The 56,695-nt window shown below is 71.5% G+C and carries 51 protein-coding genes and 1 tRNA gene (2 of these 52 only partly in view); 19 read left to right on the forward strand and 33 right to left on the reverse strand.

The features are described from left to right. On the forward strand, positions 1-917 hold the 3' portion of the coding sequence (locus tag ACX80K_RS03810) for a LysR family transcriptional regulator (RefSeq protein ID WP_459270520.1). It extends 37 nt beyond the left edge of the window; only the last 917 of its 954 coding nucleotides appear in the window; the start codon falls outside the window, past its left edge; its stop codon occupies positions 915-917. Positions 918-1,012: 95 nt separating this feature from the next. Then, on the forward strand, positions 1,013-2,044 hold the full coding sequence (locus ACX80K_RS03815; protein WP_459270521.1) for an SDR family oxidoreductase: 1,032 nt from the start codon (positions 1,013-1,015) through the stop codon (positions 2,042-2,044). A gap of 112 nt (positions 2,045-2,156) precedes the next feature. On the opposite strand, the gene metE is transcribed toward ACX80K_RS03815, so the two are convergent. From metE to ACX80K_RS03830, 3 genes are all read right to left on the reverse strand, one after another. Beyond that, positions 2,157-4,481 (reverse strand): 5-methyltetrahydropteroyltriglutamate--homocysteine S-methyltransferase, encoded by a 2,325-nt coding sequence (gene metE / locus ACX80K_RS03820; protein WP_459270522.1) that lies wholly within the window; start codon positions 4,479-4,481, stop codon positions 2,157-2,159. Between the two features lie 58 nt (positions 4,482-4,539). Continuing rightward, the gene (locus ACX80K_RS03825; RefSeq protein WP_459270523.1) at positions 4,540-5,436 is read right to left on the reverse strand and encodes a methylenetetrahydrofolate reductase; all 897 of its coding nucleotides are present in this window, start codon (positions 5,434-5,436) and stop codon (positions 4,540-4,542) included. A gap of 225 nt (positions 5,437-5,661) precedes the next feature. Continuing rightward, the gene (locus ACX80K_RS03830; protein WP_459270524.1) at positions 5,662-6,783 is read right to left on the reverse strand and encodes an App1 family protein; all 1,122 of its coding nucleotides are present in this window, start codon (positions 6,781-6,783) and stop codon (positions 5,662-5,664) included. Positions 6,784-7,011: 228 nt separating this feature from the next. On the opposite strand from ACX80K_RS03830, the gene ACX80K_RS03835 reads away from it, so the two are divergent. The 6 genes from ACX80K_RS03835 (at position 7,012) to fmdA (ending at position 11,575) form a co-directional block, all read left to right on the forward strand. Further along, the gene (locus ACX80K_RS03835) at positions 7,012-7,365 is read left to right on the forward strand and encodes a hypothetical protein (protein ID WP_459270525.1); all 354 of its coding nucleotides are present in this window, start codon (positions 7,012-7,014) and stop codon (positions 7,363-7,365) included. A 152-nt stretch (positions 7,366-7,517) separates the two neighbouring features. Continuing rightward, positions 7,518-7,901 (forward strand): hypothetical protein, encoded by a 384-nt coding sequence (locus ACX80K_RS03840; protein ID WP_459270526.1) that lies wholly within the window; start codon positions 7,518-7,520, stop codon positions 7,899-7,901. Between the two features lie 68 nt (positions 7,902-7,969). Next, the gene (locus ACX80K_RS03845; protein ID WP_459270527.1) at positions 7,970-8,611 is read left to right on the forward strand and encodes an HD domain-containing protein; all 642 of its coding nucleotides are present in this window, start codon (positions 7,970-7,972) and stop codon (positions 8,609-8,611) included. Between the two features lie 58 nt (positions 8,612-8,669). Then, positions 8,670-9,533, forward strand: a complete 864-nt coding sequence (locus ACX80K_RS03850) for a hypothetical protein (RefSeq protein ID WP_459270528.1) — start codon at positions 8,670-8,672, stop codon at positions 9,531-9,533. A gap of 461 nt (positions 9,534-9,994) precedes the next feature. Continuing rightward, entirely contained in the window at positions 9,995-10,285 is a 291-nt protein-coding gene (locus ACX80K_RS03855; protein ID WP_459270529.1) for an FmdB family zinc ribbon protein, read from the forward strand. 33 nt (positions 10,286-10,318) lie between these two features. Beyond that, positions 10,319-11,575: a formamidase gene (fmdA, locus tag ACX80K_RS03860; protein WP_459270530.1), complete on the forward strand. Its 1,257-nt coding sequence runs from the start codon at positions 10,319-10,321 to the stop codon at positions 11,573-11,575. An 84-nt stretch (positions 11,576-11,659) separates the two neighbouring features. Here fmdA and ACX80K_RS03865 read toward each other — a convergent pair whose 3' ends face one another. Further along, a complete protein-coding gene (locus tag ACX80K_RS03865) occupies positions 11,660-12,064 on the reverse strand; it encodes a VOC family protein (protein ID WP_459270531.1) in 405 nt (134 codons plus the stop codon). A 505-nt stretch (positions 12,065-12,569) separates the two neighbouring features. Between ACX80K_RS03865 and ACX80K_RS03870 the strand changes: the two genes are divergently transcribed. The 3 genes from ACX80K_RS03870 (at position 12,570) to ACX80K_RS03880 (ending at position 15,231) form a co-directional block, all read left to right on the forward strand. Beyond that, complete coding sequence (locus ACX80K_RS03870) at positions 12,570-13,199, forward strand: hypothetical protein (protein ID WP_459270532.1); 630 nt, start codon at positions 12,570-12,572, stop codon at positions 13,197-13,199. A 20-nt stretch (positions 13,200-13,219) separates the two neighbouring features. Further along, positions 13,220-14,635: a pyridoxal phosphate-dependent decarboxylase family protein gene (locus ACX80K_RS03875; RefSeq protein ID WP_459270533.1), complete on the forward strand. Its 1,416-nt coding sequence runs from the start codon at positions 13,220-13,222 to the stop codon at positions 14,633-14,635. Between the two features lie 194 nt (positions 14,636-14,829). Further along, positions 14,830-15,231 (forward strand): hypothetical protein, encoded by a 402-nt coding sequence (locus ACX80K_RS03880; RefSeq protein ID WP_459270534.1) that lies wholly within the window; start codon positions 14,830-14,832, stop codon positions 15,229-15,231. A gap of 55 nt (positions 15,232-15,286) precedes the next feature. Here ACX80K_RS03880 and ACX80K_RS03885 read toward each other — a convergent pair whose 3' ends face one another. Continuing rightward, positions 15,287-15,649 carry a cupin domain-containing protein gene (locus tag ACX80K_RS03885; RefSeq protein WP_459270535.1) on the reverse strand — a complete coding sequence of 121 codons (363 nt, stop codon included), beginning with the start codon at positions 15,647-15,649 and terminating at the stop codon, positions 15,287-15,289. A gap of 958 nt (positions 15,650-16,607) precedes the next feature. Between ACX80K_RS03885 and ACX80K_RS03890 the strand changes: the two genes are divergently transcribed. Both ACX80K_RS03890 and ACX80K_RS03895 read left to right on the forward strand, forming a co-directional pair. Continuing rightward, on the forward strand, positions 16,608-16,745 hold the full coding sequence (locus ACX80K_RS03890) for a hypothetical protein (RefSeq protein WP_459270536.1): 138 nt from the start codon (positions 16,608-16,610) through the stop codon (positions 16,743-16,745). Positions 16,746-16,807: 62 nt separating this feature from the next. Further along, positions 16,808-17,005: a hypothetical protein gene (locus tag ACX80K_RS03895; RefSeq protein WP_459270537.1), complete on the forward strand. Its 198-nt coding sequence runs from the start codon at positions 16,808-16,810 to the stop codon at positions 17,003-17,005. A gap of 75 nt (positions 17,006-17,080) precedes the next feature. Here ACX80K_RS03895 and ACX80K_RS03900 read toward each other — a convergent pair whose 3' ends face one another. Further along, a complete protein-coding gene (locus ACX80K_RS03900) occupies positions 17,081-17,260 on the reverse strand; it encodes a hypothetical protein (RefSeq protein ID WP_459270538.1) in 180 nt (59 codons plus the stop codon). Positions 17,261-17,398: 138 nt separating this feature from the next. On the opposite strand from ACX80K_RS03900, the gene ACX80K_RS03905 reads away from it, so the two are divergent. Continuing rightward, on the forward strand, positions 17,399-18,112 hold the full coding sequence (locus ACX80K_RS03905; RefSeq protein ID WP_459270539.1) for a peptidyl-tRNA hydrolase: 714 nt from the start codon (positions 17,399-17,401) through the stop codon (positions 18,110-18,112). 410 nt (positions 18,113-18,522) lie between these two features. Here ACX80K_RS03905 and ACX80K_RS03910 read toward each other — a convergent pair. From ACX80K_RS03910 to ACX80K_RS03980, 15 genes are all read right to left on the reverse strand, one after another. After that, positions 18,523-18,598, reverse strand: a tRNA-Ala gene (locus ACX80K_RS03910). A 96-nt stretch (positions 18,599-18,694) separates the two neighbouring features. Then, positions 18,695-19,375: a histidine phosphatase family protein gene (locus ACX80K_RS03915; RefSeq protein WP_459270540.1), complete on the reverse strand. Its 681-nt coding sequence runs from the start codon at positions 19,373-19,375 to the stop codon at positions 18,695-18,697. Beyond that, on the reverse strand, positions 19,372-19,779 hold the full coding sequence (rsfS, locus tag ACX80K_RS03920) for a ribosome silencing factor (RefSeq protein WP_104049834.1): 408 nt from the start codon (positions 19,777-19,779) through the stop codon (positions 19,372-19,374). The genes ACX80K_RS03915 and rsfS overlap by 4 nt, the downstream gene beginning before the upstream one ends. 27 nt (positions 19,780-19,806) lie before the next feature. Continuing rightward, on the reverse strand, positions 19,807-20,745 hold the full coding sequence (locus ACX80K_RS03925; protein WP_459270541.1) for a hypothetical protein: 939 nt from the start codon (positions 20,743-20,745) through the stop codon (positions 19,807-19,809). A 7-nt stretch (positions 20,746-20,752) separates the two neighbouring features. Continuing rightward, entirely contained in the window at positions 20,753-21,415 is a 663-nt protein-coding gene (gene nadD, locus ACX80K_RS03930; RefSeq protein WP_459270683.1) for a nicotinate-nucleotide adenylyltransferase, read from the reverse strand. Positions 21,416-21,504: 89 nt separating this feature from the next. Beyond that, a complete protein-coding gene (locus tag ACX80K_RS03935) occupies positions 21,505-21,741 on the reverse strand; it encodes a hypothetical protein (protein WP_104179463.1) in 237 nt (78 codons plus the stop codon). 104 nt (positions 21,742-21,845) lie between these two features. Beyond that, positions 21,846-23,159 carry a glutamate-5-semialdehyde dehydrogenase gene (locus ACX80K_RS03940; protein ID WP_459270542.1) on the reverse strand — a complete coding sequence of 438 codons (1,314 nt, stop codon included), beginning with the start codon at positions 23,157-23,159 and terminating at the stop codon, positions 21,846-21,848. A 47-nt stretch (positions 23,160-23,206) separates the two neighbouring features. Beyond that, on the reverse strand, positions 23,207-24,364 hold the full coding sequence (gene proB, locus ACX80K_RS03945) for a glutamate 5-kinase (RefSeq protein WP_459270543.1): 1,158 nt from the start codon (positions 24,362-24,364) through the stop codon (positions 23,207-23,209). A gap of 3 nt (positions 24,365-24,367) precedes the next feature. Further along, positions 24,368-25,951 (reverse strand): GTPase ObgE, encoded by a 1,584-nt coding sequence (gene obgE, locus ACX80K_RS03950; protein WP_459270544.1) that lies wholly within the window; start codon positions 25,949-25,951, stop codon positions 24,368-24,370. 117 nt (positions 25,952-26,068) lie between these two features. Continuing rightward, entirely contained in the window at positions 26,069-26,329 is a 261-nt protein-coding gene (gene rpmA, locus ACX80K_RS03955; RefSeq protein WP_028280075.1) for a 50S ribosomal protein L27, read from the reverse strand. A 56-nt stretch (positions 26,330-26,385) separates the two neighbouring features. After that, positions 26,386-26,694 (reverse strand): 50S ribosomal protein L21, encoded by a 309-nt coding sequence (gene rplU / locus ACX80K_RS03960; protein WP_459270684.1) that lies wholly within the window; start codon positions 26,692-26,694, stop codon positions 26,386-26,388. Between the two features lie 342 nt (positions 26,695-27,036). Beyond that, entirely contained in the window at positions 27,037-30,438 is a 3,402-nt protein-coding gene (locus ACX80K_RS03965) for an Rne/Rng family ribonuclease (protein WP_459270545.1), read from the reverse strand. A gap of 497 nt (positions 30,439-30,935) precedes the next feature. After that, on the reverse strand, positions 30,936-32,909 hold the full coding sequence (gene dxs / locus ACX80K_RS03970; protein WP_459270546.1) for a 1-deoxy-D-xylulose-5-phosphate synthase: 1,974 nt from the start codon (positions 32,907-32,909) through the stop codon (positions 30,936-30,938). A 114-nt stretch (positions 32,910-33,023) separates the two neighbouring features. Further along, on the reverse strand, positions 33,024-34,370 hold the full coding sequence (locus ACX80K_RS03975) for a class I SAM-dependent RNA methyltransferase (RefSeq protein WP_459270547.1): 1,347 nt from the start codon (positions 34,368-34,370) through the stop codon (positions 33,024-33,026). Between the two features lie 9 nt (positions 34,371-34,379). After that, positions 34,380-36,356, reverse strand: a complete 1,977-nt coding sequence (locus tag ACX80K_RS03980) for an APC family permease (protein WP_459270548.1) — start codon at positions 36,354-36,356, stop codon at positions 34,380-34,382. 102 nt (positions 36,357-36,458) lie between these two features. On the opposite strand from ACX80K_RS03980, the gene ACX80K_RS03985 reads away from it, so the two are divergent. Further along, positions 36,459-37,133, forward strand: coding sequence for a potassium channel family protein (locus ACX80K_RS03985; RefSeq protein ID WP_459270549.1), 675 nt, complete (start codon positions 36,459-36,461; stop codon positions 37,131-37,133). Further along, entirely contained in the window at positions 37,130-37,816 is a 687-nt protein-coding gene (locus ACX80K_RS03990; RefSeq protein WP_459270550.1) for a potassium channel family protein, read from the forward strand. Before ACX80K_RS03985 ends, ACX80K_RS03990 begins: the two co-directional genes overlap by 4 nt. Before the next feature lie 25 nt (positions 37,817-37,841). On the opposite strand, the gene ACX80K_RS03995 is transcribed toward ACX80K_RS03990, so the two are convergent. The 4 genes from ACX80K_RS03995 to dut form a co-directional block, all read right to left on the reverse strand. Beyond that, on the reverse strand, positions 37,842-38,621 hold the full coding sequence (locus tag ACX80K_RS03995) for a DUF3159 domain-containing protein (RefSeq protein WP_459270551.1): 780 nt from the start codon (positions 38,619-38,621) through the stop codon (positions 37,842-37,844). Between the two features lie 10 nt (positions 38,622-38,631). Next, positions 38,632-39,042, reverse strand: coding sequence for a hypothetical protein (locus ACX80K_RS04000; RefSeq protein WP_459270552.1), 411 nt, complete (start codon positions 39,040-39,042; stop codon positions 38,632-38,634). Positions 39,043-39,047: 5 nt separating this feature from the next. Beyond that, the gene (locus ACX80K_RS04005) at positions 39,048-39,731 is read right to left on the reverse strand and encodes a DUF3710 domain-containing protein (protein ID WP_459270685.1); all 684 of its coding nucleotides are present in this window, start codon (positions 39,729-39,731) and stop codon (positions 39,048-39,050) included. A 289-nt stretch (positions 39,732-40,020) separates the two neighbouring features. Then, positions 40,021-40,530, reverse strand: a complete 510-nt coding sequence (gene dut, locus ACX80K_RS04010; protein WP_459270553.1) for a dUTP diphosphatase — start codon at positions 40,528-40,530, stop codon at positions 40,021-40,023. A gap of 104 nt (positions 40,531-40,634) precedes the next feature. On the opposite strand from dut, the gene ACX80K_RS04015 reads away from it, so the two are divergent. Further along, on the forward strand, positions 40,635-41,111 hold the full coding sequence (locus ACX80K_RS04015) for a DUF3093 domain-containing protein (protein WP_459270554.1): 477 nt from the start codon (positions 40,635-40,637) through the stop codon (positions 41,109-41,111). A 10-nt stretch (positions 41,112-41,121) separates the two neighbouring features. Here ACX80K_RS04015 and ACX80K_RS04020 read toward each other — a convergent pair whose 3' ends face one another. Beyond that, positions 41,122-41,436, reverse strand: coding sequence for a DUF4193 family protein (locus ACX80K_RS04020; protein ID WP_459270555.1), 315 nt, complete (start codon positions 41,434-41,436; stop codon positions 41,122-41,124). Positions 41,437-41,627: 191 nt separating this feature from the next. Between ACX80K_RS04020 and sepH the strand changes: the two genes are divergently transcribed. Continuing rightward, a complete protein-coding gene (gene sepH / locus ACX80K_RS04025) occupies positions 41,628-42,917 on the forward strand; it encodes a septation protein SepH (RefSeq protein ID WP_459270556.1) in 1,290 nt (429 codons plus the stop codon). A gap of 231 nt (positions 42,918-43,148) precedes the next feature. Here the strand turns inward: sepH and ACX80K_RS04030 are convergent, their stop codons facing one another. Genes ACX80K_RS04030 through ACX80K_RS04045 form a run of 4 tightly spaced genes read right to left on the reverse strand, consistent with a single transcriptional unit; the run spans position 43,149 to position 48,637 of the window. Then, positions 43,149-43,913, reverse strand: coding sequence for a thymidine kinase (locus ACX80K_RS04030; protein ID WP_459270557.1), 765 nt, complete (start codon positions 43,911-43,913; stop codon positions 43,149-43,151). After that, on the reverse strand, positions 43,906-45,105 hold the full coding sequence (locus ACX80K_RS04035; protein WP_459270558.1) for an alkaline phosphatase family protein: 1,200 nt from the start codon (positions 45,103-45,105) through the stop codon (positions 43,906-43,908). Before ACX80K_RS04035 ends, ACX80K_RS04030 begins: the two co-directional genes overlap by 8 nt. Before the next feature lie 2 nt (positions 45,106-45,107). Next, entirely contained in the window at positions 45,108-45,785 is a 678-nt protein-coding gene (locus tag ACX80K_RS04040; RefSeq protein WP_459270559.1) for a DUF5998 family protein, read from the reverse strand. Positions 45,786-45,832: 47 nt separating this feature from the next. After that, positions 45,833-48,637, reverse strand: coding sequence for a bifunctional acetate--CoA ligase family protein/GNAT family N-acetyltransferase (locus ACX80K_RS04045; RefSeq protein ID WP_459270560.1), 2,805 nt, complete (start codon positions 48,635-48,637; stop codon positions 45,833-45,835). Between the two features lie 108 nt (positions 48,638-48,745). Here ACX80K_RS04045 and ACX80K_RS04050 point away from each other — a divergent pair, with 108 nt between their 5' ends. Further along, positions 48,746-51,343: a DNA gyrase/topoisomerase IV subunit A gene (locus ACX80K_RS04050; RefSeq protein WP_459270561.1), complete on the forward strand. Its 2,598-nt coding sequence runs from the start codon at positions 48,746-48,748 to the stop codon at positions 51,341-51,343. A 164-nt stretch (positions 51,344-51,507) separates the two neighbouring features. On the opposite strand, the gene ACX80K_RS04055 is transcribed toward ACX80K_RS04050, so the two are convergent. From ACX80K_RS04055 to cydB, 3 genes are all read right to left on the reverse strand, one after another. Beyond that, positions 51,508-52,560, reverse strand: coding sequence for a GNAT family N-acetyltransferase (locus tag ACX80K_RS04055; protein WP_459270562.1), 1,053 nt, complete (start codon positions 52,558-52,560; stop codon positions 51,508-51,510). 147 nt (positions 52,561-52,707) lie between these two features. Then, positions 52,708-56,328, reverse strand: coding sequence for a thiol reductant ABC exporter subunit CydC (gene cydC, locus ACX80K_RS04060; protein WP_459270563.1), 3,621 nt, complete (start codon positions 56,326-56,328; stop codon positions 52,708-52,710). After that, a protein-coding gene (gene cydB, locus ACX80K_RS04065) for a cytochrome d ubiquinol oxidase subunit II (protein ID WP_459270564.1) crosses the window boundary here: on the reverse strand, positions 56,325-56,695 show its 3' end. 652 nt of this gene lie beyond the right edge of the window; 371 of the gene's 1,023 nt are visible here — the last part of the coding sequence; its start codon lies beyond the right edge, outside the window — the gene reads right to left on this strand; the stop codon is at positions 56,325-56,327. Before cydB ends, cydC begins: the two co-directional genes overlap by 4 nt.

A 56,695-nucleotide genomic window follows, 5' to 3' on the forward strand; every position in this document is an offset into this window, starting at 1 on the left:
TCCTCCGCCACGGTTCCTTCAGCGGGGCTGCCACGAGCCTCGGCTACACGGCGTCGGCCGTGTCCCAGCAGATGTCCGCGCTCGAGCGCGACACGGGCGCGGTCCTCTTCCTGCGCTCCGCCCGGAGCGCCCTCCCCACGGACGCAGCGCTCGCCATGGCGCGACATGCCGCGAAGGTCCTCACGGACATCGACGCCCTGCTCGCCTCGACCGTGCGCGCCGGGTCCGGACCCGCGCACGAACTCCGGCTCGGGATCTTCCCGAGCCTTGCGACGTTCGCCCTGCCGCGGCTGCTCCGGATGCCCGAGTGGCAACGGCTCGGGGTGTCGCTGCGCCTGTTTGTCGGGGAACCCTCCCACGCCATCCAGGGGCTGCGTACGGGAGGCGACCTGGACCTCGCGCTCGTCTACCAGGTGGGCCAGGCCGGCCTCGCCTGGCCGTCGACGCTCAGCCGCCAGTGGATCGGCGACGACGACTTCCGGGTCATCCTGCCCGCGAGCTGGGGTATCCGCAGCGGCTCACGCGTCACCGCGGACCAGCTCGCCGACATGCCGTGGATCATGCACCACCCGGGAACCGCCGACGCCACGGTGATCGAGCGGCTCTTCGCGAGCTGCAACCTCCATCCGAGGATCGCCGCGTACTGCGACGACTTCAACGCGAGTCTCGAACTCACCGCCGCAGGCCTCGGCGCGGCGCTCGTGCCCGAGCTCGCCATGGTCAACCGGCCCGACGGCGTCGTGGCGCTCGACGTCCCGGAGATCCGGCTCGCCCGCAGCATCTTCGCCCTGCGCACGGGCGACGCCGACGACGCGCGGGTGCGGCTCTTCATGGACCAGCTCGCCGACATCCTCCGGAGCCAGAGCATCGGGCCGAAGCATACGGCTCCGGGATACGCACCCTCCTCCGACCGCTGACCGGCCGATTGCACGCGTCGTGGCCTGTCCGTAGCTTCGGGACAGGGCGGGCTCCCGTCCGCCGGCCATCCGGACCCTGTCGAGGAGGAAACCCCATGCGGATCAAGAACAGCGTGGTCGTCATCACCGGTGCTGCGAGCGGCGTCGGGCGCGAGACGGCCCTGCACTTCGCCCGTCGCCGGACGCAGCTGGTCCTGGCGAGCCGGCGCGAGGAGGCGCTCGAATCGCTCGTCGCGGAATGCGCGGCCCTCGGCTCCCCGGCCATCGCCGTCCCCACCGACGTGTCGGAGTACGACGCCGTCCAGGAGCTCGCGAGCAGGGCCGTCGAGGAGTTCGGACGCATCGACGTGTGGGTCAACAACGCCTCCGTGGCGTTCTTCTCCCCGTTCCTCGACGTCCCCCTCCGCGACTTCGAGAGCGTCATCGACGTCAACATCATGGGCTACGTGTACGGGGCCCGCGCCGCGCTCGAACGCATGCAGGACCAGGGCTCCGGGGTCATCGTCAACGTGGCCTCGATCGTGGGCGTCATCCCCCAGCCGTACACCTCCGCCTACTCCATGTCGAAGGCCGCCGTGCGGGCGCTCGGCGTGAGCCTGCGGTCGGAGCTGATGCTGGCGGGGAAGAAGCACATCCACGTGTGCACCGTCCTCCCGCCCACCATCGACACCCCGTTCTTCCACCACGCCGCGAACTACACGGGCCACCGCATCATGGCCATGCCCCCGGTGTACAGCGCGGACCGCGTGGCGAGCGCGATCCTCGACGTCGTCGGGACCCCGGTCCGGGAGGTCGCCGTCGGGCGCATCGCACGCTCCATGGTCCGGCAGCATCGGCTCATGCCCGGCCGGCTCGAGAAGGTCATGGCGGTGCAGGTGCAGCACGGCCATCTGTCGAAGGAGCCCGCGCAGGACTCGACGGGAAACCTGTACGGCCCCTCACTGGACCCCTCCGACGCGGCGGTCACCGGCGGCTGGAGCGGACGGCGCCGCACCGCGCAGCGGATGGTCCTCGGCACCGCGCTGGCAGGCGCCGGTGCCGTCGTCTTCGGTGGCAGGCTCAGGGCGGCCGGGCCGGCCGTCGTCGCGGCCGCTTCCGCTGCCGCGCGGTCCCTGCGGAGTCCATGATCCGCGTGCCCCTGCGGAGTCCGTGACCCGCGTGCCCCTGCCGAGTCCTGATCCGCGTGCCCCTGCCGAGTCCTGATCCGCCCGTCCGGCGTCGGGTGGTACCGGACGGTCCCTAACCGCGGATCACCGCCGCCGCCGCCCGCACGGACCGGGCCGCGTCCACCAGGTTCCGCAGCGACTGCTCCACCTCCCGGTACCCGCGCGTCTTGAGCCCGCAGTCCGGGTTCACCCAGAGCTGCGCGGCCGGGACGTGCCGGACGGCGCGCTCCAGCAGCAGGCGGATCTCCTCGGCGTCGGGCACGCGCGGCGAGTGGATGTCGTACACGCCGGGACCCACGCCCCGCCCGAAGCCGTGGTGCTCGAGGTCGTGCACGACCTCCATGCGGGACCGTGCGGCCTCGATGGACGTGACATCGGCGTCCAGGCCGTCGATCGCCGCGATCACGGCGCCGAACTCGGAATAGCACAGGTGGGTGTGGATCTGGGTCGCGGGAGCCACGGAGGACGTCGCCAGCCTGAAGGCCCGCACCGCCCAGTCGAGATAGGCGGGCTGGTCGGCATGGCGCAGGGGCAGGAGCTCCCGCAGCGCCGGCTCGTCCACCTGGATGATGCGCGTCCCGGACCGCTCGAGGTCCTCCACCTCGTCGCGCAGGGCGAGCGCCAGCTGGAAGGCCGTGTCGGCCGGCGGCTGGTCGTTCCGCACGAAGGACCAGGCGAGGATCGTGACCGGGCCCGTGAGCATCCCCTTGACGGGCCTGTCGGTGAGCGACTGGGCGAAGGACGTCCAGGGCACCGTGATGGGTGCCGGCCGGGCGACGTCCCCCCACAGGATCGACGGGCGGGTGCACCTCGAACCGTAGGACTGCACCCATCCGTGCTGCGTGACGTCGAAACCGTCGAGGTGCTCGGCGAAGTACTGCACCATGTCGTTGCGTTCGGGCTCCCCGTGTACCAGGACGTCGAACCCGAGCTCCTCCTGCAGGCCGACGGCGTGCCGGATCTCATCCTGCAGCACGGCCTCGTAGTCGCCTGCCGGGAGTGCGCCTGCCGCCGCCCGCGCTCGGGCGGACCGGACGCCGGGGGTCTGGGGGAAGGAGCCGATCGTGGTCGTCGGCAGGAGCGGCAGGTCCAGTGAGGCCTGCTGGGTGGCCCGCCGCTCCGCGTACGGGTGCCGCTCGAAGTCCGCCGGAGTGAGCGCGGCGGCGCGCTCACGGACGGCAGGGACGTCGACCCCGCGGGCGCCGCCGCGCTCCGCCAGGACCCGTGTCGCCGCGTCGATCTCACGGTCCACGGCCCCGGGATGCGCCGCATGCCGAGCGAGGACCGTGACCTCCCGGACCTTCTGGTCCGCGAAGGACAGCCAGGAGCGGAGCCGTGCGTCGAGCGCCTGCTCGGCTCCCGTGTCGTGCGGTACGTGCTGGAGCGAGGTCGACGTCGCCACCGACAGGGCGACGCCGTCCGTCCTCAGGGCGTCGATCGCCGCCGCCGCCGCCCGGAGGTCGGCCTTCCACACGTTGCGCCCGTCGACGACCCCCGCGACGAGCGTCCTGCCCCGCAGCAGTGCGAGATCCGCTGCGGCCGGCGGAGCACCCCGGACGAGATCGAGGTGCACGGCGTCGACGGCGGTCGCGGCGAGCGCCGTCAGCCGCGTCCCGGGCGATCCGTACGGCGTGGTCACGAAGACCGCCGGGCGTTCCGACGTCTCCGTGAGCAGGCTGTAGGCGCGCCGCACCGCACCCTCGATGCGGTCCTCGGAGTGGGTGGAGTCGGCGACTAGGGCGGGCTCGTCGAACTGGACCCAGCGGACGCCCCGACCCGCGAGGCGGCGGAGGAGTTCCGCGTACAGGGGCAGCACGTCGTCGAGGCGCTCGAGCGGGTGGAAGGAAGCGCGGGAGCCCTCGGCCGCCTTGCTCAGGAGGAGGAACGTCACGGGTCCGATCAGCGTGGGACGCACACGGTAGCCGGCCTCGGCGCCCTCGTCCGCGTCGCGCAGCAGCGTGCCCGCGGACAGCACGAACGGTGCCTGCTCCCCGATCTCGGGGACGAGGTAGTGGTAGTTGGTGTCGAACCACTTGGTCAGCTCGAGGGGAGGCCGCTCCTCGTCCCCCCGCGCCAGGGTGAAGTACGCGTCGAGGCCGAGGGCGCCGTCGTCGTCCGGGAGGTCCGCGAAACGGTCGGGTACCGCGCCGAGGACGACGGCGGTGTCGAGCACCTGGTCGTAGAGGGAGAAGGACGCGGGGATGGCGCTGCCGTGCGGGTCGAGTCCGAGATCCGTCAGCCGGGCGTAGCCGGCCTCCCGGATCCTGCGCGCCTCACGTTCGAGGGTCGGCGCGTCGGCCTGGCCGGCCCAGTACGCCTCGAGCGCCTTCTTCAGTTCGCGGCGCGGCCCGATGCGCGGGTAGCCGATGATCGTGCTGCGCGGGAAGGGGACGGACACGGGATCTCCTGACGGCTGTCGTGGATGGGAGGCGGCGTCCCTGGTGGCGCTGCCGGTGCTACAGGGAGGCGGCGAGGCCGGCCTGCGGCGGCCGCTCGAGGTCGAGGGCGTCGAGGACGTCCAGCGCGGCAGCATGCTCGTTGAAGGTGTAGAGGTGGATGCCCGGAGCGCCGTCGTCGAGCGCCGCCCGCGCGAGGTCCACGGTGGCCGCGACACCGACGCGACGGCGCTCCTCGTCGCTGCGTGCGCCGTCGAGCCTGTCCCACAGGCTCTGGTCGACGTCGACACCGGCGAGGCCGCTCAGCTTCTTGAGCCGCCGCGTGCTCGTGAGCGGCATGACCCCGGGGATGATCGGCAGGGTGACGCCGGCGCGGCGTGCCCGGCGGAGGAGGCTCGCGTAGTCGGAGGACCGGAAGAACACCTGCGTGATCGCGAAGTCCGCGCCTGCGGCTTCCTTCGCGAGGAGCACCTCGATGTCCTGCTCGACGGTCGGCGAGTCCGGGTGGCGCGTGGCGTATGCCGCGACGCCTACGGAGACCCGGCCGGCCGCGAGCTGAGCGGTGTGCTGCGCCTCGACCTCACGGATCAGCCGGACGAGGCCGTCGGCGTGCTCGACATCGCCCTCCTGCACCCCGCCGTCCGGCGCATCGCCGCGGAGCGCGAGGATGCCGCGGACTCCCCCGCCGATGAGCCGGTCGATGATCGCCGCCAGGTCCGAGCGGCTGCTGCCGACACAGGTCAGGTGGGCGAGCGGCTTCAGCGTGGTCTCGGTCAGGAGCCGCCGCAGCAGGTCGATCGCGGTCTCCCTGTTGCTCCCGGCCGCGCCGTAGGTGACGGACACGAAGTCGGGACGCGTGTCCTCGAGCCGGCGGACGGTCGTCCACAGGGACTCCTCCGCCGCGGCGTTCCGCGGTGGATACAGTTCGTAGGACAGTGCCGGGTAGGACGGTGACATCGGGTCCTTCTCGTACGTGCCGTCCATCGCCCCGGGGGCGGCGCTGTGGCGGGAGGTCGGGACTGCCGCGGAGGGCCACGGCTCTGCGTACGACGGTCAGGCCCGCCCGGGGGTACCCACGCCCCCCGTCGACGACCCGCTGCAGCTAGGACCACACGCTACGACAGTCCCGGGACGGTCATCAAGTACCGGCGGAAGAATGACGCGGGGTATCCACCCCGGGACTCAGGTCCCTTCGGTCTCCTCGGGCACCTGGGCCTCCTCCGGGACATCGGCCGTACGCGCGTCCTCCTGGATGATGCCGAGCTTCACGAGCTGCGCGGACATCCCCGCACCGTCGGGGGCGTAGATCCAGGGGATGCCGGGCATCGGCCGCACCCCGGTCTTGGAGCGCCCGCCGGCGAGGACCGCCTCACCCGTGGAGAGCTGACGGATCGCGATGGCGCGGACGTTCTGCGGGTGGCGCTGCGCGAACTCCGAGTAGATCGCCTCGTCGTGCTGGCCGTCGTCGCCCACCAGCAGCCACTTCATGGTGGGGAACTCCTCGGCGAGGCGCTCGAGCGACGTCCGCTTGTGGTCCTGGCCGCTGCGGAACCAGCGGTCCCGCGTAGGCCCCCAGTCCGTGAGCAGCTTCGGGCCCGCCGGGTACAGGTTACGGGAGAGGAAACGGGACAGGGTCGGCGCGACGTTCCACGCTCCGGTCGAGAGGTACAGGACGGGCGCGGAGGGAAGCGTCCGCACGATGCGCTCGTAGAGCACCGCCATGCCGGGCGTCGGGGTCCGGGCATGCTCGTCCAGCACGAACGTGTTCCAGGCCGCCAGGAACGGTCGTGGCAGGGCCGTCACCATGACGGTGTCGTCGATGTCGGAGACGACGCCGAACTCCGTACCGTCCGCGACGATCCGCACCGGCGCCTCGACGGTCTTCGACTCCCCGGACTGCACCGAGATGGTGTGCCAGCCGGAGGCGAGGGTCACGGGGATGCGGGCATCCACCACGCCCCCGCGGTCCGCCTCGACGTCGTGGACGGTGTCCCCGATGGTCACGTGGACGACGGCGTGCGCCACGGGCGCGCTCGTGAAGTTGCGCCACCCCCGCATGCCCTCCTGCAGGGGCTTGAGCGGACCGGCCTCCGAACCGCGTCCCGTGTCCCGCGGATCACTGAGGACGACGCGCGCGAGCACCCGCACCCACGACGTCGTGCCGTACCCCGTATAGGGGATGACGGTCTCGACCCTGCCGCGCCGGATCGCCAGGCGCGTCTGGAACCGCAGCCAGGCATCGTCGAGGCGCATCGCCACGTGACGCTCCCCTCCGGTCGCGGAGATGGTGCTGCTCGGGGACATGGACGGGGTGTGCGGCTTCGCAGAACGGGGACACATGCGTTCCAGTCTGGCACGGGAGTCCCCGCCGGACGAGGTATCGCGGGTCGCGCCGCGCACGGGGAGACCCACACGCGTGGACAGGTAACGGGCGGCTAACAACTTGCGTCACGGGATCACGGTGTCTTGTAGCGGGGAACCGACGGCTGCGACTCTGGAGCCTCCAGTCGGCGAACGATCATCGGGGGACCCATGGCATACGAGGAAGAACTGATCGGCGTCCGTTTCAAGGAGGACGCGATCCTGCGCGAGTGGGACAGGGCCGCCTTGGACGATCCGGGCACCGCCGCTGCCGACCTCGCGCACGCAGTGCTCTTCGGCGGCGCGCAGTCCGCCCTCGAAGCGGTCGCGGCCGGAGGCATGGGCCTCACCGTCGACCACGCGCGGGCCCTGCACTTCGCCAACGAGATGGCCGCCCTGCGGCACTACGCACCCCTGATCGCCGTCGTGGACGGTCTCCCCGCGCTCGCTCCGGGCGTCCGCACGCTCATCGACAGCCTGCCGGGCCGCGGCCTGTGGGACGGCCAGCCGGCCTGGGCGCTCTGACGCTTCCGTAGCCGACCCATCCGGTCAGGCGGGAGCTTCGAATATCGCTCGGCCGCTGCCTCCTGCGCGGCCTGCCGCCGGTGGCGGCCCGATCGATGTCCCGACCGTACTACGACGTGCCGTGGGGAAGGCATGGAAGGCGCTGGACGGGGATGGATACGAACGTGGTGCACGACCGTCGCGCGCAGGCACCCGCCGAGGACGCCGCCAGATTCTCGGTCACGGTCCTGCCGTTCGTGCTCCGACTCCGGTGGAGTCCGCGCCTCGTGATCGACCGGGCGGATATCAGCCGGGTCGGCTCCGCGATGGTCGCCTCCGGAGGATCGGCCCTCCCCCTGCTGGTGGAGGTGTCCGCTCTCGAGGAGGTCACCTGGGATGCGCGGTCGGCGATCCTCGCCTACACGCATCCGGCGAGGATCGCGATCGTGGGCTCGGACCCCGTGGACCTCGTGCTGACGGCGTTCGCCGTCAGATCGTCCTCGGAGACCCGGTTCTTCACCGACCGCGACGAGGCCGTGCTGTGGTTGCTGCAGTAGCCACACCGTGTGGCCGACGCCGGAGCACCTCCCGCTGAGCGCCGCGCCGCATCTGCGATGATGTCGCCATGCAGCTGCACGACTTCACCGCACCCCGTACGCAGGCGGCACGGGCCGCCTTCGAGCTGGCAGCCGCCCACCACTCGCCCGCGGTACTGAACCACGTGGTCCGGTCCTGGCTGTGGGCCGAGGCGTTCGCGCTCGTGGAGGACCGGCAGGGTGTCGACCATGAACTGCTGTACACCTCCGCCGTGCTGCACGACATCGGGCTGGTGCCCGCCTTCGACAACGTCGCCCTCCCGTACGAGGAAGCCGGCGGGCACGTCGCGGTCGCCCTCACCGCGGGCGCCGGCTGGGCCCCCGACCGACGCCGTCGCGCACTCGAGGTGATCGTGCGGCACAACTGGCCGTCGGTGGATCCCGCGATGGACGTGGAGGGGTACCTCCTGGAGACCGCGACGGGCCTGGACATCAGTGGCTCACGACCCGATGCCCTTCCGGGGGACTTCGTCCGTGAGGTCCTGGCCGCGTACCCCCGCCTCACGCTCGGGCAGGAGTTCACGGCGAGCGTGACGGAGCAGGGCCTGCGCAAGCCGACGACGGCAGCGCAGCGGCTCGTGCAGGGTGGCGTCGCGGGGAAACTGGCATGCCACCCGCTCGAAGGTGCGCCGACAGCCACCTGGGCGGGCGGCCTCCCGGACGAGCGGTGAGGGCGGCAGAAGGATAAGCTGTCCGTCGTGGGCGCTGGGTCCACAGACTGGGGGAATCATGAGCAAGCCCTTGAAGCGGACGCTGTGCTTCGCCGTCCTCGTCACGCTGGGCGGCCTGACGATCGGTGTGCCGGCGGCGTCCGCGGCCGAGGTGTGCACGACGCTCCCCAGCGGCGCCGTCGACTGCGTGCCGGAGGGCTCGGGGGCCGTGGTGAGGACGCCCCTCCCGCTCGCGCCCGACCCCACGCCATCGATCCCCGTCATCCCGGAGCCGACACCTGGACCTCCGACGGACCCCCCTGTGACTCCGACGCCAGACCCCACCCCGGATCCCGTTCCCACGGTGCCCACTCCCGAGCCCCCACCCCCCGCGCCGACGCCGGCGCCGACACCCGAACCTCCCGCACCCGTCCCGGAAACCCCTCCGACGCCGGAGGCTCCCCTTCCCGTGCCGCTCCCGGTCCTGCCGGTCCTGCCGGTCCTGCCGGTGGAGCAGTTCCCGCAGGTCGGGCCGTCCATCCTCCCACCGGAGGCGCCGGTGATCGTGCCCGACATCGTCGACGAAGCGCCGACGGAGGAGGCCACGGAGGTGGTCCCGCCGAGGAAGGCGACCCCGAAGGCGACCCCGAGCGCCGAGCCGTCCCCGTCGGCGATGCCCCGCGCGTCCGCGTCGTCCTCCGCGACACCCGACCCTGCGGCTGGTGCGATCGACCGGGCCGATTCCCGGCAGGGACCGAACATCCCTCTGCTGGCTCTCCTGTCGGTCGTCATCCTCGGATGCCTGACAGGGCTCGTGAAAGTAGCGGGTTTCCCCCGGCGTGACGCATCGGAGGGATCCCTCGACCACCTGGGGATCATGGAAGGGCGGGTCTCGGGACATCGTGCCGATACGCTCCAACGGGGCCGGCGCGAACGCCACTGACCCCCGGCAACGGCCCCGACCCGCCGGCCCTGCACCTGCAGGGTGTCCACCGATATCCGCCTTCCTGCCGCACCTGGTCGGGACGGGGATTTCCACGGGGAATGATCCGGCCGGCGTAAGTGCTGCAGGCCTGCTGGAGCTCTCCCGGCCATGGCCTCGTCGTCCCACGGAGCGTTGACAGCGAATATCGGCCGGACTAATGTCGCCGTCACCACTGAATTACTCTGCTGCCGTCCGCTATTCCTGCACCGGTTTTCCCGATAGCGGTCCGCTTCATGACGATTGTCTCCATGACAGCGTCGTCGACGGGCGGTGACGAACCACCCGTCCCACGGTCCCACTCTTCGTCTCGCGAGGGAACGCCATGACCGGTGTTGGTCCGCCCTTCATCAGCGTGAACCGACGAGCGCGGTCCGATCGTGCCCGCATGAGTAGGGACCCGGGGAAGGACGGTCCGCTGCATGCCGATCTATGAGTACCGCTGCCCCCGGTGTGCCGTCTACGAGGTCATCCGCCCGCTCGGGGCCGCCCCCGACGTGGAGGCCTGTCCGACCTGTGGACAACCGGCCCGGCGGCGCATCAGCGCCCCCCACCTGTCGAGGACGAACACCCCTTCGTCCAGGCTGATCGATGCGGCCGCGCGCAGCGCGACCGAACCCGACGTGATCACGGGAGGAATTCCTCCCTCGGGCGCCCGCAGCACACCCGCCTTTTCGGTGAATCCGCTGTCCAGGAAATTGCCGCGGCCCTGATCCTGGTACGCGGCGTCCATCAAAGGAGACGAAATGCCCGACGTCATCTTTCCGCTCGACTCGACGAAGAAGTTCGAGGACCAGGAGAAGATCGGACACAACCGGTGGCACCCGGAGATCCCCCCGGTCGCCACGGTGAAACCCGGCGATTCCTTCAGGGTCCACTGCCGTGAATGGTTCGACGGTGCGATCGTCAATGACGACTCCGCCGACGACATCCTCGATGCACCCCTGCTCACCGTCCACAAACTCTCTGGCCCCTTCGCCGTCGAAGGGGCCAGACCGGGAGACCTCCTCGTCGTCGACATCCTCGATGTCGGTCCGATCCCGCAGGAGGATTCAGGCCCCCTGGCAGGGCAGGGATGGGGCTACACCGGCATCTTCTCGCGCAACAACGGCGGAGGCTTCCTCACCGACCAGTTCCCCGACGCCTACAAAGCCGTCTGGGACTTCAGCGGTCAGGTGGCGACATCCCGCCACGTGCCGGAGGTGTCCTATGTGGGGCTCATCCACCCGGGCCTGATGGGCACGGCCCCCTCCGCCGGGTTACTGGCGAAGTGGAACCGGCGTGAGGGAGACCTCATCGCCACGGATCCGCACCGGGTACCGCCACTGGCCCTGCCACCGGAGGCAGGGCATGCCGTTCTCGGAAGCCTCCCGGCGGCGGACTTCGACCGTGTGGCCGCGGAGGCGGCGCGGACGGCACCGCCCCGGGAGAACGGCGGCAACCAGGACATCAAGAACCTCTCGAAGGGCTCCCGGATCTTCTACCCGGTGTTCGTGGACGGCGCCAACCTGTCCCTCGGTGATCTTCATTTCTCCCAGGGCGACGGCGAGATCACGTTCTGCGGCGCCATCGAGATGGGCGGCTTCATCGACCTCCGGGTCGACGTCATCAGGGGAGGGATGGAGACCTACGGGGTGAGCGAGAACGCCATCTTCATGCCCGGCATCGTGGACCCCCGGTACAGCGAGTGGATCGCCTTCTCCGGCACGTCGGTGACCCTCGACGGCGAGCAGCGCTATCTCGACTCGCACCTGTCCTACCAGCGCGCGTGTCTGCATGCCATCGACTATCTGACCAAGTTCGGCTACAGCCCGGAGCAGGCCTACCTGCTGCTGGGCTCGGCGCCGATCGAAGGCAGGCTCTCGGGCGTGGTGGACATACCGAACTCCTGCTCGACGGTCTACATCCCCACGGCGATCTTCGACTTCGACGTCCGTCCCTCGGCGGCCGGCCCGCACAGGATCGACCCCGGCATGGGTGCCCCGAGATCGAGCAACACCTAGTCCCACTCCCGACCACCGGATCCGGGTGAAGGCGCCGACCGGCCGTCGCGGGCCAGGGCCGCCATGACGGGTGCCCGGCCTGCCTCAGGGTCTGCGGTCGGTGATCTGCTGGATGATCCAGCGGTTGCCGTCGGGATCGGCGAAGGAGCAGAAACCGACATTGTTCAGGTCGTCGTCGGGCAACCGGGGCCTGAGCCCGTCCGGCGCGTACACCTCGATCTCGGACACCGGCACCCCGCGTGCGGTGAGCTCACGATGGGCCGTATCGAGGTCGGCGACCACCAGTTGCAGGCCCTCGAGGGATCCGGGTCTCATGCCGGTGCGATCCTGTCCGATCTGGATGGAGCAGCCCGATCCGGGCGGCGTGAGCTGGACGAGCGTGCCGTCGAGGTCGAAGTCGACGATGAAGCCGACCTGGTCGGCATAGAAGGTTCTGGCGCGCTGTACATCGCTGACAGGCACCGAGACGACTTCGAGGGTGTACCTCATGGCGTGGCTCCGATCCGTCCGTCCGTCCGTCCGTCCCGGAACCGGGCTCGGATTCCTGCGTCCTGCTCGTGGATCTCCACAGCGGGGTCCTCGCCTCGACCCGCGGCGGAGGCCGACGGGGCTTCCCCTGGGCATCGGCTCCGGCCGGTTGCCTGCCTCCCCGAGGACGACCCGTAGGTCTCCGGCGGTCGATCGATGCCGAGGTCTTCGCTGTACCAGCCCGCACGGGATCCGGGATCCCGTGCGCGGAAGACCAGGCCACCGATGCCCTCCACCCTTTCCCTGCGCCGACCCTACTCCGACCTGACGTCGATGCGCCGCGTTCGCCGGCCTCGTGGACGTCTCAAGACCGTTGACGGCACCCGCGAGCGGGAATAGCATGCCGGTGTCGGCGTCCCCTGACGCCCTCGAGGAACCATCACCGGTCTCGTCGCCTAGCAGGCAATGAATCTCATTCATCAGGCAGGACACCGGACGCGTGATCCTGCGATGCCAAGGAGTCACCGTGAAAGACCTCAGAAAATTCCGCTGTCTTCCCCTGCTGCTCGCCCTCACCTTCGCCGCCGGGGTCGCACCCGCCGGAGCCGATACCGCCGAGGAACCACTCTCGCCGCCGCCGGAGGACACGGGCGGTGAGTACGTGCCCGTTCCGGCAGACTATTACGACGAGGTGAGGATCGATGCTTGCGGCGAGACCATCACGCTGGACTCCGGAGACGTCCGGGAGGTCGAATGGAAGGTGAACGTGAAGCGGGACGGCAGCACCGTCATCCGGTACCGCGGGGACGCCACGGTCGACCTCTACCGCGAGTCCGGCGAGATTTTCGTCGATGAGCTCGACATCTCGGGTCGAGGTTCGGAGCGCATCTCGGCGGACCAGAGGAACGTCTCCGTCTCGCTCGGGGCGTCATCCATCATCTGGCCGTTGAGCTCCGTCGAAGCCGGCGCGCTGGCCGACGCGGGGTTGCCGGAATTCTTCTACTTCGAGGAGGGCCGCCTGACGATCGACGTCGAATTCTCGGAGGATTCCGAGGTCCTGGAGCCCGTCTCCGTCGAAGTCGTCAAGAACACCACCCAGTACGTGACGGACGTCTGCGACCTGCTCGATCACTCGGAGGAGGAGCACGCGTCGTGACGCGGGCCTGACGAGCAGCCATGTCAGCATCCGAGGAGAGCTACAGCGACGCCCTGACCGCGGCATTCCGTTACGCACGCCAGTGGCTGGAAAGCCAGGAAGAGCGGCGTGTCGGCCCGAGGCTGACCGCGGCCGAGCTCGCCCCGGCTTTCGGTGGTCCCCTTCCGCGGGGCGGGACGCCGGCGGCGGAGGTCGTGACGTTTCTGGCAGAACAGGCCGAACCCGGTCTCATGGCGATGCCGTCCGGGCGGTTCTTCGGCTGGGTCATCGGCGGCACGTTGCCTGCTGCCCTGGCGGCGGACTGGCTGGTCAGCGCCTGGGACCAGAACACCGGGCTCCGGTTCGCCACTCCTGCGACGGCGGCCATCGAGGAGGCCGCCGGCCGGTGGCTACTCGAACTCCTGGGCCTTCCAGCCGAGGCAGGGGTCGGCTTCACCACGGGTGCCACCATGGCCAACTTCACGGGGCTGGCGGCGGCTCGGTGGCGTCTGATGGCCGACGCCGGCTGGGATCTCGACGCGGAGGGCCTCGCCGGAGGACCCCGGATCCGCTGCTTCGTGGGTGAGGAGCGGCACGACACGATCGACCTGGGCCTTCGATACCTGGGGCTGGGCCGGCCGACGGTGGTGCCTGTCGACCGGCAGGGCCGTATCGACCCCGGTGGACTGGACCTCGCCCTGACGGATGCCCGGCGGGAAGAGCCCGGCGCAGCGGGCCGTTCCCCGTTGCTGGTCTGCCTGCAGGCCGGGAACCTGCACTCCGGCGCCTTCGATCCGTTCCGGGAGGCGATCGCCGTCGCCAAGGCGCACGGCGCCTGGGTCCATGTGGACGGCGCGTTCGGGCTGTGGGCCGCCGCCGTGCCGGAGCTTGCAGCCCTGACCTCGGGGATGGACGGCGCCGATTCCTGGGGCACCGACGCGCACAAGACGTTGAACGTGCCGTACGACTGCGGGATCGTGGTGGTCCGCGACGCCGTGGCCCTGCGTGCTGCCATGGGTGTGCACACCAGTTACCTGATCCAGGAGGCGGACGGCCCGGCCGACCCCTTCGAGACCGTTCCCGAGTTGTCCCGGCGCGCCCGCGGGGTACCGGTGTGGGCGGCACTCAAGTCACTGGGTCGGGACGGCGTCGCCGATCAGGTCCGGGGGCTCGTGTTGCAGGCCCGACGCCTCGCGGAACAGCTGGCCGAACTGGACGGCGTCGAGGTGCTCAACGACGTCTCCTACACCCAGGTCTCGCTGACCTTCGGCGACGACGCGACGACGCGTGCGGTGACCGCCCGCATCATCGCCGACGGCCGCGTCTGGATGTCCGGCTCACGCTGGCAGGACCGCGACATCCTGCGGATCTCGGTGAGCAACTGGAGTACCGACGACGCCGACACGTCCGTCGCTGTCGACGCGGTACGCGATGCGCTGGCGGCCGTCCGGGGCTGACCGACCGGACGGACCGGCAGCAGGCCCCTCCGATCCCGGTGCCGGGCATTCGTCGGGCATTCGTCGGGCATGGTCGACCTCGGAACCTGCCGGCCACCGGCGCGGCAGCGTGCAACACCCTCGCCTGCGGCGTCGCTCCGCCGGGCCGCGGACCTCGGGCGGCTAGGCTGACGGGAGCCGATGGAAGGGGCAGGATGCCGCACGGACGCACGGACGAGGACTGGTCGCGCATGATGGAGGCCGCTCGGAACATCATGGTCCACACCGCCCGCCGGCAGGAGCTGATCGCCTACTCGGACCTGAACCGGGACCTCAGTGCGGACGCAGGCACGCAACCCTTCGACTCCCCGCGGGATGCCGACCGGAACGCGCTGGGTACGCTGCTTGCCGACGTCGTGAAGGACGACCTCCTGCACAGCCGCTTCATGCTGTCGTCCGTGGTGGAGGTCTCGCACGGTGACGGACCCGGCGAGGGCTTCTACGCCCTCGCCGAGTATCTCGACCATCTCGAACCAGGTGCATCCGCGGTGCGGAAGCATGAGTTCTGGATCGAGCAGGTGAAGCTGACCCACGATCACTACAGGCGGCGCATCTAGAGGCGCCGGCTCATGCGGTCGGTGACCCGCGGGTCTGTCGTGCCCGGTCCCGGGTTCAGGGTTTCGCGTAGTCGGCGAATCCCTGCCAGTCGATGAAGACGCAGGGTGCGTCCCCCACTACCCAGGCGTCGTGCCCCGGGGCCATCGTGGCGAAGTCACCGGGCCCGTACTCCATCTCCTCGCCGTCGTTCATGACGACCTTCATCCGACCCGACACGAAGTACCCCACATGGGCGGCCTGGCAGCTGTCGGTCTTGGCGATCGGCTTGACGTGCTCCGACCACCGCCAGCCGGGCTGGAACGTGGCGCGGCCCACCGCACCCTGTTCCGGATTGACGAGTTGAAGGTGGCCCGTGCCGCCTTCGAAGGGACGCGTCTCCTCGGGCGCATCGAGACTCTTCCGCATCAGACCTGACATCGTGACCTCCTGTGATGGGTACTGCTTCCTGCGGGTCGGACTCCGGTGACTGTTCTTGGGTGACCTTCACCCGGACCGTTCACCGTGGCGACGGAGCTGAGCGGGGCGGGCAGGGGTGTTTGCGCCTCTCACGTGCATCCCTGCGGCACCGCTTGACTGGTCCTGCCTGCCTCGTGGGACAAGGATGAACCTGTCGTGGAGAGGGGTCAAGAGCCCGAAGGGTGGCGTCCAGCAGTCCATCGACTCGACGCCGGAGCGGTCTCCGGTGCTGCGCGAAGATGACCACCCCAGCGTCCGACGGCGCCCGTGCGCGGAGTGCCTCAGGACGCCGGCGTCGCCGGATTCGGATCCGTACTCCAGCCACGCCGAACTCTTCGCGCCTGCCTGGGTGACGTCGAGGGGGCCCGCAGGAGTCAGCGACTCGGATCGGGAACGCTCTGATCTCCTCCGAGGAGGCCACCGCTGCTGATGAGGTGGTCCGCGACCTTCAAGAGCTTGGTGTTCGTCCGCTGGCCGGCCAGGGAGAGTGCGATGAAGGCTTGCGGCATGCCACGGGCCCTCGAGCAAGGCGCATCGGGTCGAGCTCTCGGGCTGGCGGGCATCGAAGGGGTGATAGAGCGACGGGACCGCCCTCGCAGCACGACAGAAAGCCGCCGGACCAGGGTTATCACCCTGGAGTCCGGCGGTTCGTCGTGGAGCTGAGGGATTCGACCCCCTGCATGCCCTGCAGGTGGTGTCGGGGCTTACCGTACGTCCCAGAACTCCCGATCGGCGTGAATCCGGGAGTTGGGAGTCTCCGTGGGTATTGCCTCACCGGGCTCCTCTGGTTCGGCGCGGAGGTACTTCGAGATCGAGGTGTCGGAGACCTTCGGGCTGGACGTACATCGTCGAGAACCGTTGGATTCTCGACTTCTCATACAGGCCCACATCCGAAGGTGTCAACGACCACCGCGAGTTCGTGGAGAGCTACCTGGCCCGGTATCGTCGAACGCTGGTCTTCGAAGAGATCGAGCGAGCCGTCATCGAACGACTCATCAGCGGCTTCTGCGGCGCCGACCTCTTCCGGACGATCATCGACGTCGTCGAGCCCGCCTGAAGACCGGCGGCAACGACTTACCTTCACAGGCAACCAGCCCTAGCGATGAGAGAACTCCCACCATGATCACCCGCCCCGGCGAGTACCACGACGCCAACTCGACGGTCCCCATTCAGCGGCCCCAGCGAACCCTTGATCTCATCGCGCAGGGCCGGCTGATGCCTCCTCTACCCATCCAGGTCGCACTGCGTCAAGGTGCCCTGGCACGCATCCTCGACATGCCCCTCAGTCAACCAGCAACCGACGCCGAGGCGGCCTGACACCGACGAGTGATCTGCTCGTCCGACCCGTGGTGAGCGGCCCTGGTGGCACCACACACATGAGCTCCCTGATGATCACTGCACCCATGGCGTCCTGCGACCGCCCCACCCCGCCGAGCTCTCGGAGCAGGGGTCCACGCTGAAGCAGCCCTGCGTCCACCGCCCGTTCCGCAACGAGAAGCCCCTTTCCTGCGCCCGGAACGCGCCCAGGACATCGCCGATGTCCTCGAAGACGGCGGGTCGTTCCCGTGCCATGGACCGTGGAATTCGACGATGACGGGGAAGGCGCGACCACCGAGAAGTCCAAGTACTGTGCCGGAGCGCTGATCGTGCTCGACCATGCTGGAAGTGCGGCACACTTGGTGCTTCCATCCGCCTCATTGAGAGTCCGCCATGACTGACACCTCCGTCGCCTCTGCCTCCGGCACGCCGGACACCGATTCCTTCGTGCAGCCCATCGTGCTGCTCGTCGACAAGAACGACCCTGCTCCTGAAGCCGACGGCATCTGCGCGGCCGCGATCTCCAGCGTGAGCGCCTACGCATCCGACCTCTTCACCGCGTGCGGTGATACCACCAGCTGGGACGCCTGGCTCGATGGCCGGTTCACGAAGTCGGTGCGCCGCGCCGACGTGAAGACGTACTTGAAGGTCGTCGCCGAGCTCCACGGCGAGGCCACCGAAGCGGTCGTCGGCCGGGCCCGTGCACTGGCCTTCCGTCCGGCACCCTACGAGCAGTACCCGAAGGTCCTCTCCCGCCTGCAGGTCGGCGGCACCCAACTACCTCAGGTGCCCGGGACCCGCCGGGCTTCCGATGGCACGGCGCCGACACCGGTCATCGTGCTCGACGCGGCGCTGAGGATGACCACGGGCAAGGCCGCCGCGCAGGCGTCGCATGCGCTGTTCGCCTGGTTCCTCACCCTCGACGAGGACACCCAGCGCGCCTGGGCTACCCGGCGGACCGGGACCGTCGTGTTCTTCGATATGGAGGACTTCGGGGACTTCATGGCCAAGGCCGTCCCGGGTTCGGTCATCGTCGACGCCGGCCTCACCGAGATCGCCCCGTCGAGCACGACGGCGTACGTCATGGTGCCCACGAGACCCCTGTGAACCGGCGGCGGTGCCGGGCAACGGGTACTGCCGCACACGGCCCGGCACAGGTGACGGCGAACTGGCTGCCGTTCGAATTCCCGCGGCGATGCGGATTGGAGGTGGGTTGCACCTGCCCGCCGCGCGGCCATGAGACCAGGCGGTCCGGCCGCGCAGGCCCGCGGCCTCGTGGGTGACCAGGATCGGCTCAGCGTGCCCCATCACGCTCTCAGCGGTGACGGCGTGGGCGATATCCTCGGTCGGGTGCTTCCAACGCCCTCCCCGCCTTGGAGGGCTCTGCCCGCCCTCGTCGGCGGGTCACGGCCTCTCGCCTCTCGTCCTCGAAACGATGGCATAACGATGGCAGGACCCGTATCGCGACGACAAAAAACCGCCGGACCAGGGCTTTCACCCTGTGGTCCGGCGGTTCATGGTGGAGCTAAGGGGATTCGAACCCCTGACCCCCTGCATGCCATGCAGGTGCGCTACCAGCTGCGCCATAGCCCCGTACTTCGCCGCTCCTGGAGGTGTTCACCCCGCCGAAGCAACTTGTTCAGTGTAGTAAATTCTAGCGGCTTCGCCAAATCGGGGCGCACCTCCGACTCAGCCTTCCAGGGGCTCCACCGGCAGCGAGCCGAGGCCCACATTGTGCTCCGTGAGCTGCCAGGAAAAGAGGGCGTCCGCCCTGCCGACCACCTCGTGGACCTCCGACCAGTGGCAGTTCGACAGGCCCGCGAGGGAACCCCAGCGCCTCGGCGGCAAGCCCATGAGCGCAGCCAGCGCCGCCCGGATCGCCCCACCGTGACTCACCACGACGAGGGTCTCCGACGGTTCGATGCGGGCGACGGCATCGGTGACCGCCGCGAGCATGCGGTCGCCGACGTCCAGCCGGTTCTCGGCACCACCGGCGCGCACGTCGGGGTCTCCCCCGCGCCACGCCGCATTGTCATCGGCGAATCTCTCATCGATCTCGGCGAAGGAGAGACCCTGCCACTGCCCGGCGTCCGTCTCCCGGAGGCGCTCGTCGTAGGCCACGGGGACGCCGCTGAGCTCGGCGAGGGCGGCGGCCGTGTCGGCCGCACGCCGCAGGTCCGACGAGACGATCATCGCGGGCTGCCGTGTGACCAGCACCTCGGCCGCCCGCGCCGCCTGCTCGCGACCCGTCTCGTCCAGGTCGATGTCCTCCTGGCCCTGGAACAGGCCGGACCGGTTCCACTCCGTGCGGCCATGGCGCCAGAAGATGACGCGACGGGCTGCGGGGTCGGCGTGGGGGTACCGGGTCACTCGGCGTCGTCGGACGCTGCGACCTGGGGCGAGCTCTGCAGCGCGCCCTCGAGCTGGAGGTCGACGGACGGGCAGTCCTTCCAGAGCCGGTCGAGCGCGTAGAACACGCGGTCCTCCTCGTGCTGCACGTGGACGACGACCTGCGCGTAGTCGAGCAGGACCCAGCGGCCCTCGCTCCGCCCCTCGCGCCGTACCGGCTTGAGGCCCTGCTTGGAGAGTTCCTCCTCGATACCGTCGACGATCGCGTTGACCTGACGCTCGCTCGGCGCGGACGCGATGAGGAACACGTCCGTGATGGCGAGGCGGTCGCTGACGTCGATGGCTGTGATGTCCTGCGCGATCTTGTCCGCTGCGGCGTGGGCCGCGGTGCGGGCGATGCTGATGGACTCTTCGGTAGCGCTCACTGATCTCCTTGTGTGGTGCCAGCGGTTTCACCCATTGAGGGAGCTGACTGTCAATACTATTCCGGTTGCGAGGGCCGCCGCGCCCACGCCGACCAGCGAATACTGCAGGTACCGCACCCGGCGCAACCGTCCGAGGCCCGCGGTCATGGCATCGAGCGGTTCCAGCCCGAAGGCATTGCTCGCCCGCACGGGCTCGGTCGCGCCCCTTCGGGGCTGCCCCGGCGGAGGCACGGTCGCCTCGTGCACCGGATCCTTCCCGGCGGCGGCCGGTGTCGTGGCCGGAGGCAGCACGACGGGCACCGAGGTCGTGGCGGGAGCCCGCAGCACGGCCGGGGTCCCGTCGGCTACGCCGACGAACTCGGGCAGCGTGATGATCGACAGGTTGTGTGCCGCGGTCGGATCGACAGGGACCGCGATCCGCCGCTGGTCCCGCCCCAGGTCCTCCTGCACCCGCCGCGCCCGGGAGTTCAGGGCCGCGGCACGCTCGGCGAGGACCTTCTGCTGCGCAAGTACCTCGGGGTCCACGGCGAACGGATCGTCGCCGGCCGCCTCGAGGACGGCGACGTGCTCCCCCGCCTCCGCAGCGATCGCGCTCCTCGCGGCAAGGGCTTCCTCGACGCTCAGGTCCTCGAGGCGTCGACCGTCGACGGGTACGCCGTCCGGCGCTTCCGGCACGCCCGCACGGGCAGCGGCTGCCGCTGCGCCCTGGCGGCGACGGCGGTCCCTGCGCCCGCCCGGAACCGGCGCCCGCGCGGCGATTGCCGTGGCCGCGCCGGTGGCGGAAGCCGAGCCCGCACCCGTCGAGGTGTCGGTGGAGGTGTCGGGTGTCCAGCCGCTACCCGTCACGGCATCCTCGCCGGGAGCGGCGACAGGCGCGACGGCGCGACCCTCGACCTGCTGCAACCGCAGCTGCCGGCGCGTGGGCATCTCCACGCGGGCTGGTGCGTCTTCCTCTGCCTTGCTCATCGCGTGTTCACCCAGTTGGTTGTTGTACGGAGCTGGGGTTGCCCCCGTGCTTTCCTTCCGCCGGAAAGACTTCCTCGCCGTCGACGCCCGGGGGCGGTGCGCCCTCGGGCGCCGCCTCGCGCCGGTAGAGCCGGTGCTTGGCGATGTACTGCACAACGCCGTCGGGTACCAGGTACCAGACCGGCTTGCCCTCACCCACGCGGCGGCGGCAATCGGTGCTGGAGATCGCCATGGCGGGCACCTCCAGGAGGCTGACGTCGCGTCCACGCCCGTTCAGTTCGTGCCCGGGCCGCGTCACACCGATGAAGTGCGCGAGCGACCACAGCTCCTCCGCGTTCTTCCAGGTGAGGATCTGGGCCATCGCGTCGGCGCCGGTGATGAAGAAGAGCTGGGCGTCGGGCCGCTGCGCCTTCAGGTCACGGAGCGTGTCGATCGTGAACGTCGGCCCCGGGCGCTCGATGTCCACCCGGCTGACCGTGAAGCTGGGATTGGACGCCGTCGCGATGACGGTCATGAGATAACGGTGCTCGCCCGCCGTCACGTCCTTGTCGGCCTTCTGCCACGGCTGGCCGGTGGGGACGAACACGACCTCGTCCAGATCGAACACGGACGCGACCTCACTCGCAGCCACGAGGTGGCCGTGGTGGATCGGGTCGAACGTGCCACCCATGACACCGAGGCGCCAGGGCGATCCGTCACGATGCCGCTGCCGGCCGCCCATGACGTCCCGCGCGATACTGTCGGCTGCCACCTGGACCGCTAGTGCCGGTTCGCTTCGCCGTGGTCGTGGTTGTTGGCGTGCTGCTTGTGCGGGTCGAGGTGTTCCTCGACGGCCTCGTGCCGGTTCCGGACGTTGGAGAACGACACGGTGACGAGCATCAGGGTGAGCAGGATGCCCATGACGATGAGTCCGTAGGCGAGAGCGGGCATCGGCAGCTCGGTGTGCTGTTCCATGCCTTCGGTCGCCAGCAGTGCGCTGCCGAGGGAGTAGAGCATCGTTGTTCCTCTGTCGGTGGGTCTGCCGGTCCAAGCGGCCCGGCGTGGGCGTTTCTCCAATGGTACGCGCAACGGGACGGCGCCCCCGCGGCGACGGCGGGCCGTCAGCGGCGGACCTGCCCCTCCCCCTGCACGATCCACTTGGTCGTCGTCAGCTCGGCCAGGCCCATCGGCCCGCGGGCATGCATCTTCTGCGTCGAGATCCCCACCTCGGCACCGAGTCCGAGCTCGCCACCGTCGACGAACCGCGTGGACGCATTGACCAGCACGGCCGCCGAGTCCACCCCCGCGACGAACTCCTCGGACGACGCCAGGTTGTTGGTGATGATGGCCTCGCTGTGCCCGGTGCTCCACCGGCGGATGTGCTGCAGCGCCTCGTCCACGGTGTCGACGGTGCGCACGGCGAGATCGAGCTGCATGTATTCGCGGCCCCAGTCGTCCTCGGTCGCCGGCAGCGCATCCGTCCCCTCGGGCAGCAGCGCCCGCGAGCGGTCGTCGACATGGAGGACCACCCCGGCGCGCACGAGGGCTGCGAGCACGCCGGGCGCCGCCTGCGACCGGCTGTGGACGAGCAGCGTCTCGACGGTGTTGCAGACACTGGGCCGCTGGGTCTTGGCATTGAGCAGGATGTCGACCGCCATGTCCTCGTCCGCGCTCTCGTCCAGGAGGATGTGCACGTTCCCCTCCCCCGTCTCGATCACGGGTACGCGCGCGGAGGTTACGACCGACTGGATGAGCTCGCGCCCGCCGCGCGGGATGAGGACGTCGATGCGCCCGCGGGCCTCCATGAGGACCCGGGCGCCTTCCCGGCCGAACTCGTCGATGGTGAGGACGGCGTCGTCGGGCAGCCCGTGGTCCTCGAGGGTGTCGCGGATGATGCCGACCAGGGCGGCGTTGGTGGCCGCCGCGGCACTGCCACCGCGCAGGATGACGGCGTTGCCGCTCTTGAGGGCGAGACCCGCGATGTCGACCGTGACATTGGGGCGCGCCTCGTAGATCGCGGCGACCACACCGAGGGGTACGCGGACCTGCCGCAGCCTCAGCCCGTTGGGGAGCGTCTCGGCCCGCACCGCCGTGCCGATCGGATCGGGGAGCGCTGCCAGCTCGGTGAGGGCGTCGGCGAGCTTCCCGATGCGTGCGGGGTCGAGGCCGAGCCGGTCGAGCAGGTACTCGGACGTGCCCGAGGCGCGGCCGCGCTCGACGTCCTTCCGGTTGGCGGCGAGGACCACGTCGCGCCGGGCGACGAGGGCGTCGGCGATCGCGAGGAGCACGCGGTCCTTGTGGGCCCGGGTGGCACGCCCGAGCGTCCGGGACGCGACCCGCGCCCGGTCGGTGATCGCGTGGACTGCCGCGGTGAGCTCGTCCGCGGACAGCGCGTCGTCGTTCCGGGTGGCCGTCTCGGCCTGCACGTCGGTCATCCCAGCATTCTAGCGAGCAGCCGCTCCCCCGCCGCCTCGGGGGTCATTCATGACGTGGGAGCGGACAGGAGCACCACGAGGTCGTTGACGTGCACGATCGACCGCTCGTACTCGGCGCCGAGCTCGTCCGCGAGGTCGTGCGTGGACCGTCCGAGCATGCGCGGCAGTTCCGCGGAGCTGTAGTTCACGAGGCCGCGCGCCACCACCGTGCCGTCCCCGCTGACGAGCTGCACGGGGTCGCCGGCCTCGAAGACGCCGGACACGTCGACGACGCCGGCGGGCAGCAGCGATCGGCGCCGCTCGCCCACGGCGCGCACGGCGCCGTCGTCGAGCACCAGCGTGCCGAGGACGCGGGCGAGGTGCGCGAGCCAGAGCAGGCGGATCGGCTGGCGCTTGCCGGTGGGTGTGAACCAGGTCCCGACGTCCTCCCCCTGCAGCGCCGCGGCCGCGTTCGCCGTCGAGGTGACGAGGGCGGGAATGCCCGACGAGGCCGCGATCGTGGCGGCCTCGACCTTGGTGACCATGCCGCCGGTTCCGACGCCCGCCCGCCCGGTCCGGCCGATCGTGACCCCCTCGAGGTCCGCGGCGGACCCGACGAGCGGGATGCGGCTCGCGCCCGCGGCGGGTGGCCCGTCGTACAGCGCGTCGACGTCGGACAGGAGCACGAGCGCCTCGGCCTTGACGAGGTGCGCCACGAGGGCCGCGAGGCGGTCGTTGTCGCCGAAACGGATCTCGTGGCTGGCGACGGTGTCGTTCTCGTTGACGATGGGCACGACGCCGAAATTCAGGAGCCGCTCCATCGCCCGGTGCGCGTTGGCGTAGTGGGAGCGCCGGATGAGGTCGTCGGCGGTCAGCAGGATCTGGCTCACGGTGACGCCGTGCGCCGCGAAGGCCTGCGAGTACTGCGCCATGAGCAGGCTCTGGCCGACACTCGCCGCCGCCTGCTGGGTGGAGAGCTGCGACGGACGGCGGGCGAGGCCGAGGGGCGCGAGGCCCGCGGCGATCGCCCCCGAGGACACCAGGATGACCTCGGTGCCGGCCCTGCGCCGCGCGGCGAGGACATCGGCGAGGGCCACGAGGGCCTCACCCGAGATGCCCCCCGAGACGGAGGTCAGCGACGACGAGCCGACCTTGACGACGATCCGCCCGGCAGCAGCGAGCCCCGACCGGGACCCGAGGGACTGCCGCGGCTGCTGCAGGGACACGTGTCAGTTCCCGGTGTCGCCGTCCGCGTCCTGCGGGGCAGCGACAGGACGGGCACGGTTCTGCACGGACTCGGTCCAGACGCCGGCCTTGCGGTCGGCCTCGAGGTCGGCGCGGGCAGCAGCCTTGGCGTCCTTGCGCTCCTGGTACTCCTCACGCTTCTGCTCGCGTGTGGGCCGCACGTACTCCGCCAGGCGGAGGTCGGAGCCACGGGGCCCCGCGAGCAGCTCGGCGCCGCCCATCATGGTCGGCTCCCAGTCGAAGACGACGCCGTCGCCCTCGCCGATCACCACGGTGTCGCCGGGCTTGGCGCCGGTCTTGAACAGCTGCTCCTCCACACCGAGCTTGGCGAGGCGGTCGGCGAGGTAGCCGACGGCCTCGTCGTTGGTGAAGTCCGTCTGCATGACCCAGCGCTCGGGCTTCTCGCCCAGGACGCGGAAGAGGGGCAGGGCGTCCTTCTCCTCGTGCCGGATCCGGAACGAGGCGGCATTGACGCCGCGCGGACGCAGGACGGGAGGAGCGACCTTCGGGGGCGTCGCGGCCACGGCCTTGCGCGCGTTCTCGACGATCTCCGCCATGGCGAAGCCGAGCTGGCGCAGTCCCTCGTGGCTGGAGGCGGACACCTCGAAGACGCGGTATCCGCGTGCCTCGAGGTCGGGGCGCACGAACGCCGCCATGTCACGTCCGTCGGGCACGTCGACCTTGTTGAGCGCGATCAGCCGCGGCCGCTCGTTGAGGGGAACGACGTCGCCGTCGGGCCCCGCGAAGCTCATGTCGACCGAGTACCGTTCCAGCTCGCGTTCGATGATCTCGAGGTCGGCCAGCGGATCCCGATCGGTCTCGAGGGCGGCGCAGTCCAGGACGTGGACGAGGGCCGCACAGCGCTCCACATGGCGTAGGAAGTGGTGGCCGAGGCCCTTGCCCTCGCTCGCACCCTCGATGAGGCCCGGGACGTCCGCGATCGTGAAGCGCGTGGAGCCGGCCTCGACGACGCCGAGGTTCGGCACGAGCGTGGTGAACGGGTAGTCGGCGATCTTCGGCCGGGCCGCCGACATCGCGGCGATCAGGCTCGACTTGCCGGCGGAGGGGAAGCCGACGAGGGCGATGTCCGCGATCGACTTGAGCTCGAGGACGACGTCCCGCGCGTCGCCCGGGATGCCGAGGAGGGCGAACCCGGGAGCCTTGCGCTTCTGGGAGGACAGCGCGGCGTTGCCGAGACCGCCCTGACCGCCCGCCGCGGCGACGAACTCCGTGCCCTCGCCGACGAGGTCGGCGAGGACTTCGCCGTCCTTCGTCTTGACGACCGTGCCGTCCGGGACGGACAGGATGAGGGTCTCCCCGTTCTTGCCGCCGCGCCAGTCTCCCATCCCGTTGCCGCCGTTCGTGGCATGCCGGTGGGGGGCGTGGTGGTAGTCGAGGAGGGTGGTGGTCTGGTGGTCGACGCGGAGGATGACCTCGCCGCCGTCCCCGCCGTTCCCGCCGTCGGGCCCGCCCAGGGGCTTGAATTTCTCGCGGTGGACGGAGACGCAGCCATGGCCACCGGTGCCTCCGGATACGTGCAGGACAACGCGGTCGACGAAGTTCGCCACGGTGGTCTCCTTCTACAAATCTCTCGCTGTGCCGAGTCTGATCGGCTTAAACAAAGGTGGGGCGAGCCGTAGAGGCCCACCCCACCCGAATGCTGCTCGCACCGTGATCCAGGCAGATTACTCTGCTGCTGCTCCCACGATGTTGACGACCTTGCGTCCGCGGCGGGTGCCGAATTCGACGGCGCCTGCCTCGAGTGCGAACAGCGTGTCATCCCCGCCGCGGCCGACGTTGGCGCCCGGGTGGAAGTGGGTGCCGCGCTGGCGGACGATGATCTCGCCGGCCTTGACGACCTGACCGCCGAAGCGCTTCACGCCGAGGTACTGCGCGTTCGAGTCGCGGCCGTTACGAGTGGAGCTTGCGCCCTTCTTATGTGCCATGGGTTATGCCTGCCTTCGCTGAAGTGTCTACGTGACCGAACGGTAGCCCGGAGGGACTACGCGATACCTGTGATTTTGACGCGCGTCAGTTCCGAACGGTGACCCTGGCGCTTCTTGTAGCCGGTCTTGTTCTTGAACTTCTGGATGACAATCTTCGGGCCACGAAGATTCTCGATGATCTCGGCAGTGACGGTGACCTTCTCGAGGTCCTCCGCTGCGGAGGTGATCTTGCCGCCGTCTACCAGAAGGAGGGCGGGGAGCTTGAACGTGCTTCCTGCCTGACCGGTGACGCGGTCAAGGGTAACGAGGTCTCCTACAGAAACCTTTTCTTGGCGGCCGCCTGCGCGGACAATCGCGTACACCACTTGGGAACTCACTTCTCTCGACAATCTTGACTTCTGATGAAAAAACCTGGGTGCGCTTCGGCAGCAATCCTGAAGGCTGCTCCTCGTACCGGTTCCGCTGGACGCGTCCCGGACACCGCTGCCTGCGGCCGCTCGTGTCGCAAGGACATCTGCGTGCGCCGGACACGCCGGTCAACAGGCGAGTGCACCGAGGGTCCAGATTACGGCAGTACGGCGCCTTCCCGCAAATCAGCGGGGCCCGGCGGCCACCGACACGGAAGGCCGGAGTCCTCGCGGACCCCGGCCTTGCGCGGCGGAGGGTGCAGGTGGGCCGGCGGGACCGGTCCTGCGGGACGTCGGAGGCTACAGCTCCGAGGCGGGCACCCCGACGCCGAAGATCAGCGGCTCGGCCGCGGACGCCTCGGACTTCCGGACCGCCACGGGGGCCTTCGCAACGTGACGGGTCCCGGACTGCTCGACGACGGGCTCGGCGCCCTGCGTCTCGATGGTCGTGTCCGCCGCCCCCTGGGCGCTGCGGGCCACCCGGCGGCGCGGACGGGCACGGCGGGCCGGAGGCTCCGCGACCGGGGCCCCGGGTGCCTGGGCGACAGGGCGGGCCGCGTCGTCGTGCGTGCCGTCGACCGCCGCTCTGTCCATCCCGCCGGTGCCATCCGTGCTGTCCGTGCCACCCGTACCGTCCGGCACCGGCTTCCGGTTGAAGGCCTCGCTCAGGCTGTCCAGCGTCAGGCGCGTCGCCGGCGCCGGATCGGCGTCGGGGCCGTCCTGCCGCCTGCTCTCGGCGCGCGGCAGGGTGACCGTCTCGCCGTTGATCGTGAGGACGGCCTCCGTCACCTCGATGTCGGCCACCTCGAGGTCGGCGACAACCGCGGGCACCTCCACGTTCTCCTCGTGCGCGTGGTGCGTCGCCGCCGCGATGCTCGCCAGCGCGGCACGGGCGGCTTCCGCCTTCGCCGCGCGTTCCGGGCTCTCGACCGCGGGAGGGGCGGGCTGGACGGGTGCCTCGTCCAGCTGCTGGCCACCCCGGCCTCGGCTCCGCTTGCGCTCGCTCCGGGAGGGCTTGTCCTGGCGTGCAGGCTGGCTCTCCGGCGCCGGGATGGAACGGCGGTGCTCGACCGGCTCCATGTGCGTCACGACGCCACGTCCCGCACAGTGCTCGCAGTCCTCGCCGAAGACCTCCAGGAGGCCGGTGCCCATGCGCTTGCGCGTCATCTGGACGAGTCCCAGCGAGGTCACCTCGGCGACCTGGTGCTTGGTCCTGTCGCGTCCGAGGCACTCGACGAGGCGCCGCAGCACGAGGTCGCGGTTCGCCTCGAGCACCATGTCGATGAAGTCGATCACGATGATGCCGCCGATGTCGCGGAGACGGAGCTGCCGGACGACCTCCTCGGCCGCCTCGAGGTTGTTCTTGGTGACCGTCTCCTCGAGGTTGCCGCCGCTGCCGGTGAACTTGCCGGTGTTGACGTCGACCACGGTCATCGCCTCGGTGCGGTCGATCACGAGGGAGCCGCCCGAGGGCAGGTAGACCTTGCGCTCGAGAGCCTTCGAGATCTGCTCGTCGATGCGCGATGCCGCGAAGATGTCCTCCTCGCCCGTCCACTTCTCGAGCCTGCCGACCAGGTCCGGCGCCACGTACATGACGTAGGCCTCGATGGTGTCCCAGGCCTCCTCGCCGGAGACCACGAGCTTGGAGAAGTCCTCGTTGAAGACGTCCCTGACCACCTTGATGGTGAGGTCGGGCTCCCCGTAGAGCAGCTCCGGCGCCAGGGTCCTGGTCGAGCCCGCCTTGCGCTCGATCTCCTCCCACTGGGCTCGCAGCCGGTTGATGTCGTGGGTCAGCTCCTCCTCGCTGGCGCCCTCGGCCGCGGTGCGGACGATCACGCCGGCGTTCTCCGGCAGGCGGTCCTTCAGGATCCGCTTCAGGCGATTGCGCTCGACGTCGGGCAGCTTGCGGGAGATCCCCGTCATCGAACCGCCGGGGACGTAGACGAGGTAGCGGCCGGGAAGGGAGATCTGGCTCGTGAGCCGGGCACCCTTGTGTCCCACCGGGTCCTTGGTGACCTGCACCAGGACGGGGTCACCGGATTTCAGCGCGAGTTCGATGCGGCGCGGCTGGCCGTCGAGGCCGGCGGCGTCCCAGTTGACCTCGCCGGCGTACAGGACGGCGTTGCGGCCGCGTCCAATGTCGACGAAGGCCGCTTCCATGCTCGGCAGCACGTTCTGCACCTTGCCGAGGTAGACGTTGCCGATCAGCGAGTCCTGCTGGGTCCGCGACACGAAGTGCTCGCCGAGGATGCCGTCCTCGAGCACGCCGATCTGGATCCTGTCGTCGCGCTGGCGGACGATCATCTGCCGGTCCACGGACTCGCGGCGCGCGAGGAACTCGGCCTCCGTGATGACCTGGCGGCGTCGGCCCGTGTCCCGGGACTCCCGGCGCCGCTGCTTCTTTGCCTCGAGGCGCGTGGACCCGCGGACGCTGGTCACGCGGTCGGAGACGGGCTCGCTCGACTGCCGGGGGGCACGGACGCGCGTGACCGTGTTGGGCGGGTCGTCGTCGTCGCCGCCCGAGAGTTCGAGGTCCTGATCACCGCGACGACGGCGGCGGCGACGGCGTGACGTGACGGCCGAGCCGTCGTCGGGGCCCGTGGTACCGGACTGCTCGTCGCCGCGGTCCGCGCTGTCGGCGTCGACCTCGTCCTGGCCGGACTCGCCCTGGCCCGACGCGCCCTGGCCGGTGTCGCTGCGGCGGCTCCGCGTGCGGCGGCTGCGGCGCGAGCGGCGGCCCGATTCCTCGGTGTCCTCCTCCGCCTCCTCCTCGCGCGGCGGGGCGACCTTGACGGAGGGCACGGTGACGGTGCTGAGGTCGGGGGCATGGAACAGGAGTGACAGGGGCGATTCCGGGACGGCGAAGGGATCGCTCCCGGGCCCGTCGACCGGCTGGTCCTGCTCGCCGGCCTGCTCGATGGCCGGTTCCGGCTCGGGCGCTGCAGGAGCGGCGGTGGCGGGCGCGGCGGGTTCGGTCCCGGCCTCGGACGGCGCGGCGGCCTGGGCGGGCTCGGAGGTCTCGACCGGCTCGGAGGCGCGGCGGCTGCGGGTCCTGGTCGAGGTGCGCCGGGTACGTGTCGGCTTCTCCTCGGCCTCCGTCACCGGGGCGTCGAGGTCGGCAGTGGGGTCGGCAGTGGGGTCGGCAGTGGGATCGGAAGCCTGCGACGGCGCCGTACCGGCGTCCACGATCTCGGCGGATGCCGCAGCGGGTCCCGACACGGGGACCGCGTCGGCGGCGGGAACCTGCTCGACGGGCTTCGCGGGTCCGGCCTCGGCCGTGGCTGCCCGACGGCGTGTGCGGGTCGCCCGGACGGGTGGGGCCGTCGCGGCAGGCGCTGCGTCTGCAGGCGGCGCGTCTGCGGGTGCTGCGTCTGCTGCGTCTGCGGGTGCTGTCTCCACTGCGGGGTCGGTGCCGGTGACGGCGTCCGCCGTACCGGCTGCGGCGGTGTCCGTGGACGCCTCGGCAGTGCCGACGGGCTTGCGGGCCCGGGTGGCCCGCTTGCGGACAGGCGCGGCGGCCGCTTCGGGAGCGGGGTCCTGGACGGCGGGGTCCTGGACGGCGGGCGGGGCGCCCGCAGGGGCGCTGGCGGTACGGCGCCTGCGCGGCGCCTTCGCAGGCACGGCCTGCTCCGGAGGTTGCTGCAGGCTCTCGGCTGCAACGGGTGCGTTCTGGTCGTTCCCCAGCTGTTCTGACTGATCCATGGGTGCTCGCTCCAAGCCCCTGCGGCATCGGCCACATTCCGACGCCCTCGAGGGCGGTATGTCGGCCCGCCGCGGGCCTTTCGCCCGGCGGCGGACCGGAAGTCGTTGTCATATCGTCCGAGGTCGCACCGTCATGGGGGTGCGGAATCACTCGGAGACCAGTGGCGCTTTTCCACCTCAGCCGCCCTTGTCGACGGTGGGTCCCGCCAGCGGATTCCGCCTACTTCCGCCGACGGGGCGGACTCGGTAGGACGGAAGCGTCGCTCTCGGAACGGAAGCCTGTCACTGGACCGGCGCGGGAATGTGGTTCCCTCGCCAGCCTTCGTCATTATCTCACACCACACCTCCGAAGAAGGCTGCTCCGGACCGGCGAGCCCGCCCGGGAGGACTCGTGCACTCCCCCGCCGCGGCCGCTCCGGTGTCCTGGGACGCCGGGCACCCCGGCTGCTCCGGGCCGACGGAGCGGGCCGGTACCGGTGACTGCCGGCCGGGGCCGGTCAGTGCTTGGGCAGCTGGCCGGTCGCAGGTGCGTGGTCCCCCGCGAGCGGCCGGGCGACCGGCACCTTCGTGCCCAGGACCTGCGCGACGACGTCGTGCGTGATCTTCTGGGCGGTGAGGCCCACACGCTCGAGGACCTGGTTGCGTGAGCCGTGGTCGAGGAACTCGACGGGGAGGCCCACCTCGTTGAGCGCGGTGTCGACACCCGCCGAACGCATCTCCTGGCGGATCCTCGAGCCGACGCCGCCCGCGCGGACGCCGTCCTCGATGACGATCACGATGCGGTGCTCGGCGGCGAGGTCGATGACCGACCGGCGGACCGGCAGGAGCCAGCGCGGATCGATGACCGTGGAGCTGATGCCCTGGGCGCCGAGCCGGTTCGACACGTCGAGGGCGAGCTCGCTCATGGCCCCCACGCTGACGATCAGGACGTCGTTGTGGCGTGAGCCTGCCGGGCGGCGGGACAGGACGTCGACGCCGTCGGCCAGGCGCTCGATCGCCTCGACCTCCGCGCCGACCGATCCCTTGGAGTAGCGCACCACACTGGGGGCATCGGCGATGGAGACGGCCTCGCGGAGCTCCTCGCGCAGCCGGGTGGCGTCCCGAGGTGCGGCCAGGTGCAGCCCGGGGATCGCCTGGAGCAGCGCGAGGTCCCACATGCCGTGGTGGCTGGCGCCGTCGGGCCCGGTGACGCCGGACCGGTCGAGGACGACGGTCACGCCCGCCTTATGCAGGGCGACATCCATGAGGAGCTGGTCGAAGGCGCGGTTGAGGAACGTCGCATAGAGGGCGATGACGGGGTGCAGGCCGCCGAAGGCCATGCCCGCGGCGCTCGTGAGCGCGTGCTGCTCGGCGATGCCCACGTCGAACACGCGGTCGGGGTGCCGCGCCGCGAAGCGGTGGAGGCCCACGGGGATGAGCATCGCGCCGGTGATGCCGACGATGTCGGGGCGCTCGTCGGCGATGTCGGCGATCTCGTTCGCGAAGACGGAGGTCCAGGACTGCTGGCCGGCCGCGTCGATGGGCTCCCCCGTCTCCGGGTCGATCACGCCGACGGCGTGGAACTGGTCGGCCTCGTGGGCGCGGGCCGGCGCGTAGCCATGGCCCTTCTCGGTGATCGCGTGCACGATCACGGGGCCCCCGTAGTTCTTGGCGAGGTGAAGGGCCTGCTCGACGGCGGACTGGTCGTGGCCGTCCACGGGGCCCACGTACTTCATGCCGAGGTCCTCGAAGAGCCCCTGGGGCGCCCACCAGTCCTTGATGCCCTTCTTCATGGCGTGCAGGCTCTTGTAGCTGAACTCGCCGACCGTCCCGCCGTCCTGCATGCGCTGCTTGACCCAGTCGAGCGTGCGCTCGTACACGCGGTGCGTGCGCACGGAGTCGAGGGTGGGGCGGAGGGACGCGAGGTAGTCGGCGACGCCGCCGATGGTCGGCGCGTAGGAGCGGCCGTTGTCGTTGACGACGATCACCACGCGGCGCCGCTTGTCCGCGGCGATGTTGTTGAGCGCCTCCCAGGCCATGCCGCCCGTGAGTGCGCCGTCGCCCACGAGCACGACGGTGTAGCGGTCGCCCTCCCCGCCCAGGACACGGGCGCGGGAGATGCCGTCAGCCCAGGAGAGCGAGGACGAGGCATGGGAACTCTCGACGACGTCATGGACCGACTCGGCGCGGGAGGGGTAGCCGGACAGGCCGCCCTGCTGGCGGAGCGTACTGAAGTCCTGGCGCCCGGTCACGAGCTTGTGCACGTAGGACTGGTGGCCGGTGTCGAAGATGATGCTGTCGCGGGGCGAGTCGAAGACGCGGTGGATGCCGAGGGTCAGTTCCACCACCCCGAGATTGGGGCCCAGGTGTCCGCCCGTGCGCGAGACGTTGCTGACCAGGAAGGTACGGATCTCCCCGGCGAGAGCCGTCAGTTGAGAGTCGCTGAGCTTGCTCAGGTCCTGCGGGCCGTGGATTGTCTCCAGAAGTCCCATCGGCGCCTCCTCGGTTCGTTAGGCGTGGCGAAGGAATCGCCGCTGATTGTCCTTAACTCTAACGTTCGGGGTCCGAAGCCGGTGCCATCGGGATCGGCGATCCCCGGCCGGACCTCAGGACGGCGGCAGGAGGCGCGCGAACGACTCCATGTGGTGCGTGTGGGGGTAGAGGTCGAAGACGCGGAGCGCGTCGAGCGTCCATCCGGCGGCGAGGAAGTAGCCGAGGTCGCGCGCGAACGATGCCGGATCGCAGGACACGTAGCCGACGGCCCGCGGTCGGGCCTCGAGGATCTGCCGGACCACCTTCTTCCCGGCCCCTGCGCGCGGCGGGTCGAGCAGCACGGCGTCGAGCGGCTCGCTCCAGCGGCCCAGCACGGCGTCCACGCGCCCCTGCACGATCGACACGTGGTCCTGGCCGTGGAGGTTGCGCTTCGCGTCGCGGCTCGTCCCGGCCGACCCCTCGACCGACAGCACGGCCCCTGCCGGACCGACGGCGCGGGCGATCGGCACGGTGAACAGGCCCGCGCCGGCGTAGAGGTCGGCGAACCGCTCGCCCTCCGCGGGCCGGAGGCCGTCGAGCACCGCGCCCACGAGGGCCTCGGGTGCCCCGCGGTGGATCTGCCAGAAGCCTGCGCCCGTCACGCGGTAGTCGAGCCCCAGCACGCTCTCCTGCAGCCAGGTACGCCCGGCGAGCCGCTGCACCTGGCCGGACTCGGGGTCGAGGACACCGACCGAGGCGCCGTCGATCGAGGACGCCACGGCCGCGACGCGGCGCGGCGACGTACCGCCGGCGGGCACGAGGAGGACCAGCGGGTCTCCCCCGCCCGACGGCGCCGCGACGTCCACCCGCTCGATGCCCGACAGGTCGAGCGTCCACAGCCGCAGCGCATTGATCGCGGGGACCGCCAGGGGCGTCTCCCGGACCGGGACGACGGCGTGCGAGCGGTGCAGGTGCATGGCGAGGCGACCGGCTGCGTCGACGGCGAAGGCGGCGCGTGTCCGCCACGCGAGGCCGTCGGTCCCCTCGCCGGGAGCCGCCTCGACGGTCACCGTCCTCTCGGTCCTCGCGAGGCGCGCGAGCTGCTCCTCGAAGATCGCGGCCTTCAGGCGCCGCTGCTCGTCGAGGGCGATGTGCCCGAACTCGGCGCCGCCGACGGCCGAGCGTCCCCGGGCTGCGGTGAAGAGCGCGTCCGCCTGCGGCCAGGGGTGCGTCACCCGGTGCGGTGAGGCCTCGAGGACCTCGACGACGTCGGCGCGCCAGAAGCTGGCGCCGTCGTCCGACCCGGTGAAGCGCACCCGCACGCGCTCGCCGGGCAGCGCGTGCCGCACGAACACCACGCGGCCCTCGTGCCGCGCCACGAAGTGGCCGCCGTGGGCGGGCCGCTCGACGGTGAGTTCCGCCGTCGGGGCCGGCTCCGCCCCGGGAGTGGCGGGGACTGCGGGTGGTACGGCGTCGGTCATGGTGTCTTCCTACCTGAGGTCCTGGTTGATCTGCGTCGCGTCGGAGGACGCGAGCTGCCACGGCACGCTGGCGACCATCACGCCGGGCACGAAGTGCAGGCGCGCCTTGATGCGCAGGGCGGTCTGGTTGTGGACGAGCTGCTCCCACCACTTTCCCACCACGTACTCGGGGATGTAGACCACGACCAGGTCGCGGGGCGAGTCCCGGCGCATGGTCGTGATGTATTCGAGGATCGGGGTGATGGTGTCGCGGTAGGGCGAGGCGAGGACCGTGATGGGCACGGGGATCTCGTACCGCTCCCAGTCCGCGAGGGTGCGGCGCGTCTGCGCGGGGTCGACGTCCACGGTGATCGCGTCGAGCCGCGACGGCCGGGAGGCCCGCGCGAACGCCAGGGCACGCAGGACGGGCTTCCGGACGTGGGAGACGAGGATCACGGCGTGGACCCGGGAGGGCAGGGCGCGCAGGTGGTCGGCGTCGTCGATCGCGAGCTCCTCGGCCACGACGTCGTAGTGCTTCTTGATGCTGCGCATGACGGCGAAGAGCACCGCCATCGCGAGCACGGCGATCCACGCCCCGTACTCGAACTTCGTGACGAGTACCACGACGAGCACCGCGGCGGTGAGGGCGAAGCCGAGCGTGTTGATGGCCCGCGACTTGCGGATGGCCCAGCGGTCCTGGGTGCCGACCGTGCTGCGCAGGGTGCGGTTCCAGTGCAGGATCAGTCCCAGCTGGCCGCCCGTGAAGGAGACGAACACGCCCACGATGTACAGCTGCACCAGAGCGGTGACGTCCGCCCGGAAGACGACGATGAGCACGACCGCGCCGAGGCCGAGCAGGAGGATGCCGTTGCTGAAGGTCAGCCGGTCCCCCCGGGTGCGCAGCTGGCGCGGCAGGTAGCCGTCGGTGGCCAGGATGGAGGCCAGCACGGGGAACGCGGCGAAGGCGGCATGGGCAGCGAGCAGCAGGACCAGCGCCGTCACCGCGACGACCCCGTAGAAGGCCGGGGACCCGGCGTCGAAGACCGTCCGCGCCAGCTGGCTCACCACCGGCGCCTGGATGTAGTCGTCCGGGACGGGCCGGCCGTCGAGCAGCAGCTGCGCCGCCGGGTCCTGCACCACGTGCACCCGCGTGGCGTTGGCGAGGTAGATGACGCCGGCGAGCATGGCGGAGGACACGAGGCCGAGGACGAGGAGCGTCGTCGCGGCGTTCCTGCTCTGCGGCGCCTGGAAGCGCGGCACGTTCGACACGGGCCCCTCGAGCCCCGTCAGCGCCGCGGCTCCCGCCGAGAAGGCCCGGAGGATCAGGAGTGCGCCGGCGAGGCCCACGAGGCCGGCGTCGAGTGCTGCGTCCGGCACGATCTCGAAGCGGGCGCTCGGCGCCTGGGCGAGGGTGCCCGTCAAGGCCTGGCCGATACCGGTGGCGCAGAGCGCGAGGATCCCGGCGAGGAACGCGTAGGCGACGACGGCCCGGGCCCGCACGCCCCGCGTGATGCCGCGCAGGTTCAGCATCACCAGCACGGCGACGCCGGCGACGGCGAGCAGCACGCGCGCCTCCTCGAGCGGCGGGGCGAGCGAGACGACGTACTGCGCGGCCGCCGAGACCGAGACGGCCACGGTCAGCACGTAGTCGACCATGAGCGCGGACGCCACCATGGTCCCGGCGCGCGGGCCGATGTTCTGCTTGGCGATCTCGTAGTCGCCGCCGCCCGACGGGTAGGCGCGCATGGCCTGGCGGTAGGAGGCGACGACGACGAGCAGCACCGCGATCACGGCCACGCCGACCCACGGGGAGATGGCCACCGCCGCCACCCCGGCGAGGGCGAGGGTCAGCAGGATCTCGTCCGGCGCGTACGCGACCGACGAGAGGGCGCTCGCGGAGAAGACGGGCATCGCGAGGCGCTTGGGCAGGGTCCTGCTCCTCAGCCTGTCACTGGCGAAGGGCTTGCCCACCAGCACCCTCTTGACAGCCTCGAGAAAAGTCAGCACAGCCCAAACACTAGCGCGTCCGTGCCCCCGGGCAGCCACTAGGCTGGGTGCTGGTACGGCACGGGACAGCAGGATCTACACCAAGAATCAGGGGTGCCCTCGGTGGCTCATTTCGTGATCATGGGGTGCGGCAGGGTGGGCGTCAGTCTGGCGCACACCCTCGACGACTCCGGGCACTCGGTCGCGATCATCGACCAGGACGACCGCGCGTTCCGCCGGCTGCGTTCCTCGTTCGGCGGTCGCAAGGTCACAGGCGTCGGATTCGACCGGGAGACCCTGAAGTACGCGGAGATCCAGGACGCCTACGCGTTCGCCGCCGTGTCGAGCGGCGACAACTCCAACATCCTCGCCACGCGCGTGGCCCGCGAGACCTTCCACGTGCCGCACGTCGTCGCCCGCATCTACGACCCGGGGCGCGCCGAGATCTACCAGCGCCTCGGCATCCCCACGGTCGCCGCGGTCCGCTGGAGCGCGGACCAGGTGCTGCGGCGGATCCTGCCCGAGCAGACCATCAACGGCGACTTCCGTGAGACGTCCGGGCGGCTGATCCTCGCCGAGCTCGCGCTCTCGGACGCATGGCTCGGCCGGTCGCTGCGGAGTATCGAGGCCGCGAGCGGCGTGCGGATCGCGTACCTCACGCGGTTCGGCGAGGGCATCCTCCCGACCGCCGAGACCAGCTACCAGCAGGGCGACATCCTGCACGCCATGATGAAGACGACGGCGACGGACGAGATCACCCGCATCCTCGCCGCCGCCCCGAAGGAGGAGAACCGATGAGGGTCGTCATCGCCGGGGCCGGCAGCGTGGGGTCCTCGATCGCACGGGAACTGCTCGGCAACAACCACGAGATCCTGCTGATCGACGAGAAGCCGGAGGTGATCGGCCGCAGCGGGCTCAAGGGCGCCAAGTGGCTGATCGGTGACGCGTGCGAACTCACGACGCTCAAGGACGCACGCCTCGACGAGGCCGACGTCGTGGTGTCCGCGACGGGCGACGACAAGGTGAACCTGGTGGTGTCGCTGCTCGCCAAGAGCGAGTTCGGCGTGGGACGCACGGTGGGCCGGGTGAACAACCCCAAGAACGACTGGATGTTCGACGATTCCTGGGGCGTCGACGTGGCCGTCAACACCCCGCGCCTCATGACGGCGCTCGTGGAGGAGGCGGTGGAGGTCGGCGATGTGGTGCGCCTGCTGACGCTGCAGACCGGGGTGTCCTCGATCGTCGAGTTCACGGTGCCCGCGGACTCCCCCCTCGTCGGCGACACGATCGGCTCGATCGACCTCCCCGAGGACTGCGCGGTCGTGGCCGTGCTGCGGGACGACTCCCCCATCACCCCGAGCCCCGACGACGTCGTCGAGGGCGGCGACGAGATGTTCTTCCTCGCCGCCATCGCCGCGGAGGACGACCTCCGGGCCGCCCTCTCCGCCCGGACGGACCGGACCGGCCCGACCGCCGACTGACCTCCCGCCGGCCGGTCCTCGCGGGCTAACCCTTCGGTGGCGCAGCGCCGGCGGGCACGTCGCCGACCGGCCGGGAGACGACCCACGCGAGCCAGAGACCGAGGGCGTAGAGCGGCAGGCCCATCGCCACGCGCGTGGAGCCGAGGGCCGCGATGTTCTCGGCGAGGTAGAGCGGCACCTGCACCACCAGGCGCAACGCGAGGACCGAGACGATGATCCACGTGGCGAGGGTGTAGGCGCGGACCCGCGCGGGGTCCTTGCGCCACTCGACGCCCTCGTTGCGGAGGAACCCGAACAGGAGACCGGCGATCGGCCAGCGGAGGACCACCGAGGCCGTCATCGCGAGGATGTAGGCGCCGTTGATGAAGAACCCGGGGAGGAAGAAGTCCTCGGCGTTGCCGGTGCGCAGTGCGACGAACGCGCAGAAGGCGACGCCGACCAGGCCGGCGATGGCCTGCGTCACCGGGGTCCGCGAGACGAGCCGGACGGCGGTGAAGACCGCGGAGACGGCCAGCGCCGCGATGAGGGAGACCCGGAGGTCCGTGGTGAGCGTGAAGAGGACCGTGAACACGAGTCCGGGGCCGATGCTCTCCGCGAGCCCCTGCACCCCGCCGATCGACGAGAGGACGTCGATCTGGCCCGCATGGTTGCGGCGCACGCCGGACTTCGCCGCGTACTGGGTCGCGAGCTCCGCCGCCGTCGGGCTCGCCTGCGCGCGCGGCGGCGTCGCCGGGTGCCCGGCAGCCCTCCGGGCGCTGTCGTCCGGGTCCCGGTCGGCGCCGGGCTCGTTCGTCGGGTGGCTCATGCGGGGTTGCTCATTCGTACTCCTCGGGGCGGCCGATGATCTCGTAGCGGGGGTTGTACACGGTGGGGGTGCCCTCGACGCGGCTCAGCATCCCCTCGAAGCGCAGGGCGACACCGGCCTCGATGCCCGGGACGCGCCGCTGGCCCATCCAGATGAGCCGGACGTCCTCGCTCGCGCCGTTCCAGTCGATCCTCGCGAGGGCCGCGAACGACGGCGGGGCGGTCGCCGGAGCGATGGTGAGCCGCGCGATGACTCCGTGCGCCTTGATTCTCCCCCGCTGGGGCAGGGACGCGGCAGCCGCGGACGCCGGGCCCGTCGGGGCGGGGAGCACCGGGGGCACGGCCGCCGACCGATCGGACACGGACCGGCCTGTCGGGCCCTCCGGGTCCGCGGCGTCGGGTGCGTACTGCCGTGCGGGCACCGGAGTCAGCGGGTCTCGGTGATCTCGGGACCGCGCACGAGCGGATTGAGGTCGGGGCGTACGGGTGCGGTCGCCTGCGGAGGGCCCGCGGAGGCGTCCTTCGGCAACCGGAGCTGGAGCAGTTCGCGCGGCGGGAGCGGGTGATCGCCGCGGACCACCACGACGCTGCGGAAGAGCTTCTCCATGGGTGCCGCGGCAGTCCGGTCGAGCGCTGCGGGACCGCCGAAGACGCCGCGGAGGAACCAGCGGGGGCCGTTGACGCCCACGAAGCGCGCCACGCGGTAGCCCGGCTGGCCGTCGGGGGTCTGAGCCGGCAGCTTGGCGAGGAGCTCCGTCCCGAGGCGTCCCGGCCGCTCCTCGACGGTGCCGCCCTGCGACCCCACCGATGCGCCGATCTGCTCCCGGATCTCCTCCCAGAGCCCCTCGGTCTTCGGCGCCGCGAAGGCCTGGAGCTGCAGTGTCGAACCCCCGAGGTCCAGCGTCACGGCGATGACGCGCTTGCTGCGTTCCTCCACCTCGAGGCGCAGCTGCAACCCCTCGGCCGCATGGATGCGGAGGGCACCCAGGTCGATGTAGCCGCTCTCCGTCTCCTGCTCGGTGAGGTCGAACGGACCGAGCGCCGACCGCTCGTAGTCGGCGCTCGCCACGTGCCCTGCCGGCACCGGGGGGACCGTGCCGTCGCCCGACACGGCGGAAGTATCGCCGGCTCCGGGGTCTACGGCGTCCGTGGCGGCCGTGGCATCCGTGGTGTCCGTGGCATCCGTGGCGTCGACCGCGGCCTCCGCGCCGTCGCCCGACACGGCGAACCCGTCGCGGAGGGACTCCGGTGCAGCGTCGGCGGGCGCCGTGGCGGCCTGGCTCTCCGACGCGTCCGCGTCGTCGTTCTTCTTCTTCCTGAGGCGCCCAAAAGCCATCTCCGGGTTCCTTTCCTGGTTCCGTGGTCGAGTAGGTGCAGTCTTCGGTGGGTGCGCGCGCGGATCAGCCGTCAGCGGGAGAGCCGACGGCGGCCGGCGCCGGGTCGGCGGGGCCGAACCCGCCGGTCGAGCCGAACCCGCCCGTGCCGCGCACGCTCCCGGGCAGCTCGTCCACCGTCGTGAACACCGCATGCTCGACGCGCTGGATGACCAGCTGGGCGATGCGGTCGCCGCGCGCGAAGCGCACGGTCCGGCTGGAGTCGGTGTTGAGGAGGGAGACCTTGATCTCGCCGCGGTAGCCGGCGTCGATGGTGCCCGGGGCGTTGACGATGGTCACACCGTGACGCGCGGCGAGGCCCGAACGCGGATGCACGAGACCCACGTAACCGGCGGGGAGGGCCATCGCCACTCCTGTCGGGACGAGGGAACGCTCACCCGGTGCGAGGACGACGTCGACGGCGGTGCGCAGGTCCGCCCCGGCGTCTCCGTCGGTGGCGTAGGCGGGCGGCTCGAGACCGTCGTCGAGCATCAAGATCTGGACCGGGAGGTCCTGCTGTGTACTCATCGACCGCATCTCCCACGCACGCTATCCGGTTACCAGCACCCCACCTTAGCCCCTTTGCCCGGGAGGACGGCGGCCGGGATGAGTCCTCGGAGAATTGGTGGAATGCTGGAGTCATGTCCAGCGCGCCAGGGGAAGCCCCCCGGAACACACCCGACCAGGCCGTCCTCTACGAGGAGCGCCTCTGGCCGTCACCCTGGGTCTGGCTCATCGCGGCGGGCTTCTCCGCGGCCACGATCGTGATGTTCGCGCCCATCTCCATGGGAGTCGCCTACGGTGTCGCCGCCGTCGTCGCGATCATCGTGTTCACGCTGCTCCTCCTCTCGACGCCCCGCATCGCCGTCACGGCGACCACCCTCACCGTCGGGCGCGCGAGCATCGAGCGGACGTACCTCGGCGCCGTGGAGTGGTTCACGGGCGACGACGCCACGTACCAGCGCGGGCCGGGACTGAACGGTCTCGCCTACCTCTGCATCCGCGGCTGGATCTCGCCCGTGGTGCGCATCGAGGTCACGGACCCCGAGGACCGCACCCCGTACTGGCTCGCGTCCTCGCGCACCCCCGAGCGTCTCGCTGCGGCGCTCGGCCGCTGACCCGTCGGTCTCAGCCGTCGCAGTCGACGCAGTAGAGCAGCCCGCCCCGGTCATGGGCGATCTGCGAACGGTGGCGTACGAGGAAGCACGACGCGCACGTGAACTCGTCGGCCTGCGCCGCGAGGATCTGCACCGAGATCTCCTCGCTGGACAGGTCCGCGCCCGGCAGGTCGAAGGAATCAGCTGCCTCGAGTTCGTCCTCGTCGATCAGCGGCGGCACGGGTGCCGTCGCTGCCGCCGTCCCGGGCGCGGCGACCCGCACGGCGGGCCTCCCCTGCAGCTCCGCCTCGTCGTCGACCGTCGTCCACACCGTTCCGTGATCCATCGTCATCCTGCCTCTTCCCCCTTCGTCCCCTCCCGCCCGACGGGCGAGCACCATCGGCTCGCATAACGACGACGGAGCCGGATTTGTGCCCGCCGGCCCTGCGACGTGCGCCACGCCTTGCCGCGTAGTAGGAAAGGCTGCCATTCAGTGGCACAGTTTCACCTAGGAATTATTGTCGGCTGGAGGAATCGATGCAGGAGTTACGCCTGGTGGGTGTGGATGGCGAACATCTGCTGTTGAGCGGCGAGGAGGGCACGTCCTACCGGCTGCCCGTCGACGACGCGCTGCGCACCGCGACCACCCGGGCGGGTGCATCGACCGCGCCGGCATCGCAGGCGCCCGCAGGGCCGGTGCCCGAGGAACCCCGGCGGAAGCCGGCGAAGCCCCCGGTCCACCTGACCCCGCGGGACATCCAGGCACGCATCCGCATGGGCGCGACGGCGGAGCAGGTCTCCGCGGAGTCCGGCCTCGACCTCGCGCACGTCGAGCGCTACGAGGGTCCGGTCCGCGCCGAGCGTGACTACGTGGCGTATCTCGCCCAGCGCGTGGAGGTGGCGACCCCCCTGCCGAGCCACGACGGCTACCGCTCCGCGTTCGGGGAGAGCCCCGCCCTCCTCGGGGACATGGTGGCGTTCAGGGTCCGCAGCTACGGGATCGATCCGTCGTCGCTCGAGTGGGACTCCTGGCGTCGCCAGGATGGCTCGTGGCACGTCGAGGCGGCCTTCGACCTGCCCGACGCGGGGGTGGATCTCGGCGAGCAGCCGCCCGCCCGGTGGACCTACAACCCGACGCGGAAGACCGTCACCAACGGCAACCGGTGGGCGCAGGTCCTCAGCGAACTGGAGCCGCTCGACGGCCCGCTGCCCGCCCGCAGGCTCAGCGCCGTGGCGGACCACGTCTTCGATTTCGAGGCGGAGAAGGCCGACGAGGTGCCGGAGCCGGCGCAGGCGGACCAGGACGGCCTGCTGGACGTCCTCCGCTCGCGCCGCGGCCAGCGCCTGGGTGCCGACGAGGACGGCGACGACGCCCTCGCCGAACTCCTGAGCCGGGGTGGCATCCCTGCCGCGCACCCGAGGACCGACGACGCGGTCCACGAGGACCAGGACGTCCAGGTGGCAGGTCTCACCCTCGCGCCGCGTGCGGCGGAAGACGCCGAGGACGTCCTCGCCGCGGAGCCGGACTCCCCGCACCATGAGGACGGGACGCCCCGGCTGTACGACGGGGTGAGCACGGAAACCCGCGAGATCAGCGTCTTCGCGCACCCCACGCGTCCGCAGCAGCCTCCCGTCGTCGCTCAGCCCGCGACCGGGTCCCGCTCCACGGGTGCGCGACCCGCACCGGGGCGCGCCGAGGACGCGGGCACGGAGGAGAAGGACGCGGCGAAGCCCGTGGCGGAGCCCGCTGCGGAGCGCCGTCCGAAGCCGAAGCGGTCCAGCGTGCCGAGCTGGGACGACATCGTCTTCGGCCGCAAGGGCGACTAGCGGCGTCGGACCAGCCGGCGTCGGACCTGCCAGGGAGACCCTGCTGTCCTGACGGGCCGCCCGGCGCCCCGCCCGATGTCCCGCCGGGCCACGGCGGCGCCGACGGTGACCCCGGCCGGCACCCGGAAGGCTCCGCCCCGACTCCCGCGAGCACGATCCGGAACGGTGCGCGCCGGGAGTCCTCGACGCCGTGTCGTCCGTCCCCGGTGTTTCCTCCGGTGTCCGGCGGGGTCAGATTCTGCCGGGTTTGTGCTGCTTCGGCTCGAAGGGCAGCGGCGCCTCGTTGGAGTAGAGGGACGGCGACGTCCTCGAGGTCTGGCGGCGCATGTGATGCCGTCGGCACAGCGTCTCGTAGCCGACCACCGGCTCGCGGCTCTCCTCCGCCGTGCCCCGCCCGGGACCGCGCAGGTCGAGGCCCAGGTCGTCGGCGTCCAGGTCGTCGGCGTCCGGGTCGGCGCCGACCGACCGCTCGACGTCCCCGACCACCATCTGGTCGCCCTCGACGACCATGACGCCGTCCACCGTGCGGGCGTTGTGGGTGGCCCGCTTGCCGCACCAGCAGAGGGCCTCCACCTGCAGGACCTGCACACGGTCGGCGAGTTCGATGAGCCGCTGGGACCCGGGGAACAGCCGCGTGCGGAAGTCCGAGGTGATGCCGAAGCCGAACACGTCGATCTCCATCTCGTCCACGACGCGCGCCAGCTGGTCGATCTGGTCGGTCGAGTAGAACTGGGCCTCGTCGCAGATGACGTAGTCGATCCGCGCTCCCATGGTCTGCCGGACCGTCAGCTCGACCCAGAAGTCCGTGTCCGGGAAGACCTCGACGGCCGGGACCTGCAGCCCGAGGCGGCTGGAGATCATCGACTCCCCCGCGCGGTCGTGGGACGTGAAGAGCACTCCGCGCCGCCCGCGGGCCTTGTGGTTGTGATCCATCTGCAGCGCGAGCGTCGACTTGCCGCAGTCCATCGTGCCGGAGAAGAACAGCAGCTCAGCCACGGCCGGACCCCTTGCCGCCCCGGCTCCGACCGGCCGCGGGTTTCGTCAGGGTCAGCAGCGGGATGTCCCGTTCGGCCCGGGTGAGGGAGCCGTGCTGTCCGACCATCTCGAAGGCCGCCGGCTGGACCCGGCGTCCGTCGATCAGGGCGATGCCCTCGCGGGCCAGGACGAGCAGGTCCCCGATGCGCGGCAGGACGGCGTCGCTCACCGTCCCGAAGTAGCCGTGGGCGACGGCTTCCGCCCGCGTGAGGATCCAGGCCCGCGAGCCGAAGGCCTCGTGCCAGCGTTGGGCCAGCGCGTCCCGGTCCTCGCCGGAGAGCGCAGGATCGAGGTAGAGGTGGAGCATGCGCGGCTCGCCGCCGGTGTGCGCCACGCCCTCGAGGAGGTCGGCGTACTGGGAGTAGTCGATGCGCTGGGACGCAGGGATGTCGACCATGCCGTGGTCCGCGGTGAGCAGCAGGAGCGTGTCGGACGGCACCCTGCGGGCCAGGAGCTTCAGCGCGGCGTCCAGGTCCTCCAGCGCACGCACCCACTCCGGGGAGTCGATGCCGTACCGGTGACCCGCCTTGTCGAGGTCGTTGACGTAGAAGTAGAGGAGCATGGACGGCACCCGGCCCAGGTGCTCCGCGGCTGCGTCGATCCGCGCGTGGATGGTGCCCGCGCCGGCGAACGTGGCGCCGCGCAGTGCCGCCCGCGTCATGGGCGAGTCCTCGAAGCGTGGCTGGCTGACGGTGACCACCGGCAGGTGGGCGGACACCCGCTCGAAGACCGTCGGGTGGGGCTGCCAGGACATCGGATCGACGTCGGCGTCCCAGCGCCCGAGCATGTTCACGACGCGGTCCTGCGCGGGGTCGAGGACGTCGTAGCCCACCATGCCGTGCTGGCCGGGGGCCAGGCCCGTGCCGAGGCTGGCGAGCGAGGCCGCCGTCGTGGAGGGGAAGGCGGACGACAGGATGCGGGCGGAGTCGAGCCTCTCCCGCAGGAAGGGTGCGTGCGCGGCGTACCTGCGCAGGAGCGACATGCCGAGGCCGTCCACCATGACGACGGCGATCCGCCGCGACGCCGGCAGTGCCAGGGCGTTGGTGAAGCCCTCCACGCCGAGCGCCGCGGCGGCACTGGTCATCACGTCGGCCACCGTGGAGGCACCGTAGAAGGGCGGAGCCGGGAGGGGCTCCCTGTGCGCGAGGGACACGGCTACTGCTGGTGGTGCGCCCGGTTGAACCGCCCACCGAAGCCGGGCTGCCGGCGCGCCGCGACCTCCGGAGGCCCGACGAAGACACCCGCCGCCGGGCTGGCCGTGTTGGCCTTCCGCAGGGCGCGGGCGAACGCCTTCGCGTTCTGGACGGCCTGTGCACCGTCCGCCTCGGCGCTGACCCGCAGGACGATGTCCTCCTGCGCGACCGTGCCGGTGAGTCCGTGGTCGGCGTCGCAGGAGGGGTCGCCGCAGCTCGCCGGCCCGATGTCGAGGCGCTGCCCGCCGGACCAGGCGATCGCGAGCGTCATCTCGCGGACGGGGTCGCTGGGCTTGTAGTCCTGCGGCTGGGCGTAGAGGTAGCTGAGCACCACCGACTGGATCTGGCTGACGGGGACGGACTCCGTGGAGATCTGCGCCGTCACCTGCTCGCCGGCGTCGTCGAGCTGCTGGTCGTCCACATGCGTGATGACGAGCATGTCCTCGGTGAGCACGAGCACGGTGATGTGCCGGTGCACCTCCGTGCGCTCGAAGTGCGTCTCGAGGTGCGCGACGTGCGACAGCGGCTCGCGCCCGTCGAGCGCGTCGTGGACGACGTCGGCCACGAGGCGCGGGTAGAAGCCCGCCCGCTCGAGCGACGCGTCGAGGTCGCGCCACTGCGCGGAAAGCGATGGGGTCATACCCCCAGTTTCCCCCACCGCACCGCGTTGTGCCTAACCCGGAGGCGTCAGTCGCGCATGGCGCGGCGTGCGCTGTCGGTCCGCCGCTGGGGGTTGCCGACGTCGATCGCGGCGCTGAGTACGGTGAGGCCCGACGACGCGACGAGCACCGGGTTGAAATCGAGCAGCGCGATCTCGGGGTGGTTGTCCTTCAGCAGGGCCACGCGGGCCACGAGGTCCTCGATCGCCGCGACATCCGCGGGCGGGAGGCCCTGGTAGCCGAAGAGCTTGCGGGAGGCGCGCGGCGCCCTGACGAGGTCGGCGATGTCGCCGGTGCTCAGCGGCGGGACGGCGTGGGCCCAGTCGTCGAGGAGGTTGACGGAATCCCCGGCGAGCCCGAAGGACACCACGGGGCCCATGAGCGGGTCCTCGATGGCGCGGACGCTGCAGGCCTGGCCGGGGGGTGCCATCGACTGCACCTCCATGCCGAAGTGCCCGAAGGGCGCGAGCACCTTCTCCATCCGGGTGATGTTGCGCCGGAGGGACTCGGCGTCGTCGATGTTCAGCCGCACCCCGCCGAGGTCGAGGCGGTGCCGGAGGTGCTCGTCCATGGTCTTCAGGGCGACCGGCCAGCCGAGGCGGCCGGCCTCCTCGACCGCCTCGTCGGCGGAGGAGAAGCGGGCCGACGGCAGGAGCCGGATGCCGTAGGCGCCCATGAGCGATGCGCACTCGTCGGGCGTGAGCCGGGTGAGTTCGATGTCCGCGACCCGCGCACGGACCTGCCCGAGGACCCGCGCGGCCTCGTCGACGTCGATCCCTGCCGGGTCGACGAACTCGCCGTGGTCGCGGGCACGCCACTGCGCGTACCTGACGACGGCGCCGAGGGCCGCGAGCGCGGCGCCCGGGCTCGGGAAGCAGGGCAGTCCGCGCTGCAGGGGCAGGACGGCGGCGGTCCCGGGTTCGGCCGGTGCGTCGGCACCGCCGTCCCCTCCCGCCGGGGCGCCCCCGCCGGCCTCGAGGGGCCTTGCGACGGTGGCCTCCGCCTCCTGCGGGGAGTCCGACGGCGCGCACACGAGCCCGTCGAGCTGCAGCCGGGCGTCGAGGATGCCCGTGAAGGATGCGATGACCGGCTTGCCGGCCCGCTCGGCGCACCCCTGCAGGCATGCGGCCACGCTGCCGGCCGTCAGGCCCCGGGCCGGCAGCGTGGTGACGATCGCGGCGTGGACGGACTCCGCGCGCAGTGCCTCCTCCACGGCCGCGGCGAGGGCGGGCAGGGCCACGGACTGCCCGGTGTCGAGTTGCAGGCCGGCTTCGAGCCGCGCGACGGTCATCCCCTGGGAGACGACGCCGTCGGCCACGACCTTGCCGAGCGCCGACGAGTTGCTGAAGACCGCGACGCCGGACCCCTGCGGCAGCGGCTGGCTGGCGACGATCTGCGCGATGTCCATGAGCTGTTCCGTCGTCTCGACCCTCATCACCCCGGACTGGCGGAGCATCGAGTCGAGGGCCCCGGCCGGCGCCTGGGTGGTCCGCACCGCGTGGCCCGGCGGGAGCTGGAGTCCCGTGACGTCGGACTTCGCGACGATGACGGGCTTCGTCCGCGCGAGGCGGCGGGCGATGCGTGAGAACTTCCGGGGGTTGCCGATCGATTCGAAGTACAGTCCGACGGCACGGGTGGTGGTGTCGTCCTCCCAGAACTGCATGGCGTCGTTCCCGGACACGTCCGCGCGGTTGCCCGCCGAGATCACGGACGACACCCCGAGCCCGCGGCGGTGCGCGCTCGCGTAGAGGAGCACCCCGAGTCCCGCCGACTGGCTGAAGAGCGAGAGGGCACCCCGGCGGGGCAGCTCCGGCGCCATCGAGGCGTTGAGGCGGACCGTGGGGTCGGTGTTCACGAGCCCCAGCGACGCCGGGCCCACCACGCGCATGCCGTGCGCGCGGGCCTTGTGCACGAGGTCCCGCTGCCGCGCCAGCCCTTCCCCGCCGTCGTCGGCGTACCCGGCCGTCGCCACGAGGAGCCCCCTGACCCCGGCGCGGGCGCATTCGTCCACCACCGCATCCACCTGGTCGTGGGGCACGGCGACGACGGCGAGGTCCACGGGTTCGGGGACCTCGGCCAGCGAGGCGTGGGAGATCATGCCGTGCAGCTCGAAGGCCTCCGGGTTGACGGCGTACACGCGGCCCGTGAAACCGCCGTCGATGAGGTGCTCCAGCAGGGCGTAGCCGACGGTGCCCCGCTCGCGGCTCGCCCCGATGACGGCCACCGACGACGGTGTGAGGAGCTCGGCCATGCTCCTCGCCTCCGCGCGGTGCTCGCGCGCCTCCATCACCGCCCGCGACTTCCGGGTGGGGTCGATGTCGAAGCTCAGCATCACCACGCCGTCGTCGAAGTGCCGCGCCACCTCGTAGCCGGCCTCGGCGAAGACCGTGATCATCTTGCGGTTCTCGGGGAGGACCTCGGCGGAGAAGCGCCGGATGCCGTTCTCGCGGGCGGCCGCGGCGAGGTGTTCGAGCAGGATCGACCCGACGCCGCGCCCCTGGTGGTGGTCCGAGACGTTGAAGGCGACCTCGGCCTCGAGCGGGTCGTCGAGGCGGTCGTAGCGGCCGATGCCGATGATGTCGGAGCCCCGCGTGATGACGAAGGCCACGCGGTCCCGGTGGTCCACCTCCGTGAAGCGCTTGAGCTCCTTCGCGCTGAGCTTGGCCTTGTAGGTGAAGAACCGCAGGTAGATGGAGTTCTGCGACTGGCGGACGTGGAACGCCTGCACGGCGTCCGCATCGGAGGGCGAGATGGGCCGCAGGTGCCCGGTCCCGCCGTCGCGCAGCACGACATCAGCCTCCCAATATTCCGGGTATTGTCCGTCCGTCGCCATAGACTCAGGGTAGTCGGCATCCCCCGTTCCCGGCCCGAGCCGCGATCTGACGCGCGGATGCCCGCAGACCACCCCATTCGAACACCTGAGTTGTTGAGGAACCGCCACGTGGCCAGGCGCCAGAACTCCGCACCGCCGGAGGATTACACCGAGAAGATCATCGACATCGACGTCAAGGCCGAGATGGAGGATTCCTTCCTCGAGTACGCGTACTCCGTGATCTACTCGCGTGCCCTCCCCGATGCGCGCGACGGGCTGAAGCCCGTCCAGCGGCGCATCCTTTACATGATGACGGACATGGGCCTGCGCCCGGACCGCGGGCATGTGAAGTCCGCGCGCGTCGTCGGCGAGGTCATGGGCAAGCTGCACCCGCACGGTGACACCGCCATCTACGACGCCATGGTGCGCATGGCCCAGGACTTCTCCCTGCGCCTCCCCCTCATCGACGGCCACGGCAACTTCGGGTCCCTCGACGACGGCCCCGCCGCCGCCCGGTACACCGAGGCGCGCCTCGCGGCGGCCGCCCTGACCCTGACGAACCACCTCGACGAGGACGTCGTCGACTTCGTCCCCAACTACGACAACCAGCTGACGCAGCCCGAGGTCCTCCCCGCCGCCTTCCCGAACCTGCTCGTGAACGGTGCCAGCGGGATCGCCGTGGGCATGGCCACGAACATGCCGCCGCACAACCTCGGCGAAATCGTCGCCGCGGCCCGCCACCTCATCGCCCACCCGGATGCGTCCCTCGAGGACCTGACGCGCTTCGTGCCCGGACCCGACCTGCCGAGCGGCGGCAAGATCGTGGGGCTCGACGGCGTCCGCGACGCCTATGCGACGGGCCGCGGCTCCTTCAAGACCCGCGCGACCGTGACGGTCGAGCAGCTGTCGGCGCGCCGGACGGGCCTCGTGGTGACGGAACTGCCGTACACGGTGGGGCCGGAGAAGGTGATCGAGCGGATCAAGGACGCCGTCACCTCCAAGAAGCTGCAGGGCATCTCGGACATCGTCGACCTGACCGACCGGACCCACGGGCTCCGCCTCGTGATCGAGCTCAAGAACGGGTTCAACCCGAACGCCGTGCTGGCGCAGCTCTACCGCTTCACGCCGATGGAGGACTCCTTCGGCATCAACAACGTCGCGCTCGTCGACGGGCAGCCCCGCACGCTCGGGCTCCGGGAGCTCCTGCAGGTCTACGTCACCCACCGGATCCTCGTGGTCCGCCGGCGCACCTCTTTCCGGCTGCAGCGCAAGCGCGACCGGCTGCACCTGGTCGAGGGCCTGCTCGTGGCGATCGTCGACATCGACGAGGTCATCCAGATCATCCGCTCCTCGGACGAGTCCTCGGCCGCCCGGGTACGGCTCATGTCCATCTACGACCTCACCGAGATCCAGGCCAACCACATCCTCGAGCTGCGCCTGCGCCAGCTGACCCGGTTCTCGCGGATCGAGCTCGAGAAGGAACAGGAGCAGCTCCGCCTGGACATCGCCGAGCTGGAGGCCATCCTCGGTTCCGAGGAACGGCTCCGCACGCTCGTGTCCGACGAACTCGCGGAACTGGCCGACCAGTTCGCGACCCCGCGCCGGACCGTCCTGCTCGAGTCGGAGGCCGCCGCACCGCTCAAGGGCTCCACGCTTCCTGCCCCGGCCGGCAAGGGCGCGAAGTCCGTGCTGCCGCTCGAGATCGCCGACGACCCCTGCTGGGTGCTGCTCTCGGCATCCGGGCAGCTCGCCCGCACCTCGGACCGCCAGCCCCTCGGCGACGGACAGCGCATCAAGCACGACGCCTTCAGATCCGTCCTGCCGTCGACCGCGCGCGGCGAGGTGGCAGCCGTGACCTCCGCCGGCCGCATGATCCGCCTGCAGGTCATGGACATGCCGGCCCTGCCGCCCACCGCCGGGGTACCGAACCTGGCGGGCGGGGTGCCGTCGTCGGAGTTCATCACGCTCGAGCGCGGTGAGAGCCTCGTGGGGCTGGCCCCGCTGAACGGTGTCGTGGCACTCGGGACCGCGCAGGGCGTGGTGAAGCGCGTGCAGCCCGACTACCCGCTGAACCGTGACGACTGGGAGGTCATCACGCTCAAGCCGAAGGACAGGGTCGTGGGCGTCGCAGCCGCCTCCGACTCCGACGACCTCGTGTTCATCACGCGCCTGGCGCAGCTGCTCAGGTTCCCGGCGTCCGTGGTCCGCCCGCAGGGCAGGACGGCCGGCGGCATGGCGGGCATCAAGCTCACGTCCGGCGATTCCGTGCTGCACTTCGGCGCGGTGGCCACCGGGGACGAACAGGGCGTGGTGGTGACCGTCGCCGCGGCCGGGAACGCCCTCCCCGGCACGGCCGCCGGGTCGGCGAAGATCACCGAGTTCTCCGAGTACCCCGTCAAGGGCCGGGCCACGGCGGGCGTGCGGGCGCACCGGTTCCTCCGCGGGGAGGAGACCCTGTCCCTCGCGTGGGCCGGCCACGGCCCGGCGCGTGCCGCGTCGGCCAACGGCGTCGCCCGTGCACTGCCCACCGAACACGGGCGGCGTGACGGCTCGGGCGTCCCGCTGACGCAGCAGATCGACGCCGTCGGGCCGGGACTGGCGGGGCTCATGGAGGCGTCGAGGCCGGTCGCGCCCGCAGGGACCGCCGAGGTCCGGGTCGTGGACGGATCGGCGCCCGGCGCTCCGGAGCCGGTGGACGCGGCGGACGGCCAGGGGACCCTGCTCTAGCCGCCCGCCGGTCGGACCGCCGCGGCGGGTGCCCGGACCCGGTGGAACGCCGCCCCGCCTCCGGGCCGCCGCGCCGGGTTCACCCGCGGTTCGGAGCGCCAGGACCGGGAACGACGGCGGTCACAGAGCGGGCGGCCGACGACGCGGGTCCGGGATGCTTCCGGTCAGTCCGCGGGAACGGTGAGCGGGAGGTCGAACACGATCGCGCGCTGCGTCGGCACGTACCCCATGCGTTCGTAGAGGCCGAGCGCACCCGACGGGTTCTCGGTGTCGACGCCCAGCCCTGCATTGTCCATCCCGGCAGCCCGGTAACGCCTCATCGCCTCGGCCAGGAGCGCCGGCGCCAGGCCGCGGCCGCGCCACGACCTCCGCACGCCCAGCAGGTCCGTGTAACCCTCCGTGTGGCCCAGCAGATCGCGGGAGTCGGGGTCGTAGCTGGCGAGCTGGTAGGCCGCCACCTCCCCCCTGGCCTGGTCGAGCAGCGCGAGGCTCCAGTCGGCGCGGAACTCGGGGTGGCTGACGGTGAACTGCCACGACTCCTGGTCACGCGGCTCGCTCCCCCAGTGGTCCTGGAAGGCATCGTTGTGGGCGAGCCGGACGAGCTCCGTGATATTCCGGTCGGCGCCGTCGGCGAAGCTCACGAGGTCCAGTTCGGCGGGGAAGGGCAGGTCGGGGATGGGCTGGTCCAGCGGCCGCGTCATCTCGGTGAAGTACCGGACGATCGTGCTCCCGCTCGCCGTGAGCAGTGCCAGGTGCGAGGGGTTGCGTTCCTCCACGTAGTTCCGGAAGATACCGTGGGTCTGGCCGGTCTCGCGCAGTCGCGCCGCCGCCCGCCAGGCCTGCCAGGCGAGGACCGCGCGTCCGATGCCCCGCCCGCGCCACCCCGGGTCGACGCCGCCCGCGCCGTGGACGAGGGAGGAACCGGAGTTCATGGACAGGCGCCCGAAGGCACGGGGCACGCCGTCCTGGTCGAACCCTGCGATCGTGTCCCGGCGAGGATCGTTCTTGGAGGCCCGCAGCGCCTGCTCGAGGTCGGCGCGCTGTTCCACCCAGTCGGGTTCGTCCACGGCCGCGATGCGCCGGATCAGCGCCAGCCAGGCGTTGATATCGGCGTAGGTGAGGGGACGCCACCGCAGCACCGCGGGCAGGGCGGGCGCTTCGGATCTCGCCGCACTGCTGCTGCCGGGGTGCTGCCCGGACGGATCGGGGGTGCTCATGACTTCAGCGTATTGCAGGGCGCGCCGGACCGGCCGGATGCGACGCCCCGCTCCGACGGGGCGTTCCCGCAGCCGGGACGCGACGCCGGGCGGCCCCCGCCCCGGCAGCACGGCGAGGCCGCTGCCGTCCGGTCTGCGCCTGCCGGTTCACATGGCGGCGGGCGGGACGGCAGTCCCCGGCAGGACGACCGTCCCGTCACACAGTGCTGCCTCGACGGGGTCGTGGGTCACCAGGAGGACCGCTGTCCCCGACAACCCGCGGCGCAGGTCCTCCAGCAGTGAGCGGGCACCGTCGGCGTCGAGGTGCGCGGTGGGCTCGTCGAGGAGGACGACGCCGGACCGCGTCAGGAGTGCGCGGGCCACGGCGAGCCGCTGCCGCTGACCGCCGGACAACCGCGAACCACCCGCGCCGGCCCGCGCGTCGAGCCCGTGCTCGAGACCGGCCACGAACTCGGTGAGACCCACCGCGCGGAGGACGTCCTCGAGTTCCCGGTCGGTGGCGGCGTCCCCGGGCGGTCGTGCGAGTTGAAGGTTGGAGCGGAGGCTCGAGTCGAAGAGGTGGCTCTCCTGCGGACACCACGCGATGCGCGGTGCGGAGCGGCCGTCGTCCGGCACGCCGTCCACGAGCAGCCGCCCCTCCTCGAGGGGCAGGAACCCCAGCAACGCGCCGATCACCGTCGACTTCCCGCTGCCTGACGGTCCCGTGAGGCCGGTCCAGCGGCCCGGTGCGAGGTGGAGGTCGATGTCCGTCACGACGGACCGGCCGGGCCCGTAGCCGATCGCGGCGCCCTCGAGGTCGAGCCGCCGGACGGGTGCCCCGGCCCTGCCGGCGCCCTCTGCACCGAGCGAGTCCCAGTCCCGGGGCGGACCGAGCATCGGCCGGAGGCGGCGGACGACGGTGGCGAGGGCGCCCCAGTGCTGCACCGCGGATGCTCCTGCGACGAAGGGTTCGATCAGTGCGAGCTGCATCAGCACGAGCACGGCCGTGGTGTCGGCGGGTCGGCCGGCGGACCCCGCGAGGATGCCGAGCGATGCTGCGCAGCTCGCCGCGACGACGACCGCCGTCGCCGCTCCGGCAGCGGCAGCGGACCGGCGCGAGGCGGCCGATGCCCTGCGGTCCAGCCGCCGCGTCGCTGCGAGCGCGGCCCGATGGGCACCGTTCACGCGGAGGTCCGGTGCTGCCCGGAGGAGGCGGGTGACGCGTGCGAGGGCGTCGGCGCGCAGTTGCACGGCGGCGGCACCGGCGGCCCGCTCCCGTGCGACCGCCACGAGCGGGGCGACGACGAGGGCCGCCCCTACCCCGACGGCCTGCCAGCCGAGACCGGCCGGGTGGAGCACGGCCGTGGTGGCGAGGGCAGCGAGTCCGGTGAGCACCGAGGTGACGAAGGGCAGCAGTGCCCGGGCCGAGAGGTCCCTCAACTCGTCGATGTCCCCCACGAGCCGCTCGACGCCGCCGGAGCCGCGCGCGATCGTACGCCAGGAGCGCCCGGCCTCCAGGAGCCCGGTCCACAACCGCAGGCGCGTGTCGTCGGCCCGGTGGAACACCGCGCGATGGAGCCAGAGGCGCTCCTCGTACCGTAGCAGGGAGCGTCCGATGCCGAAGAACCTCACCCCGACGACGGCGGTGAGGAGGTAGAGGATCGGCGGCTGCTCGGCGGCCCGGACGATGAGCCAGCCGCTGAGCGCGGTGAGCGCGACCGCGAAGACGGAGGCACCGAGCCCCAGTGCGGCGGCTGCGAGGAAGCGGCGGTCCCACGGCCGGACGAGGTGCAGGACGTCACGCCCCGACCGGAGCCGGGACAGGCGTCCGAGGGCGCTCGATCCCGCCGCGTCGGCTTCCGACGGCCCGGTGCGGGCGCCGGACGCGGCAGAGGCGGCAGAGGCGCCGGCAGCCGGACCGGTCGGGTCCTGCAGGGCGGACCGGCCCTGCGCGGGGCCGGGGAGGACAGGTACGCGAGGAGCGGCGACGACGGTGGTCGAACCCTCCGCGCGTCCACCGGGCAGGGCGGTGGACGGCGAGCCCTGCATCGCCCGGGACTGCCGCGCGTCCAGTCGGAGCTCACCCGTGGCGAGGCCGGCCGTCTCGTCGTCGTGTGCTATCAGGAGGACGGAGAGCCCGGGCCGGCGGGCCGCGATGGCCCCCCGGATGGCGCGGGAGGCGTCGTCGTCCACGTGCGCGGTCGGCTCGTCGAGGAGTAGGAGGCGGACCGCCGGGTCCTGCGCCCGGAGCAGGGCCCGTGCGACGGCGACGCGCCGGGTCTCGCCGGGACTCAGCTCCCCGGTCTGCCGGTCGGCGAGTGCCGCCGCGCCCACCGCGGCGAGCTGTGCGTCGATGGCCGGGGCGTCCACCGGCAACCCGGCGTACAGTCCCAGTTCCGCGCGGACGGTCGCCAGAAGGAGCTCCGGGTGCTGGGGGACCCACGCGATGCCGCCTTCCGGCAGACCGTCGATGCGGCCCTCCAGCCGCAGGCCCGACGGGATCGCCGCTCCCCCGGCCAGCGCCCGCATGAGCGTCGTCTTCCCCGACCCGCTCGGACCCCGGAGGGCCAGCGCCGACCCGGGGGCGAGGACGAACGAGACGCGCTCGAACACCGGCTCGAGGACGCCGTCGTACCGGGCCGTGAGGTCATCGACGCGGATGCCGTCCGGCACGGACGACGAGACGGACGACGAGACGGACGACGAGACGGACGACGGCACCGACGACGCGGGTGCGGAGGACGGAACGCCCACCGGTGCGGAGCCCCCGGCGGGCGGAGCGGCGATGACCGCTCGGACCCGGGCGCCGGCCTCCTCGCCGTCCTCGCTGGCGTGGTGCGCCGCACCGACGTCGCGCAGCGGTCCGTAGCACTCCGGGGCCAGGATCAGCGCGACCAGCGCCGTCTCCAGGCCCAGGTCGCCGTGGATGAGGCGCACTCCCGCGAACACGGCGACGACGGCCACCGAGATGGTGCTGATCAGTTCCAGGGCGAGGGACGAGAGGAACACGGTGCGGAGGGTCGTCATGGTCCGGGACGTGTACGTGCCGGCGATGTCGCGGAGCGCCCGGGTCTGCTCGGCGGCACGGCCGAGGCCCACGAGGACGGGAAGCCCCCTCGCCAGCTCCAGGAGGTGGTCGGACAGGCGTCCGAGCGCGGCGGCCGCCTCCTGCGTGCGCTCCTGCGTGTGCAGGCCGATCAGCGCCATGAACACGGGGACCAGCGGAACGGTGAGCACGATGATGAGGGCGCTGACCCAGTCGGCGAGGAGGATCCGCGTGCCGACGAGCAGGGGGACGACGGCGCAGGTGATCAGTGCGGGCAGGTACTGCGTGTAGTACTTGTCGAGGCCGTCGAGACCGCGGGTCAGCAGCACGGCGAGGGAGCCCTGCCCGCTGCCGGCGGTGTCGGCCCGCGTGGTGCCGCCGTCGTCGAGCACGCGTAGCAGGGCCGCCTCGCGCAGGCCCTCCTTGGCCCCGAGGGCGAGGCGCGCGGCGGTCGCGTCCTGCCCCCACGCCGCGACACTTCGCAGCGCGGCGCCGAGCGCGCCCTGGAGGAGGACGGCCCGGACGTCCAGCGCGCCACCGGCGAGGGACGCGATGCCGAGTGCGAGGGCCTGGGCCGTGAGCACCAGGCCGGCGGCGCGGGCGGCGGCGAGCACGCCGAGGAGGTAGACGGCCGTCGGAGCGCCGGGGGCGCCGGTCGACCCAGCCGGTCCGCCCGACGCCAGGACGGCGAGCGGAGAGGAGCGTCGGGCCGCCGGCGCGGCAGGAGGGGCGCTGACACTCACAGGGGGGCCACGGCGTGCGCTGCGGGGATGCTCGCCTCCGACACGCGCCGGCGGAACACCCAGTACGTCCATGCCTGGTACGCGAGGACGAGGGGCAGCCCGAAGCATGCGACGACGCTCATCAGGCCGAGCGTGTAGGCCGACGACGAGGCGTTCTGCACCGTCAGGTCGAAGGCCGGGTCCAGGGTGGAGGGCAGCACGACCGGGAACACCGCGCCGAAGACCGACCCGACGAGCGCGAGCATCCCGGCGCCGAGCGACGCGAACGCGCGACCGTCGCGCCCCGAGACCGAGCAGCGGTGGGCGGCGGTGACGGCCACGACGGCGAGCACCACGGCCAGCCAGGTGACGGCCGACCCGGTGTCCA

The sequence above is a fragment of the Arthrobacter sorbitolis genome (genome assembly GCF_054510995.1).

Bases quoted from the DNA above. Each gene is read 5' to 3' on its own strand.
- ACX80K_RS03875 (WP_459270533.1), top strand. From the start codon at position 13,220: ATGTCAGCATCCGAGGAGAGCTACAGCGACGCCCTGACCGCGGCATTC.
- ACX80K_RS04020 (WP_459270555.1), bottom strand. From the start codon at position 41,436: ATGGATCACGGAACGGTGTGGACGACGGTCGACGACGAGGCGGAGCTG.
- ACX80K_RS04045 (WP_459270560.1), bottom strand. From the start codon at position 48,637: ATGGCGACGGACGGACAATACCCGGAATATTGGGAGGCTGATGTCGTG.
- ACX80K_RS03925 (WP_459270541.1), bottom strand. From the start codon at position 20,745: ATGAGCAAGGCAGAGGAAGACGCACCAGCCCGCGTGGAGATGCCCACG.
- ACX80K_RS03885 (WP_459270535.1), bottom strand. From the start codon at position 15,649: ATGTCAGGTCTGATGCGGAAGAGTCTCGATGCGCCCGAGGAGACGCGT.
- ACX80K_RS04015 (WP_459270554.1), top strand. From the start codon at position 40,635: ATGTCCAGCGCGCCAGGGGAAGCCCCCCGGAACACACCCGACCAGGCC.
- ACX80K_RS03850 (WP_459270528.1), top strand. From the start codon at position 8,670: ATGAGCAAGCCCTTGAAGCGGACGCTGTGCTTCGCCGTCCTCGTCACG.
- ACX80K_RS03895 (WP_459270537.1), top strand. From the start codon at position 16,808: ATGATCACCCGCCCCGGCGAGTACCACGACGCCAACTCGACGGTCCCC.
- ACX80K_RS03900 (WP_459270538.1), bottom strand. From the start codon at position 17,260: ATGGCACGGGAACGACCCGCCGTCTTCGAGGACATCGGCGATGTCCTG.
- ACX80K_RS03940 (WP_459270542.1), bottom strand. From the start codon at position 23,159: ATGACCGACGTGCAGGCCGAGACGGCCACCCGGAACGACGACGCGCTG.
- ACX80K_RS03880 (WP_459270534.1), top strand. From the start codon at position 14,830: ATGCCGCACGGACGCACGGACGAGGACTGGTCGCGCATGATGGAGGCC.
- ACX80K_RS03845 (WP_459270527.1), top strand. From the start codon at position 7,970: ATGCAGCTGCACGACTTCACCGCACCCCGTACGCAGGCGGCACGGGCC.
- ACX80K_RS03815 (WP_459270521.1), top strand. From the start codon at position 1,013: ATGCGGATCAAGAACAGCGTGGTCGTCATCACCGGTGCTGCGAGCGGC.
- ACX80K_RS03990 (WP_459270550.1), top strand. From the start codon at position 37,130: ATGAGGGTCGTCATCGCCGGGGCCGGCAGCGTGGGGTCCTCGATCGCA.
- sepH (WP_459270556.1), top strand. From the start codon at position 41,628: ATGCAGGAGTTACGCCTGGTGGGTGTGGATGGCGAACATCTGCTGTTG.
- ACX80K_RS03975 (WP_459270547.1), bottom strand. From the start codon at position 34,370: ATGACCGACGCCGTACCACCCGCAGTCCCCGCCACTCCCGGGGCGGAG.
- dut (WP_459270553.1), bottom strand. From the start codon at position 40,530: ATGCGGTCGATGAGTACACAGCAGGACCTCCCGGTCCAGATCTTGATG.
- ACX80K_RS03840 (WP_459270526.1), top strand. From the start codon at position 7,518: ATGGATACGAACGTGGTGCACGACCGTCGCGCGCAGGCACCCGCCGAG.
- ACX80K_RS03865 (WP_459270531.1), bottom strand. From the start codon at position 12,064: ATGAGGTACACCCTCGAAGTCGTCTCGGTGCCTGTCAGCGATGTACAG.
- ACX80K_RS03995 (WP_459270551.1), bottom strand. From the start codon at position 38,621: ATGAGCCACCCGACGAACGAGCCCGGCGCCGACCGGGACCCGGACGAC.
- ACX80K_RS04055 (WP_459270562.1), bottom strand. From the start codon at position 52,560: ATGAGCACCCCCGATCCGTCCGGGCAGCACCCCGGCAGCAGCAGTGCG.
- ACX80K_RS03905 (WP_459270539.1), top strand. From the start codon at position 17,399: ATGACTGACACCTCCGTCGCCTCTGCCTCCGGCACGCCGGACACCGAT.
- dxs (WP_459270546.1), bottom strand. From the start codon at position 32,909: ATGGGACTTCTGGAGACAATCCACGGCCCGCAGGACCTGAGCAAGCTC.
- rpmA (WP_028280075.1), bottom strand. From the start codon at position 26,329: ATGGCACATAAGAAGGGCGCAAGCTCCACTCGTAACGGCCGCGACTCG.
- ACX80K_RS03935 (WP_104179463.1), bottom strand. From the start codon at position 21,741: ATGCTCTACTCCCTCGGCAGCGCACTGCTGGCGACCGAAGGCATGGAA.
- ACX80K_RS03835 (WP_459270525.1), top strand. From the start codon at position 7,012: ATGGCATACGAGGAAGAACTGATCGGCGTCCGTTTCAAGGAGGACGCG.
- ACX80K_RS04040 (WP_459270559.1), bottom strand. From the start codon at position 45,785: ATGACCCCATCGCTTTCCGCGCAGTGGCGCGACCTCGACGCGTCGCTC.
- fmdA (WP_459270530.1), top strand. From the start codon at position 10,319: ATGCCCGACGTCATCTTTCCGCTCGACTCGACGAAGAAGTTCGAGGAC.
- nadD (WP_459270683.1), bottom strand. From the start codon at position 21,415: ATGGGTGGCACGTTCGACCCGATCCACCACGGCCACCTCGTGGCTGCG.
- ACX80K_RS03855 (WP_459270529.1), top strand. From the start codon at position 9,995: ATGCCGATCTATGAGTACCGCTGCCCCCGGTGTGCCGTCTACGAGGTC.
- ACX80K_RS03965 (WP_459270545.1), bottom strand. From the start codon at position 30,438: ATGGATCAGTCAGAACAGCTGGGGAACGACCAGAACGCACCCGTTGCA.
- ACX80K_RS03830 (WP_459270524.1), bottom strand. From the start codon at position 6,783: ATGTCCCCGAGCAGCACCATCTCCGCGACCGGAGGGGAGCGTCACGTG.
- ACX80K_RS03825 (WP_459270523.1), bottom strand. From the start codon at position 5,436: ATGTCACCGTCCTACCCGGCACTGTCCTACGAACTGTATCCACCGCGG.